This window comes from Sagittula salina (assembly GCF_017813235.1).
GTDB classification, from domain to species: Bacteria; Pseudomonadota; Alphaproteobacteria; order Rhodobacterales; family Rhodobacteraceae; genus Sagittula; species Sagittula salina.
Window position 1 is genome coordinate 1 of record NZ_JAGISH010000017.1, and the last position, 56410, is coordinate 56410.

50 protein-coding genes and 4 pseudogenes (1 of these 54 cut by a window edge) are annotated in these 56410 nt (G+C 63.7%); 35 read left to right on the top strand and 19 right to left on the bottom strand.

Annotation, left to right across the window (positions count from 1 at the left end; translation table 11 throughout):
* Positions 1-104: pseudogene (locus J5474_RS20065) on the top strand (IS5/IS1182 family transposase); the annotation flags it as partial.
* 146 nt (positions 105-250) lie between these two features.
* Here the strand turns inward: J5474_RS20065 and J5474_RS20070 are convergent.
* Positions 251-1408 (bottom strand): extracellular solute-binding protein, encoded by a 1158-nt coding sequence (locus J5474_RS20070; protein WP_209363434.1) that lies wholly within the window; start codon positions 1406-1408, stop codon positions 251-253.
* Between the two features lie 308 nt (positions 1409-1716).
* Here J5474_RS20070 and J5474_RS20075 point away from each other — a divergent pair, with 308 nt between their 5' ends.
* The gene (locus tag J5474_RS20075) at positions 1717-4005 is read left to right on the top strand and encodes an ATP-binding protein (RefSeq protein ID WP_209363436.1); all 2289 of its coding nucleotides are present in this window, start codon (positions 1717-1719) and stop codon (positions 4003-4005) included.
* A 129-nt stretch (positions 4006-4134) separates the two neighbouring features.
* Here the strand turns inward: J5474_RS20075 and J5474_RS20080 are convergent.
* A pseudogene (locus J5474_RS20080) lies at positions 4135-5033 on the bottom strand (IS5 family transposase); the annotation flags it as partial.
* A gap of 60 nt (positions 5034-5093) precedes the next feature.
* Here J5474_RS20080 and J5474_RS23025 point away from each other — a divergent pair.
* Together J5474_RS23025 and J5474_RS20090 are read left to right on the top strand one after the other, a co-directional pair.
* A pseudogene (locus tag J5474_RS23025) lies at positions 5094-6106 on the top strand (IS5 family transposase).
* Positions 6107-6161: 55 nt separating this feature from the next.
* Positions 6162-6344: pseudogene (locus tag J5474_RS20090) on the top strand (IS481 family transposase); the annotation flags it as partial.
* Positions 6345-6400: 56 nt separating this feature from the next.
* Here the strand turns inward: J5474_RS20090 and J5474_RS20095 are convergent.
* Positions 6401-7420: a LacI family DNA-binding transcriptional regulator gene (locus J5474_RS20095; protein ID WP_209363438.1), complete on the bottom strand. Its 1020-nt coding sequence runs from the start codon at positions 7418-7420 to the stop codon at positions 6401-6403.
* Between the two features lie 140 nt (positions 7421-7560).
* Here J5474_RS20095 and J5474_RS20100 point away from each other — a divergent pair, with 140 nt between their 5' ends.
* The 5 genes from J5474_RS20100 (at position 7561) to J5474_RS20120 (ending at position 14083) form a co-directional block, all read left to right on the top strand.
* Entirely contained in the window at positions 7561-9843 is a 2283-nt protein-coding gene (locus J5474_RS20100; protein WP_209363440.1) for an alpha-L-rhamnosidase, read from the top strand.
* 59 nt (positions 9844-9902) lie between these two features.
* The gene (locus J5474_RS20105) at positions 9903-11177 is read left to right on the top strand and encodes an ABC transporter substrate-binding protein (protein ID WP_209363442.1); all 1275 of its coding nucleotides are present in this window, start codon (positions 9903-9905) and stop codon (positions 11175-11177) included.
* Between the two features lie 219 nt (positions 11178-11396).
* The gene (locus J5474_RS20110; protein ID WP_209363445.1) at positions 11397-12257 is read left to right on the top strand and encodes a carbohydrate ABC transporter permease; all 861 of its coding nucleotides are present in this window, start codon (positions 11397-11399) and stop codon (positions 12255-12257) included.
* On the top strand, positions 12254-13093 hold the full coding sequence (locus J5474_RS20115; RefSeq protein WP_209363447.1) for a carbohydrate ABC transporter permease: 840 nt from the start codon (positions 12254-12256) through the stop codon (positions 13091-13093). The genes J5474_RS20110 and J5474_RS20115 overlap by 4 nt, the downstream gene beginning before the upstream one ends.
* 6 nt (positions 13094-13099) lie before the next feature.
* Positions 13100-14083 (top strand): ABC transporter ATP-binding protein, encoded by a 984-nt coding sequence (locus J5474_RS20120; RefSeq protein WP_209363449.1) that lies wholly within the window; start codon positions 13100-13102, stop codon positions 14081-14083.
* 56 nt (positions 14084-14139) lie between these two features.
* On the opposite strand, the gene J5474_RS20125 is transcribed toward J5474_RS20120, so the two are convergent.
* Positions 14140-14784 carry a TetR/AcrR family transcriptional regulator gene (locus J5474_RS20125; protein WP_245216615.1) on the bottom strand — a complete coding sequence of 215 codons (645 nt, stop codon included), beginning with the start codon at positions 14782-14784 and terminating at the stop codon, positions 14140-14142.
* Positions 14785-14924: 140 nt separating this feature from the next.
* Between J5474_RS20125 and J5474_RS20130 the strand changes: the two genes are divergently transcribed.
* The 6 genes from J5474_RS20130 (at position 14925) to J5474_RS20155 (ending at position 21701) form a co-directional block, all read left to right on the top strand.
* Entirely contained in the window at positions 14925-15758 is an 834-nt protein-coding gene (locus J5474_RS20130) for an FAD binding domain-containing protein (RefSeq protein WP_209363451.1), read from the top strand.
* A complete protein-coding gene (locus tag J5474_RS20135) occupies positions 15755-16255 on the top strand; it encodes a (2Fe-2S)-binding protein (RefSeq protein WP_209363453.1) in 501 nt (166 codons plus the stop codon). Before J5474_RS20130 ends, J5474_RS20135 begins: the two co-directional genes overlap by 4 nt.
* On the top strand, positions 16252-18633 hold the full coding sequence (locus J5474_RS20140; protein ID WP_209363455.1) for a xanthine dehydrogenase family protein molybdopterin-binding subunit: 2382 nt from the start codon (positions 16252-16254) through the stop codon (positions 18631-18633). Before J5474_RS20135 ends, J5474_RS20140 begins: the two co-directional genes overlap by 4 nt.
* 51 nt (positions 18634-18684) lie before the next feature.
* Positions 18685-19737: a C4-dicarboxylate TRAP transporter substrate-binding protein gene (locus J5474_RS20145; RefSeq protein ID WP_209363457.1), complete on the top strand. Its 1053-nt coding sequence runs from the start codon at positions 18685-18687 to the stop codon at positions 19735-19737.
* Between the two features lie 75 nt (positions 19738-19812).
* Positions 19813-20376, top strand: coding sequence for a TRAP transporter small permease subunit (locus tag J5474_RS20150; protein ID WP_209363459.1), 564 nt, complete (start codon positions 19813-19815; stop codon positions 20374-20376).
* The gene (locus J5474_RS20155) at positions 20373-21701 is read left to right on the top strand and encodes a TRAP transporter large permease (RefSeq protein WP_209363461.1); all 1329 of its coding nucleotides are present in this window, start codon (positions 20373-20375) and stop codon (positions 21699-21701) included. Before J5474_RS20150 ends, J5474_RS20155 begins: the two co-directional genes overlap by 4 nt.
* Before the next feature lie 34 nt (positions 21702-21735).
* Here J5474_RS20155 and J5474_RS20160 read toward each other — a convergent pair whose 3' ends face one another.
* From J5474_RS20160 to ku, 3 genes are all read right to left on the bottom strand, one after another.
* Positions 21736-23502 carry a PHA/PHB synthase family protein gene (locus J5474_RS20160; RefSeq protein WP_209363463.1) on the bottom strand — a complete coding sequence of 589 codons (1767 nt, stop codon included), beginning with the start codon at positions 23500-23502 and terminating at the stop codon, positions 21736-21738.
* A gap of 281 nt (positions 23503-23783) precedes the next feature.
* Positions 23784-26228 (bottom strand): DNA ligase D, encoded by a 2445-nt coding sequence (ligD, locus tag J5474_RS20165; protein ID WP_209363465.1) that lies wholly within the window; start codon positions 26226-26228, stop codon positions 23784-23786.
* A complete protein-coding gene (ku, locus tag J5474_RS20170) occupies positions 26225-27067 on the bottom strand; it encodes a non-homologous end joining protein Ku (protein ID WP_209363467.1) in 843 nt (280 codons plus the stop codon). Before ku ends, ligD begins: the two co-directional genes overlap by 4 nt.
* A gap of 148 nt (positions 27068-27215) precedes the next feature.
* On the opposite strand from ku, the gene J5474_RS20175 reads away from it, so the two are divergent.
* The 10 genes from J5474_RS20175 (at position 27216) to J5474_RS20220 (ending at position 37882) form a co-directional block, all read left to right on the top strand.
* Positions 27216-28145 carry a LysR family transcriptional regulator gene (locus J5474_RS20175; protein WP_209363469.1) on the top strand — a complete coding sequence of 310 codons (930 nt, stop codon included), beginning with the start codon at positions 27216-27218 and terminating at the stop codon, positions 28143-28145.
* A 118-nt stretch (positions 28146-28263) separates the two neighbouring features.
* A complete protein-coding gene (arfA, locus tag J5474_RS20180; RefSeq protein WP_209363470.1) occupies positions 28264-29781 on the top strand; it encodes an arabinosylfuranosidase ArfA in 1518 nt (505 codons plus the stop codon).
* A gap of 38 nt (positions 29782-29819) precedes the next feature.
* Positions 29820-30926 (top strand): ABC transporter ATP-binding protein, encoded by a 1107-nt coding sequence (locus J5474_RS20185; RefSeq protein WP_209363556.1) that lies wholly within the window; start codon positions 29820-29822, stop codon positions 30924-30926.
* 33 nt (positions 30927-30959) lie between these two features.
* Positions 30960-32249: an extracellular solute-binding protein gene (locus J5474_RS20190; protein ID WP_209363471.1), complete on the top strand. Its 1290-nt coding sequence runs from the start codon at positions 30960-30962 to the stop codon at positions 32247-32249.
* 80 nt (positions 32250-32329) lie between these two features.
* Positions 32330-33217, top strand: a complete 888-nt coding sequence (locus J5474_RS20195; RefSeq protein WP_209363472.1) for a carbohydrate ABC transporter permease — start codon at positions 32330-32332, stop codon at positions 33215-33217.
* Entirely contained in the window at positions 33214-34038 is an 825-nt protein-coding gene (locus J5474_RS20200; RefSeq protein ID WP_209363473.1) for a carbohydrate ABC transporter permease, read from the top strand. Before J5474_RS20195 ends, J5474_RS20200 begins: the two co-directional genes overlap by 4 nt.
* Before the next feature lie 228 nt (positions 34039-34266).
* Positions 34267-35046: a GntR family transcriptional regulator gene (locus J5474_RS20205; protein ID WP_209363474.1), complete on the top strand. Its 780-nt coding sequence runs from the start codon at positions 34267-34269 to the stop codon at positions 35044-35046.
* Positions 35043-36014: a TRAP transporter substrate-binding protein gene (locus J5474_RS20210; protein WP_209363475.1), complete on the top strand. Its 972-nt coding sequence runs from the start codon at positions 35043-35045 to the stop codon at positions 36012-36014. The genes J5474_RS20205 and J5474_RS20210 overlap by 4 nt, the downstream gene beginning before the upstream one ends.
* A gap of 77 nt (positions 36015-36091) precedes the next feature.
* On the top strand, positions 36092-36595 hold the full coding sequence (locus J5474_RS20215) for a TRAP transporter small permease (RefSeq protein WP_209363477.1): 504 nt from the start codon (positions 36092-36094) through the stop codon (positions 36593-36595).
* 9 nt (positions 36596-36604) lie between these two features.
* On the top strand, positions 36605-37882 hold the full coding sequence (locus tag J5474_RS20220) for a TRAP transporter large permease (RefSeq protein ID WP_209363479.1): 1278 nt from the start codon (positions 36605-36607) through the stop codon (positions 37880-37882).
* Between the two features lie 7 nt (positions 37883-37889).
* Here the strand turns inward: J5474_RS20220 and J5474_RS20225 are convergent, their stop codons facing one another.
* Positions 37890-38072, bottom strand: a complete 183-nt coding sequence (locus tag J5474_RS20225; protein WP_209363481.1) for a hypothetical protein — start codon at positions 38070-38072, stop codon at positions 37890-37892.
* Between the two features lie 98 nt (positions 38073-38170).
* Positions 38171-38572, bottom strand: coding sequence for a hypothetical protein (locus tag J5474_RS20230; RefSeq protein WP_209363483.1), 402 nt, complete (start codon positions 38570-38572; stop codon positions 38171-38173).
* 97 nt (positions 38573-38669) lie between these two features.
* On the opposite strand from J5474_RS20230, the gene J5474_RS20235 reads away from it, so the two are divergent.
* The 4 genes from J5474_RS20235 to J5474_RS20250 are packed head-to-tail and all read left to right on the top strand — an operon-like array spanning position 38670 to position 41265.
* A complete protein-coding gene (locus J5474_RS20235; RefSeq protein WP_209363485.1) occupies positions 38670-39692 on the top strand; it encodes a Gfo/Idh/MocA family oxidoreductase in 1023 nt (340 codons plus the stop codon).
* Positions 39689-40153, top strand: a complete 465-nt coding sequence (locus J5474_RS20240) for a hypothetical protein (protein WP_209363487.1) — start codon at positions 39689-39691, stop codon at positions 40151-40153. The genes J5474_RS20235 and J5474_RS20240 overlap by 4 nt, the downstream gene beginning before the upstream one ends.
* Positions 40138-40449, top strand: coding sequence for a Rieske 2Fe-2S domain-containing protein (locus tag J5474_RS20245; protein WP_209363489.1), 312 nt, complete (start codon positions 40138-40140; stop codon positions 40447-40449). The genes J5474_RS20240 and J5474_RS20245 overlap by 16 nt, the downstream gene beginning before the upstream one ends.
* Before the next feature lie 3 nt (positions 40450-40452).
* Entirely contained in the window at positions 40453-41265 is an 813-nt protein-coding gene (locus J5474_RS20250) for a TIM barrel protein (protein WP_209363491.1), read from the top strand.
* 183 nt (positions 41266-41448) lie between these two features.
* Here the strand turns inward: J5474_RS20250 and J5474_RS20255 are convergent, their stop codons facing one another.
* Positions 41449-42453, bottom strand: a complete 1005-nt coding sequence (locus J5474_RS20255) for a LacI family DNA-binding transcriptional regulator (RefSeq protein ID WP_209363493.1) — start codon at positions 42451-42453, stop codon at positions 41449-41451.
* 149 nt (positions 42454-42602) lie between these two features.
* Here J5474_RS20255 and J5474_RS20260 point away from each other — a divergent pair, with 149 nt between their 5' ends.
* From J5474_RS20260 to J5474_RS20275, 4 genes are all read left to right on the top strand, one after another.
* Positions 42603-43625, top strand: coding sequence for an ABC transporter substrate-binding protein (locus J5474_RS20260; protein WP_209363495.1), 1023 nt, complete (start codon positions 42603-42605; stop codon positions 43623-43625).
* Positions 43626-43691: 66 nt separating this feature from the next.
* Entirely contained in the window at positions 43692-45893 is a 2202-nt protein-coding gene (locus tag J5474_RS20265) for an ABC transporter permease (RefSeq protein WP_209363497.1), read from the top strand.
* On the top strand, positions 45890-46948 hold the full coding sequence (locus tag J5474_RS20270) for an ABC transporter ATP-binding protein (RefSeq protein ID WP_209363499.1): 1059 nt from the start codon (positions 45890-45892) through the stop codon (positions 46946-46948). Before J5474_RS20265 ends, J5474_RS20270 begins: the two co-directional genes overlap by 4 nt.
* The gene (locus J5474_RS20275) at positions 46948-47742 is read left to right on the top strand and encodes an inositol monophosphatase family protein (protein WP_209363501.1); all 795 of its coding nucleotides are present in this window, start codon (positions 46948-46950) and stop codon (positions 47740-47742) included. The genes J5474_RS20270 and J5474_RS20275 overlap by 1 nt, the downstream gene beginning before the upstream one ends.
* 11 nt (positions 47743-47753) lie before the next feature.
* Here J5474_RS20275 and ugpC read toward each other — a convergent pair whose 3' ends face one another.
* The 3 genes from ugpC to ugpA all read right to left on the bottom strand — a co-directional run bounded on the left by ugpC (position 47754) and on the right by ugpA (position 50710).
* On the bottom strand, positions 47754-48752 hold the full coding sequence (ugpC, locus tag J5474_RS20280) for a sn-glycerol-3-phosphate ABC transporter ATP-binding protein UgpC (protein WP_209363503.1): 999 nt from the start codon (positions 48750-48752) through the stop codon (positions 47754-47756).
* A gap of 222 nt (positions 48753-48974) precedes the next feature.
* Positions 48975-49811 (bottom strand): sn-glycerol-3-phosphate ABC transporter permease UgpE, encoded by an 837-nt coding sequence (gene ugpE / locus J5474_RS20285; RefSeq protein WP_209363558.1) that lies wholly within the window; start codon positions 49809-49811, stop codon positions 48975-48977.
* 17 nt (positions 49812-49828) lie between these two features.
* Positions 49829-50710 carry a sn-glycerol-3-phosphate ABC transporter permease UgpA gene (ugpA, locus tag J5474_RS20290; RefSeq protein WP_209363505.1) on the bottom strand — a complete coding sequence of 294 codons (882 nt, stop codon included), beginning with the start codon at positions 50708-50710 and terminating at the stop codon, positions 49829-49831.
* Between the two features lie 82 nt (positions 50711-50792).
* On the opposite strand from ugpA, the gene J5474_RS20295 reads away from it, so the two are divergent.
* Positions 50793-51068, top strand: coding sequence for a ribbon-helix-helix domain-containing protein (locus J5474_RS20295; RefSeq protein ID WP_209363507.1), 276 nt, complete (start codon positions 50793-50795; stop codon positions 51066-51068).
* The gene (locus tag J5474_RS20300) at positions 51052-51210 is read left to right on the top strand and encodes a hypothetical protein (RefSeq protein WP_209363509.1); all 159 of its coding nucleotides are present in this window, start codon (positions 51052-51054) and stop codon (positions 51208-51210) included. The genes J5474_RS20295 and J5474_RS20300 overlap by 17 nt, the downstream gene beginning before the upstream one ends.
* Positions 51211-51437: 227 nt before the next feature.
* On the opposite strand, the gene ugpB is transcribed toward J5474_RS20300, so the two are convergent.
* The 6 genes from ugpB to phnD all read right to left on the bottom strand — a co-directional run.
* Positions 51438-52736, bottom strand: coding sequence for a sn-glycerol-3-phosphate ABC transporter substrate-binding protein UgpB (gene ugpB / locus J5474_RS20305; RefSeq protein ID WP_209363512.1), 1299 nt, complete (start codon positions 52734-52736; stop codon positions 51438-51440).
* A 95-nt stretch (positions 52737-52831) separates the two neighbouring features.
* Positions 52832-53731, bottom strand: coding sequence for an HAD-IIA family hydrolase (locus J5474_RS20310; RefSeq protein ID WP_245216618.1), 900 nt, complete (start codon positions 53729-53731; stop codon positions 52832-52834).
* 2 nt (positions 53732-53733) lie between these two features.
* Entirely contained in the window at positions 53734-54549 is an 816-nt protein-coding gene (gene phnE / locus J5474_RS20315) for a phosphonate ABC transporter, permease protein PhnE (RefSeq protein WP_209363516.1), read from the bottom strand.
* Complete coding sequence (gene phnE / locus J5474_RS20320) at positions 54549-55364, bottom strand: phosphonate ABC transporter, permease protein PhnE (RefSeq protein WP_209363518.1); 816 nt, start codon at positions 55362-55364, stop codon at positions 54549-54551. The genes phnE (J5474_RS20315) and phnE (J5474_RS20320) overlap by 1 nt, the downstream gene beginning before the upstream one ends.
* On the bottom strand, positions 55361-56206 hold the full coding sequence (phnC, locus tag J5474_RS20325; RefSeq protein WP_209363520.1) for a phosphonate ABC transporter ATP-binding protein: 846 nt from the start codon (positions 56204-56206) through the stop codon (positions 55361-55363). Before phnC ends, phnE (J5474_RS20320) begins: the two co-directional genes overlap by 4 nt.
* Positions 56207-56273: 67 nt before the next feature.
* Positions 56274-56410 carry the final stretch of a phosphate/phosphite/phosphonate ABC transporter substrate-binding protein gene (gene phnD, locus J5474_RS20330; protein ID WP_209363522.1) on the bottom strand. Its footprint extends 832 nt past the window's final position, so 137 of the gene's 969 nt are visible here — the last part of the coding sequence; its start codon lies off the right edge, out of view — the gene reads right to left on this strand; the stop codon is at positions 56274-56276.

Here is a 56410-nt window from a genome sequence, read left to right on the forward strand (position 1 = left end):
TTGCCCGCCTCAAGGACTGGCGCCGCATCGCCACCCGCTACGACAGATGCGGCGAACTCTTCCTCTCCGCAATCTGCATCGCCGCAACTGTCATGTTCTGGTTGTGCGTCCTGACCCTAGGTTGGGGGGCTCATGTGCCCCAGCTACCATGCTGGGTTCACGAGATGAATCCCCCCCTTTGGGTTTGTGTCACAGAGCCGGTTTTGGAGGCCAAGTAGTTCAGGACCAAGTTCCCGAAGAAGATGCCGACTCACCGATAGTTTGGGGGATAACTTTCCAGGAGTTGCACCCAACGTGCGGCCTGTAATTTTTTGCCGACTTGTTCTGTGATAATATCCCAGCGCTCCGATACATTCCGTAGAGCGGTCTCCGGCTCGGTACGCCCCTGCAGGGCCAACTGAAGCCAGGTTCCGAGGATCTCGAAGTATTCGCTACGCCGGGAAAGATAAAGATCCGGAATGGGCGCGCGCATGGCTTTCCTGTGTTCAGCCAGAAAGGAGGCCCCATAGGCTTCCACGATTCTCGGATCGTTGTAGTGTTCGTTGCGGAATGGATCGAAGTATCCTTCAACGGCCGCAACGGCGTCTGCCGATGGGCCTGGAGAAACAGCAAAATCACAGAATGCGAAAGCCAGTTCGGGCACCGGCGTATTGCGTGCGACTACGTAACTCCAACCCCAATTGAAGTAGGCCATAGGGGCGCCCTGTTTGCCCGGCAATGGCCCGTGCCTGACGCGCCCGCGCATTCCTGCTCCGGGTTTATGAATGCTCTTTTGAGTGCCGCCCCAACCGATGTTCGCATAGATATCCCCCTTATTGTAGCGACGCCAGTTTTCGAACAGACCGAGGTCGGACCCGGTCAGGTGGGCACTGGATGCCTTCATCTCCACCAAAGCCTCCACTCCTGCATTCAGGTGCAGCGTTGACACAGCGTCCTGTGCGAAAGGATGCCCGCCATTGGCGTGAAGGCGCGCCCACCATTCCCAAACCGAGTACCCCGCCGAGCGGAAGAGGCATCCACCAAAACGACCCTCATCCGGCCGATGGAAGAACGACATCTGCCGGTCAAGTTCCTCCCAGGTGAGGGGAACCGAAAGTACGCGGCCGAACATATCCTCGTATCGCTTCTGCTCATCCGGGTCTTCCAGCATGCCGGCGTGATAGAACATCAAGTAGACGTCGCCATCTGTCTGAAAACCCCACAGGCGTCCATCATACCACCCGCCCGGTCCTGCTTCTTCTAGGCTTTCGGAAACGTTTGCGAAGGTATCGAGAGGAAGGATCGCATCATTTTCTGACAAGTCTGGAATGCCAAAGGTGGCGGGCAGTGCGACATCGACCTCTAGCCTCGGCGCGATACTTTCCAGCGTCAGGGTGGAATTGATACTGTCCACATCGGTGACGATCATCTCGCAGTCGCCCCCGAATTCCCCAGTGAACCGGGCGATCACGGGACTCACGTTGGCCTGAGAGCCATTCGGAACCAGAATGCGCAATGGGCGCCCGAGCTGTTTTGCTTGATGTCGGAGAGAGCCCGCGCGGGCGTCCAGCGGTGCGCATGTGAGAGACGCTCCGGCCGTGGCGAGAAAGGTTCGTCGGTTGAACATGAGGCTGTACCTTCGGTGGCCCGTTCAGCCACTATGCTGACCATCCGTTAAGAACGTTTTAAACCTTGCCCCTTATCGCCGTTCAGTAGTCGAGTAGAGGGGGGTCGCAGATGCCCGCGCCTTGGAAGGGATCACTGCTGTTCAAACTGAGAGCTTTGATCGCAGCTTGTCTGGTCCTCTCGGTCGTCGGCCTTTACATAAAGAACAATCAACTCCGCGCAACGGAGCTTCGCGCAAGACACCTCGTGCAACAAACAGAACCGGTTACCGAGGTAACACGACGGGTACCCGCGTTGATCGAGCGTTTGAATTCCTATTCCCGGTTGGTTCCCAGCGCATTTACCGAGGTTGGGCTGGAAGACGCAGAGCGCGGCCTGGCGGGGATAGATGCTTTGCGCTCGGATGGCCTTTTGTCGGACGAAGACTGGACTGAATTGAACCTGCTGCTCTCCCTTCAGGAGGAAATCGTATCTTTTCGAATCGAAATACAGGCGCGCGTCACTCTGGAATCCCAGAGGCTTGATGAAATCGCATGGATGTTGAGCTCGGAACAGGCCAGTCTTCTCGCGGGAGTAAACCGCGAGACTTTTGATGCTGCCGCTGCACGGGGCAAAATCAGTTACGCATTCGAGCTTGCAGCGATAAACGCCTCCATCGCCCAGGCGGCCTTGGCCACTCGAGATCTCCAGAATGCCGATTGGGATCAAGCTATTCGCATAAAGCCCACGCTCCTGGGGGAAATCAATGTTATCGCGACTCATTTGGCGCGCACCGGAAACTCAGGAACACGGTCGCAAATAGCCCGCGACCTCTTTGACTTCAAGCAGGCGATGTTCGATGGCGGCGGAATTTTCGACTCATTCTCGCATTTGGGCCGCTTGGCGGATAAAGCGGACGTAGCGCGCCTGAAGGTTGAGAGGATTATCACCGATCTCACGCTGAAGGCGAATCAGTTGCAGCGCACTGCTGTCGAGAACTTTCAGTCTCTTGCAGTTCGAAATCAGGAAGTTTCTGCAAATATTAGGCTTCTCGATCTATTCGTGACACTGGGCATCGGAATTGGCGGCATATTCGCTTTATGGGGGTTGATCGAAACCAAGCTATTCACCCGAATCGAACGATTGGTCGGCCATGTACGCTCGGTTTCCGAAGGTATAACGTCCACTCCTATTCCTGCTCTTGCCGATGACGAGATGGGCGAACTGGAGACCGCCGTCGAGAAGGCCCGCCTTGCTCAGCGCGATATTTGTACGCTGCACCGCAAGATCGCGGCCATTCTGAAGAACGCTCCCTGCGGCATCGCCACACTGGATGCCGAAGGGGGTATCGAAACTGCGAACGACGCCCTTGGCAAGATGTTCGGCCATACCCCGCGAGAGGTTGGGGAACAAAGCATTTTTGATCTGCTGGCTGTTCCTCACGAAAGCGATTGCACCATGCTTCCGAGTACCGGTGGTTCGGTGTATAAACGAGAGCACCATGTCGGTCCTCTGGGCGACAAAGCCTTGATCCTCGAGGTGGCCATTCGACGGCTCGATAGCGAAGATCAGTCACTGTTCATTGCAACTTTTTTGGATGTAACAGTGCGAATCGCCGCTCAGACAACACTTCAAGATGCTTTGACCGACGTGCGGCGTCACCGCGAAGAACTTGAAAGGTCCAACAAGGATCTTGACCAATTCGCCTATGCCGCGTCGCACGACCTGAAGGCTCCCTTGCGGGTAATTCGTAATGGCCTGCGATGGATTGAACAAGACCTCGGCGAAAACTTGGATGCCGAGGTGAAGGCGAACCTGACTCTAGTCCAGGGCCGAGCCGTGAGAATGGAGAGATTGCTGGAAGACCTACTGACCTATTCACGGATCGGCCGTATGGAGGAGACGCCTGTAAAGGTATCCGGCGCAGAGCTGCTCGAAGACGTTGTCGGCCTCTGTGATTTGCCGCCGGGTTTTAAGGTGGAAGTGGGAGAATCCATGAATACGCTTGTAGTCGACTTGATGCCTCTGAAGAATATATTCCTGAATCTGATATCGAATGCGATAAAGCATCACGATAGAGATTCGGGAGTTATTCGAATTTCAGTTACGATAGGTGAAGAAAATACAAACCTCTTTGAAGTTGCGGATGACGGCCCCGGTATTCCCGTTGAATTTCACGAGCGCGTCACCCAGATGTTCACAACCTTGAAGCCACGTGACCAGGTAGAAGGCAGCGGTATGGGGCTTGCGTTCGTGAAACGACAAATTGACGTCAAAGGTGGGACTTTACGGATAGAATCTGGCGAGGGGCGTGGCGCCGCCATTCGTTTCACATGGCCCAAAGACATTGCTCTTCGTAATCGTTCATGCGGCAAATGGGCGTTGTTTCCGCCCCCCGATGGCCATGGGTTCACAGCGTGAAACCAAAAGGTTTTACGAGGTGCATGAGCAAATCGTCACCCGCCCGCTGCCGCACGACGTACTAGGGTCAGGACCGGCGCTGTTGCACAAATCAGTTGATGACCGCAGTTCCCCTTTCCCCGGACACACTTATCCCAGGGCCACGGTGACCGGGATGCCGAGGGCAGTGAAGCGGTTCATGACCGCCGAACGGATCTGAACTTTGGCAACCTGGCGATCGAAGTCGCGGGACATCAGCCTCTGTCCGAACAGCTTCACGCAGTTCATTTTCGTCTCCACCCTGCTTCGTCGGTGGTAGCCGCTCCAGTTCCGCCGCAGCGTCCGGCCAAGATGCTGTGACGTCCTCAGGATCTCGTTCCGCGCCCGGGCTCCTGCAGTGTCCGGCTTCCAGGGCCTCGCGATGCGGCAGGGCGGGATGATTGCTGCCGCACCTCGGCCGGCGACGGTGTCCTGGCAGGCGCGCGTGTCGCAGGCACCGTCCGCTGTCACGGTGGCGATCTCCTGATCCGGAGGGATCCGGGCAAGCAGGTCCGGCAGCATCGGCGCGTCCACTGCCCGGCAGGCGCACGCGCAGCGTGCTGCCGGGAGGGGCCGACATTGCTGGAGGTGACCTCGACCGCCCGGATCTCCAACGTTCCTCATTGATCCCGAGGTGGATCTTGGGCCAGACCCGCCGCTTGGGACCACCATGCTTGCGGGCGTGCCACTCACCTTCACCCTCGACCTTGATGCCAGTGCTGTCCACTGCCCGGCAGTGCGTCACGCAGTGATGTCACGGAAGGGATCAACAGGTGCAGCGGGCCCTTCGACCCTCGGTAGGGTATGTTCACGGCCAGCGTCTTCTGACGACGGCACAAGGTGCTGAAGTCGGGCACCTGCCAGTCCAACCCAACTAAACGAAACAAGCTTTCAACGAAGTCCGTGGTTTGCCGCAGCAGCAGGCCAAACAGGACTTTCAGGGTCAGACAGGTCTGAATGGCGGCGTCGCTGAATTGCTGCTGCCGACCGCGTTTGCCGCTCGGTGGAGCTCTGTTGCACAAACCCCTTGAGGGATTCATCTCGTGAATCCAGCATGGTAGCTGGGATGCATGAGCAGACCAACACCACCGGCCTACAAGACCAGGAACTGGCCAGCCTATAACGAGGCGCTGAAGCGCCGAGGCTCGCTGACGATCCCCTGACCGGCAGGGCATTCCGAAGGAATGTCCCGAGAGGTTGGTTCGACCCCGAGATGAGCTGGGATGCCGTGCCGAGAGGCAGGCGTGGCCGCCAGCAGAGCTACAGTGATGCCGCCATCCAGACGTGCCTGACGTTGAAGGTTCTATTCGGCATGGCGCTGCGACAGACGACCGGCACCGTCGAGAGCCTATCACGTCTGGTTGGACTCGACTGGACGGTGCCTGACTTCAGCACGCTGAGCCGCCGCCAGAAGACGCTGGCCGTGAACATCCCCTACCGAGGGTCGAAGGGCCCGCTGCAGCTGCTGATCCCTTCCGTGACATCACTGCGTGACGCACTGCCGGGCAGTGGACAGCACTGGCATCAAGGTCGAGGGTGAAGGTGAGTGGCACGCCCGCAAGCATGGTGGTCCCAAGCGGCGGGTCTGGCGCAAGATCCACCTCGGGATTGACGAGGAACGTTGGAGATCCGGGCGGTCGAGTTCGCCGGAAGCCACATTGGTGATGCGCCAGTGCTGCCCGATCTGCTGAACCAGATCCCGGCGGACGAGGTGATCGGCAACGTCACCGCAGACGGTGCCTATGATACCCGCAAATGCCACGACGCCATCGCTGACCGCGGGGCGAATGCCGTCATCCCGCCCCGAAAGAATGCAAAACCCTGGAAGGCCGTCACCGGCGGTGCGGCCGCTCGAAACGAGGCCCTGCGTGCCTCCAGATACCTTGGTCGCGCGATCTGGCGAAACTGGAGCGGATACCATCGCCGAAGCCGCGTCGAAACGAAGATGCATTGCGTGAAGCGGCTGGGGCAGCGGCGCATGGCAAGGAACTTCGACCGCCAAGTCGCCGAACTTCAGGTCCGCATCGCCGTCATGAACGGCTACACCGCGCTTGGCATCCCTGTCACAGAGGCTGTTGGATGAGTCTGTCCCGGGAAAGGAGAACCTCGGCTATCACCCGATTTGTGCAACAGAGCCCTACGACAGCCACAATCAACTCCGAATACATCTCGCGGATTTCATGGCTGCTTACAACTTCGCCACAAGGCTCAAGACCTTCAGCGGGCTCACGCCCCACGAATACATCTGCAAAGCCTGGACTTCAGAGCCGGACAGATTCATCCTTGATCCGATCCACCAGATGCCGGGACTGAACACCTAGGACCAATGCGCCCGGGGAGCGGTGCCCATTGTGACCGCCCGTAGGGGTGCATCAAATCAGGTACTGCGGCGCAGGATGAGGCCCGGTTCGATGAGGCGGTGTTCGGGAACTGTCCGGCCTTCGATCCGGGACAACAGCGCGGCGGCGGCAAGCTCGCCGATCTGAGTGCCGTGCTGGTCCATGCTGGACAGGCCGATCAGGGGCAGGGCTGCGGTGGGAGTGTCATCATAACCGATGATGGCGAGGTCTTCGGGCACGTTGATGCCCCGTGCGGCGGCCTTGTTGATCAGTTCCACCGCGGCGATGTCGCTCCAGCAGAAGACCGCCGGGGGTCTGTCCGGCGACTCCAGAAGCGCGTCGATAGTTCCGTCGGGCTGGGCAAAGCGTTCCTTCTGTCGCCAGAACCGGATGCGATCCGCAAGTCCGGCGGCGACCATGGCATCGCGGTAGCCGTATTCGCGTTCGCGGTAGACGTTCTGGGCCGCATTCTCTTCGGGCATGGAGATCATGTGAACGTCCTTGTGCCCGCGTGTCAGCAGGGCTTCAACGGCGATCCGCGCTCCGCGCCGGTCGTCCGAGTTCACCGTGTCAAAAAGTGCTGCGGTGGGTTCATGATGTCCGATCACCACCATGGGCAGGCGCTGCGCGTGGCGGGCGAGCCGATCCCCGGACAGCCGGGGCGCCACCAGCAGCAACCCGTCCATGCGCATGTCGACCATCGAATCGATCAGCGACTGTTCGATCTTGGCGCGTGCCTCGCCGACACCCATCAGCGCCTTGTAGTTCGCTTTGCCCAGTGTGCGCTGCACGCCGTCGATTACCGACGGCAGGAAGGGGTTGCGAAGCTCCACCAACAGGACGCCCACCGTGTAGGTGCGTCCACGCATTCCGCGCGCTGCGGTGCTTGGCCGGTAATCGAGCTTTTCGATGGATTTCTGGACCTTGTCCCGTAGGCCGTCGCTCACTCCGTAGGCGTTCCGCAGCACCTTCGACACGGCGGCGACGGAAACCCCTGCATCTGCGGCGACGGTTCGAATGGTCGCCCGGGCGGGCGTTGTGGTGCCTGACTTGCTCATACGTCCCCCGGCCGCTTTCACTGTCCAGGGAAAATACGCGAAGTTTCTCTTGATTTGCAATCCGTCTTGTAGAACAGTCTACGTAGAACGTTATACGCGCTGCAGCGCAGAATACTGCGAGGGTGCGAAGGGAGGACGTCATGGCGCTTGATCAGGAACGCGGCCCGTTGGCCGCGAACGATGAATTGCACAGCAGGGACTGGATTGCGCGATTGATCGCGCCGAGCGTGGACAAGGGGGCGGAGACGCGGGCCAGCTACGCCGCATCCACCTTCTCTGTGGATGAGGGTGGGCCTGCGGTCCTTCATATTTCCGCGCTAGGGCTCTACCGCGCGTTCATCAATGGCAAACGGGTGGGCGCCGATGTTCTGACGCCCGGCTGGACCTGCTATGACGACCGGATCGCCTATCAGACCTACGACATCACCGACCTTGTCGAGGCCGGAGAGAACCGGATCGAGATCTGGCTCGGTGATGGTTGGTACCGCTCGCGGCTGATGTGGCGCGACATGGCCTTTGCCAACGTTTGGGGCGACCGGATCGCCGCGCTGGCCGAGATCGTGTCGGGCGGGAAAGTCGTCTGCCGAACCGATGCCAGCTGGAAAAGCGGCCTGCTGCCGATCACCAGGACCGGCATCTACTACGGCGAAGATCACGACGCACGGCTTGCGCTGGAGGACACCGGCGGCGTCGAGGAACTGCCCACAGACGCTGGCCTCTTTGTCGCGCATGAATGCGGCGCTGTGAAGGAGCTTGACCCGATCGCCCCGGTGCGCAGCTGGCAGGCGGAGGGCGCGACCATCCACGACTTTGGCCAGAACGCGGGCGGCTACGTGCGCTTGACGGCAAAGGGTGAGGCCGGTGCCAGAGTCATTGTCGATTTCGCCGAAGTTCTTGGCCCCGACGGGGAATTCGACAGGCGCAACTACCGCGCTGCCCGTGCCGCGCTGTGCTACACGTTGAACGGCGAGGGCGAGGAGACGTGGGCGCCGATGTTCACCTTCACGGGCTTTCGCTACGCACGGGTGCGCATCGAAGGGCAGGCACAGGTCATGCGGATCGCCTCTGTCCCGATCACCTCGGTTCCGGAGTTGGCGGCCGGCTTTGAATGCGGCGTGGCGGCGGTCAACCGGCTGGTGCTGAACACGATCTGGTCGCAGCGCGCGAATTTCATCGAGGTGCCCACCGACTGCCCGCAACGTGACGAGCGTATGGGCTGGACCGGCGATGCGCAGGTGTTCACCGGCACGGCGTGCTGGCTGGCCGACGCGGAGCGTTTCCTGCGCAAGTACATGCGCGACGTGATGCACGACCAGCGCCCCGACGGCGGGGTGCCGCATTTCTCGCCCGACCCGACCAACCGACCCGGGTCGCGTGCGCCGGGGGACTGGGCCGGGTCGACCGGCTGGGGCGACGTCATCACGGTCACGCCCTGGCAGCTCTACCTGCATTATGGCGATCAGGGCGTGCTTGAGGAATGCTTCCCGGCGATGCTGCACTGGCTGGATTACCTCTGGTCGATCTCCGACGGGCCGATCATCCATCCGCATTCCCACTGGGGCGAGAAGGGCTTTACCTTCGGTGACTGGCTACAGCCTGTCGGCGACAACCGCAAACCGCGTCCGACGATCAGCGACGACTGCGCGGCGACACTCTATCACTTCATTTCCACAGATCTGACGGCCCGCATCGCCCGCATCATCGGCGAGACCGAACAGGCCGAGCGGCTGGCAAAGCGTGGCGAGGTAATCCGCGCGGCTTTCGTGGCTGAGTACTTTTCGTCCACCGGGCGGCTGGCGCACAACGACCAGACCTCCTATGCGCTGGCCTTCCTCTACGACCTCGTGCCGGAGCAGCACTTCGAGGCGGCAAAATCCTATTTCCGCCGCGTTATCGAGGATGCGGACTACAAGATCGGCACCGGCTTTATCGGCACGCCCGCGCTGCTGCCCGCGCTGGCAAAGCTCGGGATGAGCGACCTGGCGGAGAAGGTCTTTCTCAATCGCGAGGTGCCCGGCTGGCTTTATCAGGTGGAGCAGGGAGCCACGACGATCTGGGAACGCTGGGACGCCATCAGCCCGGACGGCACGATCTATGAACCGACGATGAACAGCTACAACCACTACGCCTACGGCGCGGTCTGCCAGTTCCTTTTCGAGAATGTCGCGGGAGTGCAACCGGTGGCGGAGCATCCCGGCTTTGACCGGGTACGGCTGGCGCCCACGGTGCTGCCGGAGCTGGGCCATGTCACCATGTGGCATGCCTGCCGTCACGGCCGGATCGAGGCCGCATGGCGGCTCGACGGCAATCGCGTGACCTATACGGTCACACTGCCGCAAGGGGTCGAGGCCCGCGCGGATGCGGCTATCGGCGGCGGGACTTACGGCCCCGGCACGCACGAAATCACCTTCGATCTGCATTGAGGAGTGCAGCCCGAAGTCGATGAGACGCTCGAAGCAGACGGGCGAACAGGGAGGAAACCATGATTACCAGAATGACGACCAGCACCGCCATCGCGCTCGTACTCACGGCGAACGGAGCCATGGCGCAGGAACTCACGTTCCTGGTGGACGCCAGCGCGGATTCGGTCGCCGTGGCCGAGGCGCTGACCAAGGCCTATTCGGAGAAGCACCCCGAGATCACTTTTGACATCGAAACACGTCCTGGCGGTGGCGAAGGCGACAATATCATCAAAACGCGCCTCGCCACGGGCGAGATGGCGGACCTGTTCAACTACAACTCCGGTTCGTTGCTTCAGGCGCTGCGCCCGCACCGCACCTTGCTGCCCGTGGATGACCTGCCGAATTTCGGTCTGATCAACGAGGCCTACGCCTCGACGGTGCAGGGATCGGACGGCAAAACCTACGGCGTGCCATTCGAGACAGCGCAGGGCGGCGGGATCTATTACCACAAGCCCACATACGAACGGCTCGGGCTGGAGGTTCCGCTGACCTGGGAACAGTTCATGGCGAACAACGCCAAAATCGCTGCCGAGACGGACGCCGCACCCATCGCCCAGACCTACCGCGACACCTGGACCAGCCAGCTTCTGGTGCTGGCGGATTTCTATAATGTTCTGCAGCAAAAGCCCGACTTCGCCGACCTTTACACGCAGAACGAGGCCAAGTTCGCCGACACCCCGGAGGCGCAGCGTGGCTTCGAGAAGCTGCAAGAGGCCTATGACGCGGGCTATTTCAACAAGGACTTCGGCGCGGCGACCTACAATGACGGCGTGGCCATGGTGGCAAAAGGGGAGGCGGCGCATTACCCGATGCTGACCTTCGCGGTGGGGGTGTTCCAGCAGAACGTGCCGGACCTGATGGAGGATGTGGGCTTTTTCGCGCAGCCGGGAGATGACCCCGACGTCAACGGTCTGACACTGTGGATGCCGGCGTCGCTCTATGCGCCGAAGACAACGGAGTATCCCAAAATCGTCAAGGATTTCCAAAACTTCGTCGCCTCGACGCAGGGTTGCGACATTATCACGGCGACCATCGGTGCCACCGGCCCCTACCTGATCGACGGCTGCAAGCTGCCCGATGAGGTGCCCGGCATGGTCGCAGACATGCTGCCCTATTTCGAAGGAGAAGGCCGCACTGCTCCGGCGCTGGAATTCCTTTCCCCGGTGAAGGGGCCGGCGCTGGAACAGCTGACCGTGGAGGTCGGGTCGGGCATCCGTGATGCAGTCAGCGCCGCGGAACTCTATGACGCGGATGTCGCGAAGCAGGCGAAACAGCTGGGTCTCCCGAACTGGTAAGCCGCTCGCTTCGGGCAGGGCCCCGCCGATCGCCGGATCGCGGGGCCCGACAGACATCTGGAGACGGGCACCCAGAGTCGGAGGATCCTGGAGACAGGCTCCCTGAGACCGACACCCCATGCACTTAGACGCCTGACGACAGACCATCCGTCAGTGTCTATGCTCATTTCAAATAGAGGCCGGACGCCCCTCGACGGGTGTACCGCACCATCGGGCACCATGACGCGAAAATCCGCATATCCCTACTGGTTCTTCATTCCCGCCGGGGTGATCTTTGCCATCCTGTTCATCGTTCCGACGGTGGCATCCTTCTACTTTTCCCTGACATACTGGGACCCTTTCGAAGCGCGGTTTGCCGGCTGGGACAACTACGTGCAGTTCTTCTCCGAGCCGTTCCTGGTGCGGGGCGTCCTGAACACGCTGTTCTTCGCCTTCCTGACATCGGCGCTGAAGACCGGTCTGGGACTCTTGCTTGCCGTGCTGCTGACCTCCGGGATCTTTGCGCAGGGCTTCCTGCGGTCGGTGGTCTTCTTCCCGGTGCTGGTCTCCACCATCGGCGTGGGTCTGTTATTCCAGGAACTGATGCATCCGACGCAGGGTGCCATCAATGTGGCGCTTGCCGCCATTGGCATTGACGGGCCCGGCTGGCTGGTCAATCCAAAACTGGCGCTGTTTTCTGTGGCGCTGGTGGATGTCTGGCGCGGCGTTGGTCTGGCCACGTTGATCTACATCGCCGGGCTGTCGACCATCGGTCCGGAATACTACGAGGCGGCCCGCATCGACGGCGCGACCCGCTGGCAGCAGTTCTGGCGCGTGACTGTGCCACTTGTACGCCCCGCCACCAACACGGTGATCGTGCTTTCCCTGATCGGAGGGTTGCGCCTGTTCGACCTGATCTGGGCGATGACGCGCGGCGGGCCGGGCTTTTCCTCGGATGTTCTGGCCTCGGTGATCTACAAGCAGTACCAGGCGGGGTTCTGGGGTCTTTCCACCGCCGGAAACGTGATCCTTTTCCTGATGATCGCCGCCATCGTTGCGCCTCTGGCATGGTGGCTGAACCGCAGGGAACTCGAAGCATGACCGACCGTAGCCTTACCGCCCGCAATTACGCCATGGGTGTCGTGGCCCTCCTCTTGGCATTCGTCGTCTTCATCGTGCCCTTCCTCTTCGTGGCGATCAACGCGATGAAAACGGCGCCGGACGCGGCGCAGCTTGACTTCTCGCTGCCCGAGCGCTGGGTCTTCTGGGAAAACGTCGTCACCACCGTGCAGACCCGCGACTACGCGCTGTTGCTGGCCTACTGGAACTCCACGCTCATCACTGTCTGCGCTATCACGATCCTGGTGATCTTTGGCGCCATGGTGGGCTTCGTCATCCAGCGCCGTCCCTCGCCGGTCAGCCGTTTTGTCTACGTTCTGATCCTGTCGGGGCTGATGATCCCGCCCGCCGTGGTGCCGACGATCTGGGTGCTTCAGGGCATCAACCTGTTCAAGACGCTGCAGGGCATGATCCTGATCCAGGTGGCCTACGGGCTGGGCTTTACCGTGCTGCTGTTCCGTGCCTTCATCGCCACCATCCCGCGCGAGCTGGACGAGGCCGCGATCATTGACGGTGCAAAGCCGTGGCAGGTCTTCTTCAGGGTGGTGCTGCCGCTTCTGAAGCCGGTGACGGTGACGGTGATCGTCGTGCAGTCGATCTCCATCTTCAACGATTTTACCCACCCGCTCTATTATTTGCCGGGGCGGGACAACGTCACGGTGCAGCTGACGCTCTATAACTTTCAGAGCCAGTTCGCGAGCCAGAACAACCTGCTGTTCATGAACATCCTGCTCATCACGATCCCACCGCTGATCGTCTTCGTCTTCTTCAACCGCCAGATCGTCGCCGGCATGACCTCCGGCGCAGTCAAAGGATAATCGCCCATGGCCCGTGTCGTCCTCCGCAACCTCCGCAAGAGCTTCGGTGCGCTCGAAGTCATCAAGGGCGTGGACCTGGAGATCGAGGATGGCGAGTTCTGCGTCTTCGTCGGTCCCTCGGGCTGTGGCAAGTCCACGCTGTTGCGGATGATCTCTGGCCTTGAACCGCATACCTCCGGTGCGATCGAGATCGGCGGGCGGGACGTCTCCGGCGCGGAGCCGTCAGAGCGCGGCATCGCCATGGTGTTCCAGAACTACGCGCTCTATCCGCACCTTACGGTGCGCGAAAACATCGGCTTCGGCCTGTCGCTGGCCCGCGTCCCCAAGGAAGAGCGCAACCGCAAGGTCGACGCCGTGGCTGAGGTTCTGCAACTCGGCCCCTACCTCGACCGCAAGCCCAAGGCGCTGTCGGGCGGCCAGCGCCAGCGGGTGGCCATCGGGCGCGCCATCGTCCGCGACCCTGAGGTCTTTCTCTTCGACGAGCCGCTGTCCAACCTCGATGCCGCCCTGCGCAGCCAGATGCGCATCGAGCTGACGGAACTGCACGAACGGCTTGGCTCGACCATGGTCTACGTCACCCACGATCAGGTGGAGGCGATGACCATGGCGGACAAGATCGTGGTGCTCAACGGCGGAAGGATCGAGCAGGTCGGTACGCCGATGGAACTGTATGAAAGCCCCGCGACGCCCTTTGTTGCGGGCTTCATCGGTTCGCCGCAGATGAACCTGTTCGAGGGTGGAGCGGCACGAACGATGGGTTGCGACGTTTACGGTATCCGGCCGGAGCACCTGACGATTTCAGATGGCGCGGGACAATGGGTGGGCCGGGTGCGCCATGTGGAGCGGCTGGGGGCGGATACCATCGTGCACCTGGATGTTCCCGACCTTGGCCCGCTGGTGGCGCGGGTGGACGGCGGGCTGACCTACGCCATAGGCCAGCAGGTCCACGCCAGTCCCGATCCGGAGCGCGCTTTCAAGTACCGGGGTTGATCGAGGCCGGACCCGCCGCAGGGGGGCTTCCCTTTCCGGTCAGGCATGCTTCGGCGTCACGCCTCCGGGTGGATGCCAAAATATAAAAGGTATTTGTCGATTGCTCTGGCAATGACCAACTCGGGATTGTCGGGGCCGGGCAGCCCATAGATATGTGTGCGGATGCCGATGTAGACGATCCCGCCGTGCAGGTTCCAGATGTCGTCCAGTCCCGGCCGGTTGCCGTTGGTCGCCAGCGCCTCCGTTTCTGCCAGTATCGGACGGAGAATCACTCCCCCGAGGTGTTCGAGGTAACGGTGGTTCAGTGCCGCGCCAGCCAGCCCGGAGAACATGAAGATCCGCATCCATGCACGTTCAAAGATCAGCGCGCTGTATTGCGTGTAGAAGGCAAGCAGGCGCGCGCGCAGTGGTACCGATCTGTCGGTAAGGCGTTCTGGCCAATCGGGTGACAGGCGGTCGAGGTAGACCCGTTCGTAAACCGCCTCCAACAGGTCATCCTTGGTTGCGAAGTATTTGAAAAGCAGCGATTGCGTGACGCCGAGGCGCTTCGCCAACTGGCGCGTGTTTCCCTCCAGCCCGACCTCGGCGAAGAAGCGCACGGCCTCCTCCACGATCTGGGCGCGCCGCTCTTGTGGCGGCAGGCGGCGGCGGGGTCCGCCATCGTCGCACTGTGGTTTCCCGCGTTCCATTGGGTCGCCCATACTCTGATTTCTCGCGGCAGCAATACCCAGTTTTTTCTTGAAAGGCTCGCCTTTTTATAGATCATGCGATCAACAAGGGTGAGCAACTGATCAATAGCGCCGATCGGGCGTCGCGCACCGGAGATGGGGAGGAGATTGCCATGAAGGCTTCGGCGGGCGGCTATGCCCGGGCGAACGACGTGCCGCACGCGCTGCAACTGCTGGCCTTAGCTGGTGCGGCGGGGCGTATTCTGGCTGGTGGGCAAAGCCTGGTCGCGGCAATGAACATGCGGCTCTCGGACGGCGACATGCTGGTGGATATCACGCGTATCGGGGCATTGCGTGGCGTGACAGACACCGGTGATAGCCTGCACATCGGCGCGCTGACCCGGCATGCGGAGGTGGGAACCGATCCCCTGATCCGGACCCACGCACCACTGTTGACAGAAGCGGTTCACCATATTGCCCATGCTGCGATCCGCAATCGGGGCACCATCGGCGGAGCGCTGGCACATGCCGATCCGGCGGCGGAATTTCCTGCCTGCGCCGTGGCGCTGGGCGCGGTGATCCACGCGGAGGGGCCCGAGGGCGCGCGTCAGATCCTGGCGGAGGACTTCTTTGAGGGAGTGTTTACAACCGCTTTGGCAGAAAACGAGATTCTCACGGCCATTTCCGTGCCCAAGGCTGACGCCGCAGAGACCCAGATCATGGAGGAAGTGGCGCGGCGCGGGGGCGATTACGCATTGACGGGGCTGTGCCTCGTGCGGCGGGCGGCGGGGCACCGGGTTGCAGTCTTCTCTGCCGGCCCGGCGCCAGTGCTCGCACGCGCTGCAATGGCAGCGCTGGATGCAGGCGATATCGACGGCGCGGTGGCGGCCCTGCAAGCCGAGCTGGATCCTCCCTCGGACACGCAGGCCAGCGCGGGTTATCGCAGACATATCGCGGGCGTTTTGCTGCGTCGCGCAGTGGAACGAAGCGGAGGGCAGGGAGCATGACGCTGGCATTCTCGGACAGGATCGACGTGGCGCTCGTGGTGAACGGCGAACCGGTGGAGGCGCGCGTGCCGGCAGGGCAGCACCTGGTGGATTTCCTGCGGCTGGAGCTCGGGCTGACGGGGGCGCATGCCTCTTGTGAGCACGGTGTCTGCGGAGCCTGCACGGTGCGCGTCGACGGGCAGGCGGTGCGCGGTTGCCTGATGCTGGCCGCGCAGGCGGACGGGGCGGATGTCTGGACCGTGGAGGGCCTGACTGAGGCGGGTGGTAGCGCCGATTTGCAGGCTGCCTTTGTGGATCGGAACGCTTTGCAATGCGGGTTCTGTACGCCGGGCATGATCGTCGCGGCAGAGGATCTGCTGGCACGAGGCGGCGTGCCCGCGCGTGCGGAAATCCGCGCGCACCTGTCCGGCAATTACTGCCGCTGCACGGGCTACGAGGCCATAGTCGATGCGGTGGAGCAGGTGGCGCGGACGCGCGCCGGAAAGGGCACGGCATGACAATCCGTTTCGACAATCCCGACCGCCCCAATTCCTACATCGGCAAGACCGTGCCCCGCCCGAACGCGCGCAAGCTGGTTGAAGGGCGCGGACGCTACGTGGACGATATAGTCCTGCCGCGCATGGTGCATGTGGCCTTTGTCCGCTCGCCGCTGGCCCATGCCCGCATCGAGGGCATAGACGCCGCGGCGGCGACGGGGGTGAAGGGCGTGCTGCGCGTCTTTACCGGTGCCGATCTGGCTGCGGTCTGCACGCCTTGGGTGGGGGTGCTGGCACACCTGAAGGGGCTGAAGTCCCCGCCTCAGAATGCGCTGGCGGTGGATCGCGCCTGCTGGGTCGGAGAGGCCGTGGCAGCGGTGGTCGCGACGAGCCGCGCGGCGGCAGAGGAAGGCGCTGCGCTGGTCGAGGTCGATTACGACCCGCTGCCTGCCGTCACCGACACGATGAGTGCACTCGACGCCGATACTCCTGTGATTCACCCGGGCTTGGGGGACAACCTGGCCTTCCGCCGCCTGCACGAGGAAGGCGACGTCGAGGCGGCCATGGCTTCGGCGCACAAGGTGGTATCGGCGCGCTTCCGAACGGCGCGCCATACCGGCGTCACGCCGGAGCCACGCTCGATCCTCGTCGACTGGAACCCGGCCGAGAGCCAATTGACCGCGTGGCATGCAACGCAGGCGCCGCACATGATGCAGTCGGTGCTGGCCGAGCACCTCGATATTCCCGAAAGCCGCGTCCGGGTGATCTGCGGCGATGTCGGCGGCTCCTACGGGATCAAGGTGCACGTCTACCCCGACGAGGTCGCGACGGCCGCCATCGCCAAGGTCATGGGCCGCCCGGTGAAGTTCATCGCCGACCGGCTGGAGAGTTTCACCACCGACATCCACGCCCGCGACCACGAGATCGAAGCAAAGATCGCCGTTGCCAAGGACGGCAAGATCCTGGCCATCGATGTGGATGACTGGACCGGAATCGGCCCCTATTCGGTCTATCCGCGCACTTCGGCCATCGAGGGCAATCAGGTGGTGAACCTATGCGGCGGACCCTACGATTTCGCCAATTACCGGGCGCGCACCACGGTGGTCTTCCAGAACAAGACGCCGACCTGCCAGTACCGCGCGGTGGGGCACCCCATCGCCGTGGCGATCACCGAAGGGCTGGTGGACATGGCCGCCGCCGCCATCGGGATGGATCCTGTCGAGATCCGCCGTCGCAACATGTACGCCGACGATGCCTACCCGGTGACGTCGCCGGCAAAGATGCGGTTCGAAGGGTTGTCACATCACGCCTCGATGGACAAGCTCCTGACGCTGATGGATTACGACGCGCTGCGCGCAGATCAGGCAGAAGCGATGAAGCGGGGGAAGCGACGCGGCATCGGCATCGCGTCGTTCATCGAGCTGACTAACCCGTCCCCCTTCATGTATGGCATCGGCGGGGCACGGATTTCCGCGCAAGACGGCTGCACAGTGCGCATGGACCCCGACGGATCGGTCGTCGCCCTCTCGGGCGTGACCGAGCAAGGTCAAGGCACCGAAGCGATGCTGAGCCAGGTCGTAGCCGAAGGTGTGGGCGTGACCCCGGAAAAGGTGCGCGTCATCACCGGCGATACGCAGGTGACGCCTTACGGAGGCGGCACCTGGGCCTCGCGCGGGGCGGGCATCGGCGGGGAGGCGGCGCTGCAGGCCGCGCGCGCGCTGCGACACTCCATACTGGAGGTCGCGGGTGCGATGCTGCAGGCGGATGCGGGTTCCCTGGATATCCGGGACGGGCAGGTGGTGAACGCCGACACCGGCGCGGCGCGCCTGCCGTTGGAGGAACTCGGCCGCATCGTCTACTTCCGCGGTGACACACTGCCCAAGGGCCTGCCCCGCGAGCTGGTGCAGACGCGGCATTTCATCACCATGGATTATCCCTTTGCCTTCACCAACGGGGTGCAGGCCTCCTACATCGAGGTCGATACAGACACCGGCGTTGTCACCCTGCTGAAGCACTGGTGCGTGGAGGACTGCGGCCGGGTGATCAACCCGCAACTGGTCGACGAGCAGATCCGCGGCGGTATCGTGCAGGGCCTGGGCGGCGCGCTCTACGAGGAAATCCACTACGACACGGACGGGCAGCTGCTGAACGGGTCGATGGCCGATTACCTGGTGCCCATGGCGGCAGAGATGCCCGACATGGTTATCGGGCACGTGGAGACACCCACGCTGGAAAGCGACCTGGGCGCCAAGGGCGCGGGCGAAGCAGGCACCGCCGGGGCGCCCGCCGCAGTGATGAACGCCATAAACGACGCGCTGCGCCCGCTGGGGGCGCAGGTCACGGAAATGCCCTTTACCCCGGAACGCATCCTGCGCGCGCTGGGGACGATCACGGACTGACGAAACGAACGGGGGCGCGGAGGAGGCGCCCTCCCACAGGGAGGACTGGACATGAAACTGACTGCCATCACCACCGCGGGGGCGTTGCTTCTGAGCGGCGCGGCCTTCGCGCAGCAGACGATCACCGTCAATATCGGCTCATCGCACCCGGAGGCCAACATCTGGGTCTACGCGATGAAGAACACCTTCCAGCCGGAAGTGAACCGCATCCTCGCGGAGAACGGCAACGCATACCAGGTGAACTGGGTCGAGAACTACGCCGGCACGCTCTACAAGTTCACCGACACGCGCGAGGCGGTCATGGACGGCATCGTCGATGTCGGCATGGTCGGCACGGTCTGGGAGGGGGCCAATATGCCGCTCCAGAACGTGACCTACTTCACGCCCTTCGCCACCGAGGACCACCGCATGATCATCGAGATCTTCGATGAGCTGTCCGAGAGCCTGCCCGAATTGAAAAACAGCTGGGCGGAGAACGGCATGGTGCACCTCAGCTCGCTGATCACCGACAGCTACGACATCTACGCCACCTTCCCGGTGAACACGATGGCCGACCTGCAGAACCGCAAGCTGAACGCGCCGGGCACATCGGCCAACTGGCTGCGCGAGACCGGGGCGACGCCGGTCGATGGCGCGCTGACCACCTATTACACGAACATCCAGACCGGCGTGACCGAAGGCACGCTGTCCTTTGCTTCGGGCATCCTGCCGACCCGCGTCTACGAGGTCGCCCCCGAACTGACCCGCGTCGGCATCGGGTCGATGTATTTCGGCGGGCTGGCGGCCAACAAGGACTTTTTCGACGGGCTGCCGGAGCCGGTGCAGCAGGCCTTCCGTGAGGCTGCGGGGGCGACTTCGATTGCGCACGGGGACTACGTGGGCGATCTGGCGGCGCGCGCCCTGGACGAAATGCAAGCGGCAGGTCTGACCATCCACCAACTGCCGGATGAGGAAAAGACCAAATGGGTGACCGGCCTGCCGAACATTGTGGAACCCTGGCTGGAGCAGACCGGTGAAGACGGCAAGACCGTGCTGAAGGCCTACTTCAACGCCCTGCGCGAACGAGGCGTCACACCGCTGAGGAATTGGGACGACGGTCTCTGATACGAGCGTGACAGGCTGGCCGCCGCCCGGCACGCTGTGGCCGGGCGGCGGCCCATTGGACGGCAGGGACGGGGCATGAGCGAAGAAACTTCGGCAGAATACGAAAGCGGGTTCGTCCCGTCCTTTTCGGAGGCGCCGCTGGGCGCGGTACTCGGCAGCTTTGCGGCAGCGATGTCGGCGGTCGGCACCGCAGCCATCGGCGCGCTCATGCTGTTGATCGTGGCCGACGTGATTGGCCGTAACTTCCTCGATCTGCCAATCACCGGGGTGTCGGAGATCGCCGCGCGGACGGTTGTGGCCATTGTCTTTCTTCAGGTGCCAGCGGCGATCCTGCAGCGCCGCCTGACCCGGGCCGATTTCCTTATCCGCAGGATAGAGCGCGCCTCCCCCGCCACCGTCGCCGGGATCGAGGCGATCTGTTGCCTCGCGGGGGCGGTGATCTTTGCGCTGGTCCTCTGGGCGTCGTGGCCGAAGTTCACCCAGAGCTGGAGCACCGCGGAGTTCTTTGGCGTTCAGGGGGTCTGGACGATTCCGACATGGCCATTTCGCGGCATCACCGTGTTGGGCGCCGCGATTGCTGTCCTGGCGGCTCTTTACCGCGCTGGAATGGAAAGCCGCAGCATTGGGGACCTGCGATGACCACGCTCGCTTTCGGATTCGTTCTGATCGGTCTGCTTGTGTTGCTGGTTCTTCTCGGAATGCAGATTGCCTATGCGCTGTTCGGGGTTGCCTTCATCGGTATCTGGCTGATCCGCGAGAATATCGGTCTGGCTTTCCGGATGCTCGAACTCACTGCGTATTCCGGGATCGCCGACTACCTATTTGCCACCATCCCGCTCTTTGTGCTGATGGGACTGCTGGTCAGCGTGTCCAATGTCGGTCGCGACACTTTCGAGGTGGCCGAGGAACTGTTGCGCCGGATGGTCTGCGGGCTGGGAGTGGCGACCGTGGCGGCGAACACGATCTTTGCCGCCGTGACCGGCGTCTCCATCGCGTCGGCGGCGGTCTTTACCCGCGTCGCCGTGCCGGAAATGACGCGCCACGGTTACCGGCCGGCCTTTTCGGCGGGTACGGTGGCGGGGTCTTCGGTTCTGGGAATGCTGATCCCGCCAAGCCTGCTGCTGATCATCTACGGTGTGCTGGCCGAAGTATCGATTGGCGGCATGTTCATCGCGGGTATCGTTCCGGGACTGATGCTGGCGGGCGGTTTCGTCGCCATGCTGATCGTACTGACGATGGTTTTTCCCGGTGTCGTTCTGACCGACCCCGAAGGCGCCCGCACCCGTAGACTTGACCGTGACTTCAGGCCGATGCCGCTGGACCGCATGATCCTGAAACTGATCCCCATCATTCTTCTTGTGGTCCTTGTGCTTGGTGGGCTTTACACCGGGTTCTTCACCCCGACCGAAGCAGGCGGCGTCGGTGCCTTCGGCGCGCTCGTGGTCGCGCTTTCGCGCCGCAGCCTCGACCGGCACAAGCTTTGGCAGGTGATGAAACAGACCGGAGTGATCTCCGTTTCGATCCTGCTTCTGTTGATTGCGGCGTCCTTCTATTCGCGGATGCTGGCCATCGCCGGGCTGCCCAATGCCATCGCCGGCCTGGTAACCGGTTCCGGCTTCGGGCCGCTGGGGTTCCTGTTCTTTTACGCAGTGATCATCCTGTTGATGGGAATGATCCTCGACAGCACCTCGATCCTGCTCATCATGGTGCCAATCGCGGCACCTATCGCGCAGGGTATGGGGATCGATCTGATGCATTTTGGCATCGTCACCGTGATCGCCGTCGAGATCGGCCTGCTCACTCCGCCTTTCGGAATATCCGTTTTTACCGTCCACAATACGCTGAACGACCCGGATGTGTCGGTCGAGCAGATCTTTGCGGCCACGCTTCCCTTCATTGCCGTGATGCTGATCGTACTGATCACCGTGGCATTGCTGCCAGCCACGGTAACCGTGTTCCTCTAGCAAAGGATGAGGGCGGCCCCCTCCGGCGAAGTCGTCAACCGGCCTTGCGTTTGACGTATGTACCCGGCGCGGGGCCGAGGTCCATGGATGTGACCGTCCGCGCGGGGACCATGCCGCCGGAGCGCGGCGCCAACCATTCGTCCCACAGAGGCCACCAGGAGCCTTCGTGGAACTCCGCGTCCGCCAGCCAGTCATCGGCCGGGCGCAGGAGGTCGGGATTGGTGTAATGGCCGTACTTGCGTTTCGAGGGTGGGTTGACGATGCCGGCGATATGGCCTGATTGCGAGACGACAAAGGTCTTGTCCTTCGATCCCATCATCTGCACGCCCCGGTAGCAGTCTGTCCACGCGGCGATATGATCGGTCTGGGCCGTGACCGCCATGATCGGCACGCGCACATCCGCCACGGATAGCGTGCGTCCCATCAGCTCGAACCGCCCCTCGGCGAATTCGTTGCGCTGGCACAGCCTTCGCAGGTACTGCATCGTCATCCTCCCCGGCAGGTTGGTGCTGTCGCCGTTCCAGTAGAGCAGATCGAAGGCAGGCGGCGTCTCGCCCAGCATGTAACTGCGGATGGCGGGGCCGTAGACAAGGTCGTTTGACCGCAGGAAGGACATCGTGCGCGACATGACGCGGGCGGGCAGGAGTCCCGCGCGGCCGACCTCGATCTCGATCCCGTCGACGAAGTCATCCTGCAGGAAAGGTGTGAATTCACCTTGGTCGGAGAAGTCCGTCAGCGCGGTGAAGAGCGTGGCCGAGTTCACCGACGCATCCCCCGATTGCCTCAGCAGGGACAGGGTCATCGACAGGGTGGTGCCCGCGATGCAATAGCCCACCGCGTTGACATGAGGCTGGCCGGTGATCTCCTTCGCCGCCTCGATCCCTGCGAGGAAGCCATCGGTGATGTAGTCCTCCAGCCCGGCGTCCTTCAGCGTGTTGTCGGGGTTTACCCACGAGGCGACGAAGACGGTGTAACCCTGTTCCACCAGCCAGCGGATCAGGCTGTTCTGTGGCTTGAGGTCGAGGATATAGAATTTGTTGATCCAGGGTGGAAAGATCACCACCGGGATGGCGTGGACCTCATCAGTCGCGGGCGCATACTGAATCAGCTCCATCATCTTCGTGCGCAGGACGACCTGCCCCGGTGTGGTCGCGATGTTGTCGCCCACGGCAAAGGCGGTTTCGTCCACCAGCTTCACCAGCAGGGCACCATCGTTGGCTTCGAGATCACTCACGAGGTTCTCCAGCCCGGACAGCAGGCTTTCCCCCTCCGTTTCCACGGCGCGACGCAGCGCTTCGGGGTTGGAGCCGAGAAAGTTGTTGGGCGCCATCAGGTTGGCGATCTGGTCGGTAAAGTAGCGCAGGCGGCGTTTGTCGGCCTCGGGCAGGGTGTCGAGGTCGGCGACCGCAGCGCGCATGGCCTCCGCGGAAACCTTGTACTGCGACCTGAGATAGTTGAACCAGGGATTGCTGTCCCATTCCGGGTCGGCGAAACGCTTGTCCTTCATGGCTTTCTCGGGGCTATCATCCTCCTGAGGCGACAGCGCCCCCATCCATGCCCGGGTGGAGCCTTCCCAGAAGCCCAGCCCATGTCCCATCGCGCGGGCGGGCGACCGGGCCACCTGCTCCCACCACGCGGCAGCGGACTTTGCATAAAGGTCGGCGCCGGGACTTTCGATGCCGGGATTGGGGGCCTTGCGCCGCGACAAGGCCTGCATCAGCCGCACAGAGAGTTGCTGCAGGCGCTCCGCCGCCTCGCGGTTCTTTTGGCCAATCGACAGGTTCGTTGTTTCTTCGGTCATTGCCCCCTCCCAAGGGTGATGGTCGAGCGCCTCGCTCCTCACGGATGCGAGGATCCTGAACGCCTCTTTGGAAGGCACGCAGGTCTTGGGCGGCCTGTCCCGCATCGGCCGGGATTTGCGCCCGGTCTGCTGAAGGCTTTGACCGCCCCTCTTCCTCAAGGTGTAGCCTGCAATATTTGATCGGAGAAGGGATATGATCGGAGAAGGGCCGGCGGGTCAGCCCCTCGGAAAACAGGCAAAGATCGTGTCTCGGGGCCGGGCTGGGGCCTGCGCGGAGGGGTTTACCGTTTCGACCAGTCTTCGAGCGCCGCCACGATCTCTGTCCCGATACCGCGCGCCTTCGGAGTGTCGAGCGGGCAGGGGGCCGCCAGACGGCCCTCCATATCCCCGACGTGAAACCCGTCCGCACGGTCGAGTGTATCCAGTTCCTCCCAGGTGACCGGCACTGCCACCGCCGCGCCGGGCCGGGCGCGCAGAGAGTAGGGCGCGACGGCCGTGGCGCCCCGCTCGTTGCGCAGCCAGTCGATGAAGACCTTGCCCTTGCGCTTTGCCTTCGACATCGTTGCGATGTAGCGGTCCGGATGGCGATCGGACAGCACCGTGGCAAACGTCTTGGCAAAGACCTTCACCGTGTCCCAGCTCGACACGCGCCGCAACGGCACGATCACGTGCACGCCCTTTCCGCCAGTTACCATGGGGGCGCAGTCCAATCCGCAGGTTTCCAACCCGTCGCGCACGTCCTCCGCCGCCCGTTTTACATCCGCGAAGCTCAGGCTTTCGTCGGGATCCAGGTCAAAGATCATTCGGTCGGGCCGGTCGATCCGGTCGCGCCGCGCCCCCCACAGGTGGAATTCCAGCGTGCCCATCTGCGCCGCCCCGATCAACCCTTCTGGCGAGCTTACATACATGTACTCCGCCGCCTCACCGTCCTTTTCCCTGAGGGTGAGGGTGCGGACCCCACCGGGGAAGCCCTTGCCCGCGTGTTTTTGGAAAAAACACTCGCCCGAGATCCCGTCCGGACAGCGCAAGAGCGAGAGCGGCCGGTCCGCCGCGTGGGACAACATCCGATCTGCGACCGTTGCGTAATGTTCAGCGACGGCACTCTTGGTCAGTTTCGCATCGGGATAGACCACGCGCCCGGGGCTGGAGACACGCACCCCGCCAATCTTTCTGTCGCCGTCATCGGTGTCGTTGTCCGCTTCTGCCTTCGCGCTCACCTCGCTGGCCTCCTTGTCCTCGCGTAGCCCTTTGTAGACACCATGGCGGATGCGGCCCTCGCCGGTAAACTCGGTATATTCGACCTCCACCACCAGCTTCGGTGTCACCCAGCGGGCACCGTCGGCTTCGGAAGGAAGGTCACCGGAAAAAGCCGACGTCCGGCGGGACAACGGTTTCAGCGCGCGCTGCAGCGCGGCCATGTCGTCGCCATCAAAACCGCTGCCGACGCGGCCGCGATAGACCAGCCGGTTATCTTCGTAGCTGCCCAGGATCAGGGAGGAAAACGGCCGCCCGCGCTTGTCCGAGGGTGACCACCCCGCGACCACGAATTCGGCGCGGCGGATGCACTTCGCCTTGATCCAGCTTCGGCTTCGACCCTCCCGGTAGGGCGCGTCAAGACGTTTTGAGATAATGCCCTCTCCCCCGGCCTCGCACATGGCGACCAGGGCTGTGGCGCCATCGCCCCCGATCACCGGGCTCAGGCGCAGCGGACCGCGCGGGGGCAGGCCCTGCATAATCCGCTCCAGTGCCGCGCGCCGCTCGCTCAGCGGTTTGCCGGTCAGGTCCTCGCCATCCAGCGCAAGGCAGTCGAAGACGTAGCATGTCAACGGATCGCCGGACTTCAGCGCCTTTTGCAAGGTCGTGAAGTCACCCCCGCCACCGCCCGCAATGACCTCGCCATCCAGCAGAGCGGAGCCGCAGTCAAGGGCCGCCGCCGGGGCGCAAAGCGTACCGAAACGGTCCGTCCAGTCCTTGCCGTTGCGGGAATAGAGCCGCACGCCACCCTTGCCCACCGCGATCACGCAGCGATAGCCGTCGAACTTCGCCTCGTGCTGCCAGCCTTCGCCCTCGGGCGGGGCATCCCGCAGCGTCGCCAGTTGCACCTTGCGGAAGCGCGGCAGCGGCTTTGTGTGCCGGGCGGGCTTCGAAGGCTCACGATCATGCCTGATTGCACGCATGCTGCGCCCGGTGGTGACACTGGTACGGTGTTTGTTGGTCAGCGCGTCGGCGCTGCGCCCGGCGAACGTATCGCGTTCCTTGATCAGCAACCAGTTCTCGCGCGTCTCCCCCTTCCGTCCGCGCATCCGGACCATCGCCCAGCCGCCCTTCATCCGCGCGCCGTGCAGGCGGAAGTGCAGCTTGCCCGACTTCAGCCCTTCATCGGGATCGTGAAGAGGCTCCCACCACCCGGTGTCCCAGAGCATGACCGTCCCGCCGCCATACTCGTCCTCGGGAATGATTCCCTCGAAATCGCCGTAGCGCACGGGATGGTCCTCTGTTCGCACGGCAAGCCGCTTCTGCCCGGGGTCATTCGAAGGGCCTTTCGTCACTGCCCACGACAGCAGGACACCATGCCATTCCAGCCGAAAATCGAAATGCAGCCGTGTGGCGTCGTGCTTCTGGACCACAAAGGACAGCGTGTCGCCGCCAGCCTCCACCAGTTCGGCTCGAGGCTCCGGCGTGACGCTGAAATCACGCTTTTTCTCGTAGTTCTCGAGCGATCTCATGACGCTTTTCGGCGGCGGGTCCCGGCCCCGGATTTCCCGCTCTTGCCGCCGCTCTGTTTGAGGCTCTTCTTTAGAGCATCCATCAGGTCGACCACGTTTTCGCCCTCGCTGCTCCGCTCGTCGCCGGAATTCTTGGCGCGCGGCGTCTTCTTCGACTTCATCTTGCGGTCGATGAGGTCGCGCAACGCGCCGGCGTAATGATCCTCGAAGGCGGAGGCATCAAAAGGCGCGGTCTTGCGATCGATGAGCTGTGTCGCCACCTCGAGCAATTCCTGATCCGTGGCATCGTCGGCGATGGAGGAAAACAGGGGGTCCGCATCGCGGATGTCGGTTTCGTAGTGCAGTGTCTCCATCAACAGCCCGTCGCCGCAGGGCCGGATGGCGCAGAGATATTCCTTGCCGCGCATCGTCAGCTGTCCTAGCCCGGCCTTCTTGGACTGCCGCAGCGCATCGCGTACCACGCGGTAAGCGTCCTCGGCCAGATCGTCGGCGGGCACCACGTAGTAGGGGCGGTCGAACCAGATCGGAGCGATCTCGGAGGTTTCCACGAATTGCACCAGTTCCAGCGTCTTGCGGGTATCCAGTTTGATCGCGTCGATCTCATCAGGTTCCAGCAGGATGTAATCGCCCGAGTCGGTCTCGTAGCCCTTCATGATGTCGTCGCTCTCGACGGGCCCAATGCCTTGCACGGTTTTCTGGTAGCGCACCGGCTTGCCCGAGTCCCGGTGGATCTGCCGGAACGATACGCGCGACCCGGAGTTGCGGGCGGAATGGATCTCTACCGGGATGGAAACCAGCGAAAGTCGTAACTGTCCCTTCCAGAGCGCGCGCGATGCCATGGCTTAATCTCCGCTGGTCCTACGTATCATGTATCAACGCGCGTCGTGGTGCTTCGGTTCAACCGCAGGTCAGGGCTCGCGACACGGGCCGTTTGCCTGTCTGTCGGGTGCCTGCTAACACTTTGGCAGAAAAGGGAGACCCAAGCCGGTGAACGCCTATATCCGTGCTCTCAGGCCGGCGCAGCTTCGACTGATCGAGGCCGTCGCGCGACATGGCAAGCTGCGCCTGGCCGCCGATGCCTGCGGCATGACCACCCCGGCCGCTTCGCGGATGCTCGCGGAGGTGGAGAACCAGCTTGAAACGCGGGTCTTCGAACGCACGCCGAAGGGGATGTTGCCAACGCCGGCCGGTGTTGTTCTGGCGAACCACGCCCGAAAGTTGGTGCACGATATCGACCAGATGGCGCAGGACTTCGCGGCGCATCTCGACGGGTCCGGAGGCTCCGTGCGAGTCGGTGCCGTCACGGGCGGCGCGCTGGCGGTGATCATTCCGGCCATCCTCGAGCTGAAGCGCGCCTCGCCCCGGATCGACGTGTCACTGGATGTCTCGTCCTCGTCGCGGCTGATGTGGGGGCTGGAGCGCGGGGAATACGATTTCACCCTCAGCCGTGTGGGACCCCACGACTATTCCCGCGATTTCGAAATCTCGCCCGCCAAGCACGAGGACGTGCTGCTCATGGTCCGGCGGGCGCATCCCATGGCGGGTGCCGAAGTGGTCGGTCTGACTGAACTGCGCGACTACACCTGGACCATGCAGGATCGCGGCGCGCCGATCCGCCACGCGATGGAGATCGCCTTTCACGAAGAGGGTATCGCGCTGCCGGACAGCATGATCAAGACCGCCTCCGTTGTGGCGATCATGGCGCTCCTGCGCGACTCGGACGTGATCGCCGTGGTGACGCAGGAGGTGGCGGACCTGCTGCTGTCGCCGCCGTACTGCGCCGACCTCGCGCTGCTTCGGACACGCAAACCGATCGAGATCGAGCCCTACCATATCCTGCGTCCGGGCGACCGGCTGTTGTCGCCCGCGACCGAACGTCTGCTGGCGCTGGTGCGCGAGAAACTGGGGCGTGCCTGATCGCTGCGCCCGCAGGGTTACCAATGCTGTCAACGCGATAGAGTAAAATGTAAATTGATCGTTAACCTTTAGCCGCCCTACGGTCCGGGGAAATTGACATTCGTTCCTGGGAGAGACCATGAAGGGCCGCGCATCAATCCATCGGGATTTCACTGTATCGCAAATCGACGACAGGCTTTATTCGGCATTCATCGAACATATGGGACGCGCCATCTACGGCGGCATTTACGAACCGGAGCATCCGACGGCCAATGAGCACGGCTTTCGGAAGGACGTTCTTGAGCTTGTCCGTGGCTTGAACATTCCCGCGATCCGCTACCCTGGCGGCAACTTCGTTTCCGCCTATAAATGGGAGGATGGAGTCGGCCCGAAGGAAGACCGCCCGGTGCGGCTTGACCTTGCGTGGCGGTCGAAGGAAACCAACCAGGTCGGCATCAACGAATTCGCCAAATGGGCCGAGGACGCCGGGATCGAGATGATGTTGGCCGTCAACCTCGGCACGCGCGGAATCGAGGAGGCGCGCAACTTCGTCGAGTATTGCAACCACCCTTCGGGCACCTACTGGTCCGACCTGCGGCGCAGCCACGGGGTTGAGAAGCCCTACGGCGTGAACATGTGGTGCCTTGGCAACGAGATGGACGGCCCATGGCAGATCGGCCATATGGAGGCGAAGGAATACGGGCGTCTCGCCGATGAGACATCGAAGGCGGTAAAGGCCTTCAACCGCGGGATCGAAACGGTGGTCTGCGGTTCTTCCAATGACGCCATGGCGACCTACCCGGAGTGGGAACGGCAGGTGCTGGAAGAGTGCTACGAGAACGTCGATTACATCTCGCTTCACAAATATTTCGGCAACAACAGCCGGGATAGCCTGAACTACTTCGCAAAGATCGAGGAAACCGGCCGTTACATTCAGGCGATCGGCGGGGTAATCGATTACGTCAAGGCAAAGAAGCGCGCGAAGAACGACGTCTATATCTGTTTCGATGAATGGAATGTCTGGTATCACAATCGCGAGCAGGACAGCAAGAATTGGCACGTATGGGACTGGCCAGAGGCGCCGCCACTGCTGGAGGAAGACTATAACCTCGAGGACGCGATCTTTGTCGGGGGGCTTCTGAACGAGTTCATCCGCCGCTCCGACCGGGTTCGCATTGCCTGCATCGCGCAGCTGGTCAACGTGATTGCGCCGATCCGCACCCGCACCGGCGGCCCGGCATGGGCGACGACGATCTACTACCCTTACCAGTTTGCCAGCCTTTACGGTCGCGGCACGGCGCTGAACGTGGCGGTGGATTGCCCGCGCTACGATGCCCGCGTGGCGCAGGACGTGAAGTACCTCGACGTCTCGGCGGTGCTGGCACCGGATGGGCGCTCCTTGGCTGTCTTCGCTGTCAACCGCCACCCCGAAGAGCCGATGGAGGTGGACATGGCGCTGCACGGCTTCGCTGGTGCGAGGGTCATCGAACACAAGGTAATGGGCGGCGATGCGTCCGAGGCGCGCGAGGCCAATACCTGCGAACAGCCAAACCGGATCGTGCCGCGCGACGGATCGGGGCTCGGGGTTGAAGACAGCGCATTGCAGGGCACGCTGCCTCCCTTCTCATACAGCATGGTCCGTCTGGCGCTGGACTGAAAGGGGGAGGCCGCGTGAACGAAAGGAAGGAAACCGCCATGTTCGAAAGCCTGCAGGACAAGGGGCACGCCACCGGGGTACATCTGCGCGGCGCGAGGAAGTCTTTCGGAGCGCTGGAGGTCATCAAGGGCGTCGACATGGACATCGGTCGCGGCGAATTCGCGGTCTTTGTCGGCCCCTCCGGTTGCGGCAAGTCCACCCTGCTGAGGATGATCGCCGGGCTGGAGGATACGTCGGACGGCAGCATCGCCATCGGCGAGCGCGACGTCACCCACGAGGACCCGGCGGACCGGGGCGTGGCCATGGTTTTCCAGAGCTACGCGCTTTATCCGCACCTCTCGGTCTACGAGAACATGGCCTTCAGCCTGCGGCTGGCCAAGCGGCCCAAGGCCGAGGTGGATGCAAAGGTGCGCGAAGCCGCCGGCATCCTGCAACTAGCCGACCATCTGGAGAAAAAGCCGGCGCAGCTGTCGGGCGGTCAGCGCCAGCGGGTCGCCATCGGGCGGGCCATCGTGCGCGCGCCCGAGGTGTTTCTCTTTGACGAACCGCTTTCGAATCTGGACGCGGAACTGCGCGTGCAGATGCGGTTGGAACTGGCCCGCCTGCACAAGGCGCTTGGCGCGACGATGATCTATGTCACCCACGATCAGGTGGAGGCGATGACGCTGGCGGACAGGATCTTTGTCCTGCAAGGGGGGCTAGTGCAGCAACAGGGCGCGCCGCTTGATCTGTACGACGACCCGTCGAACCGTTTTGTCGCGGGTTTCATCGGCTCGCCGTCGATGAATTTCCTCGCCGCGACGGTCGAGAGCCGTAACGGGTCCGGCATCCGGGCGCGGCCCGTTGGACAGCCCGATACGGCCTTTGATATTTCGCTGGCCGCCCCGCCGGACGCTGGCACCCGTGTCACGCTGGGCATCCGGCCAGAGCACCTCGTCATTCGGGGCGACGGCCTGCGCGTCACGGTCGATGTGGCCGAGGAACTGGGCGGCGTGTCCTACCAGCACGGCACGCTGGAGGGCGGCGAGCCGGTGATCTTTCAGCAGACCGGCGTGCGTCATGGCATGAGCGGCACGGTGCAGACCGTCGCCCCGGAAGAGGGCCGGATATTCGTCTTTGACGAAGGGGGCGGGCGCATTCGCTAGGAAACCGGAATTACAACAAGGAGGAGGACTGACATGACAATTGCATTGAAGAATACGGTGTCCCGTCTCGCCACGGCGGCGGCGGTTGTGCTGGGACTATCGGCACCGGCCTGGGCCGCAACCGAAATCGAGTGGTGGGATTTCCTCGCCGGCGGCGATGGCGTCCGGATGAAGGCGCTGATCCAGGAGTTCAACGCCGAGCACCCCGACATCAACATCAAAGGCACCACGCTGGAGTGGGGCCTGCCCTTCTACACGAAGGTGCGCACCTCGGTCGCGGTGGGCGAAGGCCCCGATATCATGACCTACCACCTGTCGCGCCTGCCGTTGGCGCTGGAGGAAGGGACGCTCTCGCCGATCACCGCCGAGGATCTGGAGACGGCGGGCATTTCGTCCGGCGACTTCTTCGAAGCGTCGATTGCCGCCGCCTCTGACGCGGACGGCCAGTTGATGGCGGTACCTTTCGATATCCACGCCATCGTGATGTATTACAACCGCACCGCGCTCGAAGGGACGGAGTGGCTGGGCGACGACGGCAATCTGACGAACCTCGATTCCGTCGAGGACATGACCGCGCTCCTGACCTGGGCAAAGGGGCAGGGGTATTCCGACCCGCTGAGCTTCCAGTCCGAAGGCGGCGGCGGCACATGGCGGGTATTCTACACGCTGCTCAGTCAGCAGGGTGGCGAGATGCTGACCGACGGCGAGGTGCTGGCGGGCGACAATTTCGACAAGGCAGTGAAGGCGATCTCCATCATGGCCGACTGGCGCGCCGCCGGTCTGATCCCGGAACAGGCCAGCTACGAGGCTTCTGTGGCGCTGTTCTCGGGGAAGAAATCCGTGCTGCACATGAACGGCGTCTGGGAAGTGCCGACCTTCAAGGATTCGACCGAGGCTGACACGCTGGGCTTCGATTGGTTCGCCAACGAGATCCCGCAGCTTCTCGAGCAGCCCGCGACCTGGGCGGACAGCCACGCCTTTGCCATCCCGGCCAACCCCGAGATGAGCGCGGAGCAGCGCGCGGCAGTGATGACTGTGATCGGCTGGATGGAAAAGCATTCGCTGGCATGGGCCGGCGCGGGCCACATCCCCGCCTACAAACCCACAGTGGACAGCGACGACTACGCCGCGCTGCAGCCGAATGCGACCTACGCCTCGCTGGCTGAGCATGCCAGCTTTGATCCGCGTTCGAAGATCGCCGGCGTCGCCTCGCCGATCTACAACGCGGTCGATACGTTGATCGCCCCGGCGGTGCACGGTTTCCTCAGCCCCGAGGAAGCGGCGCAGCAGATGAAGGACGAACTGAGCTCCATGCTCAACTGACCTTGATCTGACGTCCCGGGCCGGGGGCTGCTGTCCCCGGTTTGATTGCCTGACACGACACGCGCGAGGGAGGCCCTCATATGTCACTAGCCAAGCGTCGCCGCCGCGAAATGCGCGCCGCATTCCTGATGATCGCGCCCTTCGTGTCGGTCTTTGCGCTGTTCTTTCTCTATCCGACGCTGAAGGTCGTGGCGCTCAGCTTTACCGACGCGCCGCTGATCGGGGAGGGCAATTGGGTCGGACTGGCGAACTACGCAAAGCTGCTGGGCGACCGGCTGTTCTACACGTCGATCACCAACAATCTCTATTTCGTGGCGCTGACCGTGGTACCGACCACGGTGATCGCGCTGCTGATCGCGCTGTCCGTCAGTCGCCTGAAGGGGCGGATGCAGGCGCTGGTGCTGACGCTGTTCTTCCTGCCCTACGTGTTGCCGGTTTCCGTGGTGACGATGATCTGGGCATGGATGTTCGACTTTCAGTTCGGCATCCTGCAACCGCTGATCGCCACCATCACCGGCAAGCCGGTACCGGTCTTCAAGAACCCCCACTGGGTCATGCCGATGATCGCGGTGGTGACGATCTGGTGGACCAACGGGTTCAACGTGCTGCTGCTGATCGCGGGGTTGCGCAATATTCCCGCCGACCTCTACGAGGCGGCGGCGCTGGATGGCGCGACGCCATGGCAAAGGTTCTGGCGCATCACCTGGCCGCTCCTGTGGCCGATCACCGCGCTGGTGCTGACGCTGCAACTGATCCTGCAACTGAAGCTCTTCGATCAGGTCTACCTGCTGTCCAAGGGCGGGCCGTTCAACCAGTCCTACGTGGTGCTGATGCAGATGTACCGGGAGGCCTTCCAGCTTAACCATGGCGGCTATGCCTCGGCGATTGCCATGGTGCTGTTTCTCTTCATCGTCGTGCTGTCCGTGCTGCAGTTCCAGTTGCTCCGTATCAGGGGGATGCGCAAATGACCGCGAAACGCGCCCGCAATGCGGCCTTTTCCGGGATCATCCTCATCGCCGCCGCGATCTGGATCTTTCCGCTGTACTGGGCACTGACCACATCCCTGCGCAGCGAAAACCGCATCGTTTCGGATGCGGGGGTGTTGATGGACGAACTGAACTTCTCCGCCTACACCTCCGTGCTGTCTACCTCCAAGCTGCCGATCTGGTACCTGAACTCGGTCGCAACCTCGGTCATCATCACCGCCATCGTCCTGATCACGGGGATGATGTGCGCCTACGCGCTGTCGCAATTGCGCTTTCCGGGGCGCAAGGTGCTCTATCTTGTCGTGGTGGGGTCGTTCATGGTGCCGGTGCCCGCGCTATACGTCGCGCAGTTCGTATTGATGAGCGACCTGCGTCTGGTGAACAGTTGGTGGGGCATCATCCTGCCGCAGTTGATCGTCCCGGTGGTGGTCATCGTCTACAAGCAGTTCTTCGATGCCATCCCCAAGGAAATGCGCGAGGCGGTGCTGCTTGACGGGGGCGGCGAATTCACCCTGCTGTTCAAGCTTTACCTGCCGCTCAACTGGGGCATCACGGCGGCGCTGGCGATCATCACCTTCATCTCGGCGTGGAACAACTTCTTCTGGCCTTTCCTTGTGGTTACGAGCGAGGACATGATGACCATTCCCGTGGGCATCACGCAGGTGAACGACGCCTTCGGCGTGGCTTATGCCCGGATGATGGCGCTGGCCTTGCTGGCGGCGGGTCCGGTGATCGTGGGCTATCTGATCTTCCAGAAACGGGTGACCGAAGCGGTGATGATCTCCGCCGGAGTGAAGGGCTGATCTTTCCGACTGCCCGGAGTCGGCCTGCCGACAACCGCGACCGGCGGGGTGGAAGTGCACCATGCCTGGGCACCCGAGTACCACAACCCTCACAGCAGCCTTGCCCTGCGATTCTATGCGTCACGCCGTAGGGCTTAGGCCCGCTGTACGGAGAAGTCGTCCGTGAAAAAGGTGTTTGCCGACTAGTATGGAAGTATGTCACCCTAGGGCAGGGAGGAACGCCGAATCATGACGGCCTACGGGGTGATATCCAGCGAGCTTGAGCATGGGCGGGCCATTGCGCCGCAGCTTTACGCGCGTCTGCGGGCCGCGATCATCGACAATACCCTGGCCCCCGGCGACCGCATTTCCGAAAGCGAGGTCGCGCAGGCCTGTTCGGTCAGCCGGCAGCCGGTGCGCGAAGCCTTCATCAAGCTCGCGGGGGAAGGTCTGCTGGCGATCCTGCCCCAGCGGGGGACGGTGGTCTCCCGGATCAGTTACACGGCCGTGCTCGACGCGCGTTTCCTGCGCGAGGCGATCGAGGCGGATATCGTCGCCATCCTCGCCCAAAGCCCCGACCGCGCCCTGATCCGCGAATTGCGCCATCAGCTGAAAGCGCAGCTTAACCTGCACGGGCGCGATCCGCAGCAATTTGCCGCGCTCGACGAACGCTTTCACAGGTCACTTGCCGAGGGCGCGGGCAAGGGCGGCGCCTGGACACTGATCGAGGGTCTGAAGGCGCAGATGGATCGCGTTCGCTTCCTCTCGCTGGGGCACTTCCCACGCGAAAAACTGGTGGCCCAGCACGCGGACCTCGTCGACGCCATCGAAGCGGGCGACGGTGCCGCTGCCAATGCCGCCATCCGTGGCCACCTGCGCGAGGTACTATCGGATCTGCCGCAGATCCGCGCCGCCTGCCCGGAGTTCTTCGACCCGGCCGGCGGAAAGCCCCCCGAACCGACAAACGCACCAATCACCGCCCTCGCAAAGCAACATGCCAGGGCACATCAAGGAGGAGACAGACAATGACGTTCAAATGGAAACTGGCCGCTGTGGCGGCAACCGTGGCGGCGCTGAGCGCCGGGGGCGCTTTTGCGCAGGAAATGACGCTGAAGCTGGGCCACCTCGCCAACGAGGAAAACCCCTGGCACCAGGCATCGGTGAAGTTCGGCGAAGAGCTTTCCGCCCTGACCGACGGTCGCATCGCCGTGGAGGTCTTTCCGAACGAATCCCTCGGCAAGGAGATCGACCTGATCAACGGGATGCAGTTGGGGACGGTCGACATGACCATCACCGGGGAATCCCTGCAGAACTGGGCGCCGAAGGCCGCGCTGCTGGCCGTGCCCTATGCGTTCAAGACCATCGAGGACATGGATGCCTTCGCCTCCGGCCCCGTGGGTGACGAGATCGAGCAGCAGATCATCGAGAAGGTCCAGATCCGTCCCATCGCCTACTTTGCCCGTGGCGCGCGTGATCTGACCTCCAACCGCGCGATCACGACACCCGCCGACCTCGACGGCCTGAAGATGCGTGTGCCGAACGTGCCGCTCTTTGTCGACGTGTGGAAGGCGCTTGGCGCGAACCCCGGCCCGATGGCGTTCTCCGAAGTCTTCACCTCGCTGCAGAACGGCACCATCGAGGCACAGGAGAACCCGCTCGCGCTGATCCGTTCGGCATCGTTCTATGAGGTGCAAAGCCACGTCAACCTGACCGACCACGTGCGGTCCTGGATCTATCTGACCATCGCCGAGCAGACCTGGAACAAGCTGTCCGAGGAAGATCAGGCTGCCGTCACGGAGGCCGCCGCCCGCGCGCAGGCCTACGAGCGGGAGCTGTTCAACGAAAGCCTCGCCGCCGACCGCGAGTTCCTCGAAAGCAAGGGCATGACTTTTGTGGACGTCGACGCCGCCGCCTTCCAGGCCGCGGCGAAGGATGCCGTGCTGGCCAATGTCAACGACGAGATCCGGCCCATCGTCGAGGACCTCTTCGCCAACTGACGAAGGCCACCGGCCGATCAGGACCCCGGCGCCATCGCTCCCGGCGCCGGGCACATATTCACCCGAGGAAGTCGCCCTTGAAGCTCGTCGATACGCTCACCCATCTCCTGACCCGGTTCGCGCAGTGGGGCACCGGGCTGTCGTTTGCCGTGCTGCTCGGCGCCGTGCTGTTGCAGGTGACCGGACGGCTTACCGGCTTTGCGCCGGTCTGGACCGAAGAACTGACCCGCTACGCGCTGCTTTTCTCCGTAGCCTTCGGGGTCGGGCTGGCATTTCGCAGCGGCGATCTCGTGAACGTGGACGTGGTCTGCGAATTCCTGCCGGGGCGAATGCCGTGGATCCTGCGGCTGGTCTCTGCCGCTGCCACCTGTGGGTTGTCGCTCTACCTGCTGCCGCACGCATGGCGGTTTGTCTCCATCGGGCGGATGCAGACCTCTCCCGCGCTTGGCGTGAAGATGAATTACATCCACCTGACCGTCTTCCTGTTGCTGATGTTCCTCGCGGTCTTTGCCGGGCTGCGTCTGCTGGGCATGCTTGCGGGAACCGAGGACGGAAAGCCGGTCAAGCCGGACGAGGAATAAAGGAACACCATGGAAGTCGCCGTTCTCTTCACCGTTTTCATCGGCGGTCTCATCGTAGGTATCCCGGTGGCCGTGACGCTGGGCCTGTCCTCGCTGGCTTACCTGCTGTTGACGGGCATCCCGCCGGTGGTCATGCCGCAGAAGATGTACGCTGGCATGGACGTCTTTGTCCTGCTGTCGATCCCGGGTTTCATCCTTGCGGGGAACCTGATGAACCAGGGTGGTATTACTGGCCGCATCATCCGCTTTGCAAATGCGCTGGTGGGCTGGATCAAGGGAGGGCTGGGGCTGACCAATATCGCCGCGTCGATGCTGTTCGGGGGCATCACCGGCACCGCCGTGGCCGATGCCGCCAGCATCGGCGGTGTGCTGATCCCCGGTATGAAAAAAGCGGGCTACCCGGCGGATTTCTCTGCCGCTGTGACTGCCGCATCCTCCACCGTGGGGCCGATCATCCCGCCTTCCGTACCGATGATCATCGTGGGCGCGCTGTCGGGAATCTCCGTGGGCCAGATGTTCCTCGCGGGCGCGATCCCCGGCATCCTCATGGGCCTCGCCATGATGATCACGGCTTACGTGATCTCTGCCCGCCGCAATTTTCCGCGGCAGGAATGGCAGGGTCTGGGGGAGGTGGCGCGCGCCTTTTCCGGCGCCTTCTGGGCGCTGGCTATGACCTTTCTCATCATCTACGGCCTCCTATCCGGCCTGGCCACGCCGACCGAGACTGCCGTGGTCGCCTCCGTCTATGCGTTCCTGGTCGGGGCATTCATCTACCGCGAACTGCCGGTTCGCAAGATCCCCGCCATCCTTGTGCAAAGCGCAACAGCAGCGGCGGGCATCCTCGCACTGGTGGGGTTCGCCAATGTCTTTGGCTGGATTCTGGTGTCTGAACGCATTCCGCAGGCCATCGCCGAGGGCGTGCTGAACGTGACCGACAATAAATTGCTGGTGATCCTCCTCATCAACCTCCTTCTTCTGTTTGTTGGCATGTTCATGGAAACCATCGCCGCGCTCATCATTCTCTTCGTGCCGCTCCTGTCGCTTGCCGAGGCGGTTGGAATCGACCCGCTGCACTTTGCCACCTTCGCGGTGCTGAACCTGATGATCGGCCTGACCACCCCGCCGGTTGGCGTCTGCCTGTTCGTCTGCGCGGGGATCGCGCGGCTGCCGCTCATGCCGGTGGTGCGTGCGATCATGCCCTTCCTGCTGACCAACATCGCGGTACTCCTTGCGGTCTCGTACATTCCGGCGCTGGCCACATGGCTGCCGTCGCTCCTGACGAAGTAGGCCCCGCTCAAACGTTCTCCGGTGTGTATAGCTCGAAGCTCACCGCCACGCGTTGGGCGCCGCCGCCGGGTCCGGCCTTGCGGGCCTTGATCATGGTCGCGATGGTCTCCTGCGCGATCGCCTGCATCGGGTGCGAGATCACCATGCTCAGGGTGCCGTCGATCAGCGCGCTGCGGGTGGCATCGAACAACTCGTAGCCGACCGCGACAAAATCCTCCCGCTTCGGGGTATCCCGAAGGGCGGCGATCGCGCTGCAGAGGCTGGGCAGGACTTCGGCATCGCCCGCATCTACGACGGCGACCGGCTGGCGGGTGGCCTGTCGGGCAGTGAACGCCAGAGCCTTGCCATCGCTCGCGCGGTGCCTTTCGACGCAGGGTGCTGATCCTTGACGAACCGACTGCCGCGCTGGGTGTGAAACAGGCGACCCACGTCCTGCGCAACGTCAACGAGGCCAAGCGGCGCGGGCTGGCGGTGATCTTCATCACCCCTCAGGGGATGCACGCCATGGCGGTCGGCGACCACTTCGCCGTGCTGATCCCGGGTGCCATCGCGGCTGATTTCCGCATGGGCGAAAAGACCCGAAAGGAAATCGCCGACCTTATGGCGGGAGGCGAGAGCATGGCCGACCCCAAGCCGCACATCGACAGCGATATGGACACCCACGACGGCCACGTGCCGCACCGGGTTCACTCAGAGACTTTTTTTCTCAATTCGCGCGGCAGGGCTTCCCACCTGCCGCGCGGCACGCCAGGGTTGTCCAGAGGCAACCCATCCAGAGAGACCCGACATGACTGTTCGTATTGCCGTCATCGGCGCCGGGATCATGGGGGCGGACCATGCCCGGATCGTGGCCGAAGACCTACCCGGCGCGACCCTGCAGGTGGTCTGCGACATGGACGAGGCCCGCGCCCGCGCCATAGCCGGTCGCTATGATGCGGAGGCTGCCACCGCCCCGGAGGCCGTGATCGCGCGTACCGACGTCGACGCGGTGATTGTGGCCTCCCCCGATTCTACCCACGCGCCGCTCAGCCTCGCCTGTATCCGCGCGGGTAAAAAGGTGATGTGCGAAAAGCCCCTGTCCCAGTCCTCCGGGGAATGCCGGGAAGTCATGCAGGCCGAGGCGGCCTCGGGCACGCGACAAATCATGCTGGGCTTCATGCGCCGCTACGATCCTGCGTATCGGCAGATGCGCGCGGCACTGACGGCGGGCACCATCGGCCGCCCGCTGATGATGCACAACTGGCACCGCAATGGTTCTACGCCCTCTGCGGATTTCACGGGCGCAATGGCGATCACCAACTCCGCCCCGCACGAATTCGATATCCTGCGCTATATGCTGGGCTGCGAACCTGTCTCCATCACCGCCACCCAGCCGATGCGGTCTGACGACAAGGTCGCGCCGGTCGTCATGGTGCTCCAGACAGTGGACGGGCAACTGGTCACCGTCGAGGTCAACAACAACGCTGCCTATGGCTACGACGTGAAGGCGGAACTGGTGGGGGAAACCGGCACCATCGCCACCAACCACGTCAGCTACACCCGGATGGACAAGGGCGCGACACAATCGCTGGGTCACGACGCCGACTGGCGCGACCGCTACGCCGAAGCCTACCGCCAGCAGAACAAGGCCTTTGTTCGTTGGGTGCAGGGCGGGGGCTGCCCGGAACTCGCCGCCTCCGCATGGGACGGCTACGCAGCGGCGGTCATCGCGGAATGCGGCGTGAAGGCGCTGGAAAGCGGTTCGCGGCAGGACATCACCCTGATCCCGCGCCCAGCGTTTTATGCAGGCGCAACAGGGAAAGTGGCATGAAGCTCGGTTTCGTGACAGATAGCCTGGGCGATTTTTCCATTGATGCGCTGTTGAAAAAACGCGCGGCGCTTGATCGTACAGGACATCGAGATCAACACCGGCGGCTGGACCACCGCGCCGCACTCCAGACTGTCGCAGATTCCGGGCAAACCGCAGGCACAAAGAGACCACGCGCAGCGCGCGCGGCCGATCGCGGGCTGGAGATCATCGCGCTCAACGCCAGCGGCAACCCGCTGCATCCGACCGATCCGACACAGGGCCGTGACCTGCGCGACACCATCCGCGGCGCGCAGGTGGTCTTGCATCACGCTCGGTTTCGGTCATGGGGAGCAATGGTGGCGGCAATTCTGCTACCGCTGAAAATGGGCGGCTTCGACCTGAGCCCGGGGCGCCCGCCCGCCACCCCGACCACGAACAGACCGCCAAGACGACCGGAGGACCAACCATGGCAGACCGGGTAGACGCCTGCGCCACCGACCATATCGACGCCGAAGACGTGATCCGTTTCGATCATGGGTCGCGCACCTTCGTCATCATCCGCGATCACGCCGACAATTATTCCTGCACGGACGGGCTTTGCACCCACGAGGACGTGCACCTGAGCGACGGGCTAGTGGTGAAGGCGACCATCGAATGCCCAAAGCATTCCGCGATCTTCGATTGCAGCAGCGGAGAGGTGGAAACGCCCCCCGCCGGCGAAAACCTCTGCACCTGTCCCGTCCGGGTCGATGCCGGTCGCGTCTTCGTGGAGGTCTAAGAGATGGGTTTCAAGCTGGCAGCCTGCGCCGAAATGCTCTGGCAGGACAGACCCATCACCTGGCGGGCTGCGCGCCTCACGGAGATGGGCCTTGGCGTCGGTCTGTGGAACTGGCCGGATCACGACCTCGACCGCCTTGCGGCGACGGGGGCGGATTTCACCATCATGAACGGTTACCTCACCGGGCGCCTGGCGGATGGCGAAGGCGCCGAGGCATTGCTGGCCAGCGCGCGAGAGTCCGCGCAGGCTGGCAAGCGTCTGGGCATCGAGAGGCTGAACCTGCATGGCACGGGGCTGGGCGAGGGCGGCATTCCGATCCCGCGTCGCGGCAGCTTTGCTCCGGGGATGGAGCAGCGCGCCCGGGACACCCTCAATCGCCTGTGCGACATGGCGGAGGTCGAGGGCGTGACATTCACGCTCGAGAACCTCAACCCGATGGACCACCCCGGCTGCCCCTTCGGCAGCACGGCAGCCGTGCTGGCGCTGGTCTCCGCCGTGGATCGTCCGCAGTTGCGCATCAACCTCGACCTCTACCACACCCAGATCGGCGAGGGCGACCTGATCCGCTGGTGCGAAGCCTGCCTGCCGTGGATCGGTGAGGTTCAGGTCGCCGATAACCCCGGCCGCTGCGAGCCGGGAACCGGCGAGATCAACTATGCGGGCGTCGCCCGCGCGCTGGCGGGCATGGGCTATGACGGCCCCGTGGGCATGGAGGCTTACGCCCAGGGCGCCGCCGATGACGCGCTCGCCGCATTTCGCGCCGCCTTCACTCTGCCGAGGCAGGCGTGGGGTGACCGCAGGCCAGCGCCCCCCTGATGCGGTCGGACACCGGAGGACACGCCAAGTACCACAACCGTCCTCACGTCGAGGACATCCGGGCCATGAAGAAGCGCAGCGAAAAGATCTCTGTGCTCTTCATCACCACCCCGGAGGAAGCCCCCGCCGCCAGCGTGGCAGGCCTTTCGGCGCGCTTTGACCGTGTCCGGGGGAGGTGTGCCCTCACCGCCGGACGGAGCCGCGCCAGATCATCCCGACCGGCAGGGTTATGCGGCGCGGAGTGGTATCTTCGTCCACAGGTTCTGGCGTCAGGGAGGCGACCGCTGCGCGGGCGATCTCCTCAACCGGTTGGCGGAAGGTCGTGAGCGCGTAGGCCTCCCATCCGGCCTGCGGGATGTCGTCGAACCCGATCACCGAAACGTCGCCCGGCACATCCAGACGCAACCGCGTGCGCGCGGCGTCCATCACGCCGCAGGCAATCAGATCCGTGGTACAAAAGATGCCGTCGGGCCGGTCGGGGCGGGTCAGCAGGTGCGTCCCGAGGTCCAGCCCCGTCTGGTAGGACGTGGCGCCGGAGGCCGTGTCGAGGATGGCAACGCCCGCTGCCGCCGCCGCGTCCCGAAAGCCACGCGCGCGTCCTTCGAGGCTGGGCGTCCCGGCGCGCGAGTTGACCAGCGCGAGCCGTCGACAACCGGCGGCGGAGAGCGCGGCAAATGCCTGACGGCCGGCGTTCGCGTCGTCTAGCCGTATCATCAGCGTGCCGGGCCGCGCTTCGTCGCGGTTGATCAACACGAGCTGCATTCCGTTCCTCAGGCAGGTCTCCGTGAGCGAACTGTCAGGCATCCCCGACAGAACGATGGCGGCGTCCGTGCGATAGGCGATAGCCTTTCGCAGGGCCTGCGCCACGCTGTCGTCGGACCGATCGGTGTTGATCAGGAGCCCGACTTTGCCCGCTGCCTGCAGCCGTTCCGTCAGGGCGGCCAGCAGCGCGGTTCGGTAGGGGGTGTTCACCTCCGCCGCGATCAGCGCCACGAGGCCGGTGTTGGCAGTGATCAACCCCCGCGCGAGGTGGTTCACCTGATAACCCAGTTGCTTTGCAGCAGCCTCGATCCGGGCGCGGGTGTCCTTCGCCACAGAGGCACCGGGTGTGAAGGCGCGCGACACGGCCGTGCGCGACACCCCGGCCAGTTCGGCCACATCGCGCGCACTCACCTGTCGCTTCGCCATATTCATGCAATCCTGTGCAGTGCCATTACTTCGCTATCGCAACATAGTTTCGTGAAGATTTATTGACAACAACCGAATCTCTGGCCACGCTAATGCACAGGTGTGCAAAACGCCGTATCCCGGCAATGCCCGGGGCAAGGGAGGATAGGATGACAACATTGAAAAACGCCCTTCTGGGCTGCGTGGCCCTGCTGCCGGTGTCTGCCGCCGCGGGAGAATTGAACCTGATCTGTTCGGCCGACGTGGTGATCTGCGAAAAGCTTGTCAGCGAATTCGAGGCCAGCCATTCCGACATCGACGTGAACATGGTGCGGCTCAGCTCCGGCGAGGCATACGCCAAGATCCGTGCCGAAGCGCGCAACCCGCAGACAGACCTGTGGTGGGGCGGTACCGGCGACCCGCATCTGCAGGCTGCCGCCGACGGGCTGAGCATGGAATACAAGTCCCCCATGCTGGACAAGCTGCAGGACTGGGCGCAGATGCAGGCGAAGACCTCGGACTACCACACGGTCGGCGTCTATTCAGGCGCGCTCGGCTGGGGCTTCAACACGAAGATCTTCGAAGAGAAGGGCATCAAGGCGCCGCAATGCTGGTCCGACCTGCTCGACCCCGCGCTGAAGGGCGAGATCCAGATCGCTGACCCGAATTCCTCGGGGACTGCCTATACCACGCTGGCAACGCTGGTGCAGATCATGGGCGAGGACGAGGCCTTCGACTTCCTCAGGAAGATGCACGCCAACGTTTCGCAGTACACGAAATCCGGCTCTGCCCCGGTGAAGGCCGCAGCGCGCGGGGAAACCGGCCTTGGCATCGTGTTCCAACACGACGCCGTGGCGCAGGCCGTGGAGGGTTTCCCGGTTGAGGTCGGTTCCCCTTGCGAGGGCACAGGCTACGAAATCGGGTCGATGTCCATGATCGAGGGCACGCAGAACGAGGAGGAGGCAAAGGTCTTCTACGATTGGGTTCTGACGTCGGAGGTGCAGGGCATGATGCCGGAGGCCGGGTCGTTCCAGATCCCGTCGAACGCCTCCGCCAAGGCCCCGAAGGAAGCGCCCGATCTGTCGAAGATCAAGCTGATCGACTACGACTTTGCCGAGTACGGCAGCGCGGAGCGGCGCAAGGCCCTGCTGGCGCGCTGGGACAAGGAAGTCGGCAGCCTGCCGCTGCAGTGATGTCGCAAGGTTCCTGACAAGGGTGCGCCCGTGCGTGGCGCACCCGACTGATTTTCGGACAAGACGATGAACAAGGATAACCGCAGGCTCGACCTGATCCTCGCGGCAGGGTTTTTTGCGCTGCTGGTATTGCCGTGGTACCGCGTGCGACGTGGGTTCTTCGGCCTCGATTGGCTAAGCGATCTCCCCGGGTCCGAGACGCTTTGGCCCGGGCTTTTTCAGGCGTTGGCCGGGCGCTGGCAGCTCTGGCCGGTGCTGGCGCTGGTGGCGCTGGCGGTCGCCCTGCGGCTGACGCGCGCGCCGGGGCCGCGGCGGGGCAGGGCGCTGGTGGGCATCGGCCTCGCGGGCCTTTGCTGGCTGGCGGTCGAAGGCCTCTCCATCGGGCTGCGCGGCTGGAACTGGGGCGTTCTGGAGACCGTCTTTGGCCCGGTTGTCGGGCAACAGGCCTTTGGTGCGGGGGCGGTGCTTCTGGGGGCCATATTCGCGCTCATCTCGGCTTTTGGCGCGGCAGAGCGCGGAGCGCTGAAAGGCGACGCCTTCGTGCTGGGCGCGATCACGCTGCTGGTTTTGCTCGTCGGCGTCTTCGTCTTCTATCCACTCTTGTCAATGTTCACCGGCGCCTTTCAGGATTTCGATGGCTCTTTCACGACCGAAGGCGTGCGCGGCAGTATCTTCGATCCCAAGATCTGGTCGCTGGGCTGTCTGACCGGGGGTAACTGCGGCGTGGCGTGGCGGACCTTCTTCCTCGCGCTCTGCACCGCGACGGGGACCACGCTGATGGGGCTGATCTTTGCCCTCGTCGCCACCCGCACCGGGTTCCGGTTCAAACGCGCGCTGCGCCTGCTGACCGTCCTGCCAATCATCACGCCGCCCTTCGTGGTCGGCCTTGCGCTGACCATGCTGCTGGGCCGATCCGGCACGTTGACGCAATGGATCGAGGCCGCGACAGGCTGGGAACTGGGCCGCTGGCTTTATGGCCTGACCGGGATCTGGATCGCCCAGATGCTGTCCTTCACACCGATTTCCTTCCTCGTGCTGATCGGCGTGGTCGAAGGCATTTCGCCCTCGATGGAGGAAGCCTCGCAGACGCTGCGCTCCGACCGCTGGCGGACCTTCCGCAAGGTGTCGCTGCCGCTGATGGCGCCGGGGCTGGCCAATGCCTTTCTGATCGGCTTCATCGAGTCGATGGCCGATTTCGGCAACCCGCTGGTGCTGGGCGGCTCGGGCGGGGTGCTGTCGACCGAGATATTCTTTGCCGTGGTCGGTGCCCAGAACGACCCCACCCGCGCCGCCGTGCTGGCCAGCGTGCTGCTGGTCTTCACCCTCTCGGCTTTCCTCGCGCAACGGTTCTGGCTCGCGGGGCGCAACTTTGCCACGGTCACCGGCAAGGGCGACGGCGGGCGCCACGCCAGCCTGCCGCGCCGCGTCGCATGGCCCGTTATCACGATGGCCGTGGGCTGGGGGCTCTTTACCGTCACAGTCTACGCGATGATTCTCTTCGGCGGTTTCGTAAAGGTCTGGGGCCTCGACCATTCACTGACGCTCGACCATTACGCGCGCGCCTTCGGGGTCTCGTTCGCGGAGGGCTGGCAATGGACGGGTGTCGCATGGGACAGCTTCTGGACGACGATGAAGATCGCACTGATCGCGGCCCCCCTGACCGCCGCTGTGGGGTTGCTGACCGCATGGCTGATCGTGCGGCAGCGTTTCCCGGGGCGGTCGGTCTTTGAATTCGCGCTGATGATGAGCTTTGCCATCCCCGGCACCGTCATTGGCATCAGCTACATCATGGCCTTCAACCTGCCGCCGCTGCAGATGACCGGCACGGCGGCGATCCTCATCGCCTGCTTTGTCTTCCGCAACATGCCGGTGGGCGTGCGCGGCGGCGTGGCGGCGATGGCGCAGCTCGACGGGTCGCTCGACGAGGCCTCGCTCACGCTGGGCGCGGGTTCGGGACGGACCATGCGCCGGGTGATCCTGCCGCTGATGCGCCCCGCGATCCTCGCCGCCCTGGTCTATAGCTTCGTGCGGGCGATCACTTCCATTTCGGCGGTGATCTTCCTCGTCAGCGCGAAATACAACATGGCGACGGCCTATATCGTGGGCCTCGTCGAGAACGGCGAATACGGCATCGCCATAGCCTATTCTTCGGTCCTAATCCTCGTGATGATCACCGTCATAGGCGGCTTCCAGCTGCTGGTGGGGGAACGACGGATAGGACGGCGCGAGGTGCAGGCAGAGGCCGCAACACGGGAATCCCTGGCATGAGATACAAAGGCGCGGTGGAATTCCGCAACGTGGTCAAGAAGTTCGGGCAGTTCACGGCAATCCCGGACCTGTCGCTGAGCATCGAGCCCGGGGAGTTGGTGACGCTGCTTGGCCCTTCGGGCTGCGGCAAGACGACGACGCTGAGGATGCTCGCAGGTCTTGAAGGACCCACCGGAGGGCAGATCCTCATAGGCGGGCAGGAGGTCACCCGGTTGCCCGCCGACCGGCGCGACGTGTCGATGGTGTTCCAGAGCTACGCGCTGTTTCCGCACATGACGGTGGCGCAGAACGTGGCCTATGGGCTTGAATCCGGCGGCATGAAACCCGCCGAGGCACGCGAGCGTGCCGCCGAGGGTCTCGTATTGGTGGGGCTGGAGGGTTTGGGCGCGCGCCTGCCCGCAGAGTTGTCCGGCGGTCAGCAGCAGCGCGTCGCGGTGGCCCGTGCGCTGGTGCTGGAGCCACAAGTGCTTCTGCTGGACGAGCCGCTTTCGAACCTTGACGCGCGCCTGCGCCGCCGCGTGCGCACGGAAATTCGCGAATTGCAGCAAAGGCTGGGGTTTACAGCCGTCTACGTCACCCACGATCAGGAGGAAGCGCTCGCCGTCTCTGACCGGATCGTGGTGATGAAGAACGGTGTCGTGGCCCAGGTCGGCAGCCCGCGCGAACTGTACGAAGCGCCGGCGTCGGAGTTCATCGCCGACTTCATCGGAGAGGCGAATGTGGTCGGCGGTGAGGTGCTTTCGGTCGAGGGCGGAATCGCGCGGGTCGACCTTGGCGGTGCGATTCTGGCGTTGCCGGCGCGCGGCCTGCGCGAAGGCCCGGCGCGGCTGGCAATGCGTTCGAATGCGGCGCGGGTCAGGACGGCGGGCGCGGGCGTGCCGGGGCGGGTGGCCTCTTCGGCCTACCTCGGGGACCACGTCGAATACGAAATCGATGGTCCGCTGGGTCGGGTCTTTGTCGTCGATGACGAAAGCGACACGCCGCTGCCTGTGGGCACGGAGGTCGTATTGGACCTGCGCCCGCGCGGGCTGGCGCTGATCCCGGAGGGGGTGTGATGGATCTGAGCAAACGCCTGGAGGTCGCAGAAATGGTGGCGCAGGAGGCGGGCGCACTGGCACTCGACTTCTTCCACCGCCGCGACGCGCTGCAGATCGAGACAAAGCGCCACGTGACCGACCTCGTTTCCGAAGCCGACCGCACCGTGGAAACCCTGATCCGTGAGGCGCTGGCCCGCGCGTTCCCGGAGGACGCGCAACTGGGCGAGGAGCATGGGCTGTCGGAGGGCTCTTCGGGCTTTATCTGGGTGATCGACCCGATCGACGGCACCGCGCCTTACCTCAATGGTCTGCCGGGCTGGTGCGTCTCCATCGGTGGGCTTGACGCCGACGGCCCCGCGCTGGGGGTGATCGTCGCGCCGGTGCTGGGCGAGACCTTTGTCGCCGCGCGGGGCATGGGGGCGACGCTCAACGGGGCTTCGATCCGGGTGGTGCCGGGCGATTTGCGCTCCGGGATGCTGGGGGTCGGGGCGAACGACCGTGTGGCGTCGGACAGGGTGGGGCGGATGCTGGCCGACCTGATGAAGGCGGGTTCGTCATGGACGCGCTACGGATCGGGTGCGCTGATGCTGGCCTGGGTCGCGGCGGGGCGGTTGGTGGGCTATGCCGAGCCGCGCATGTCGGCGTGGGACTGCATGGCGGCCTATGCGCTGATCCTGGAGGCCGGAGGACGCGTGCTGTCCTTCCCGACAGGCGCCGCTCTGGCGCGGCCCGCGCCGGTCATGGGCGCGGGTCCCGGCACCTTCGAGGAATTGTCGGCGCTCTGCGCCTTCGGCACGTCGGAGGCGTGGTAGCGCGCAGCCTCTCAGGCGCGCCGCCCGTCCGGGCCAAAGCGCATCTCGCGGTCCACGTCCCAGTCCAGCGACACTTCGGCGCCTTCCTCCGGGATCGGCTCGCCCGCGTCCTGCCGAACGGTCAGAAGCCCGCCATTGGGACCGCGCAGGTGCACCAGCGTCTCTGCCCCCAGTGCCTCTGAATAGGCGGCGCGGGCGGTCAGCTGGCCGCTGGGCGCAAGCCGCACGTGTTCTGGGCGGATGCCGATCTGGCCGTCACCGCTCTGGCCCAGCATGGCGGGGGCGAGGAAGTTCGTCGGCGGTGAGCCGATGAACCCGGCCACAAAAGCTGTCTGAGGGTTCGCGTAGACCTCCAGCGGCGCGCCGATCTGGTCCGCCACTCCGCCGTTCATCACGATCATGCGGTCGGCCAGAGTCATCGCCTCAACCTGATCGTGCGTCACATAAAGCGACGTCACACCAAGGTCGCGCTGCAAGGTCTTGATCTCCAGCCGCATCTGCACGCGCAGCTTCGCGTCGAGGTTCGACAGCGGTTCGTCGAAGAGGAACACCGCCGGTTTGCGCACGATGGCGCGGCCCATGGCGACGCGCTGGCGCTGGCCGCCGGACAGTTCGCGCGGCCTGCGCTGAAGGTAGGGTTCCAGCTGCAGCATCTTCGCCGCCTGGGCGACGCGGGCCTCGATCTCGGGCTTCGGCGTCTTCGCGATCTTCAGCCCATAGGCCATGTTGTCGAAGACCGACATGTGCGGATAAAGCGCGTAATTCTGGAAAACCATGGCGATGTCGCGGTCCATGGGTTCGACGCCGTTGACGACGCGGCCGTCGATACTGACCGTGCCAGAGGTGACCGTCTCCAGCCCGGCCACCATGCGCAACAGCGTGGACTTGCCACAGCCAGAAGGGCCGACGATGACGATGAATTCGCCGTCCTTCACGTCGATATCGACGCCGTGGATCACCTCCGTCGGGCCGAAGGACTTGCGGACGTTCTCGAGGGTTAGGCTGGCCATGTAAGATCTTTCCTGTGCCGTATTCCGGTATTGAGGGCAACGCTGATCATGCGGAGCGCGCGGCGCGGCTGCGCCATGTCCGCAGCGTCAACTTTCTGCTGCGCCCGAAATGTCTTGCGTTCCGCCCTCCGGCACGCCGGGCAGCCCCATGCCGAAGGCATGCTTGCGGCATGACCTGCCCCCCCGGGCGGGGGCGGCCCGGCGTGCTCATGACCAGACCGCTCACTTCTCGCTCTCCACCAGGCCGCGGATGAAAAGCTTCTGCATCCCGATCACCACGAGCACCGGCGGGATCATGGCAAGGATCGAGGTCGCCATGATAACCGGCCAGTCGGCGAGGTCGTCGCCGGAGGGGAACATCTGCTTGATCCCCATGACGATGGTGTTCATCGACGGGTCCGTGGTGATCAGCAACGGCCAGAGATACTGGTTCCAGCCGTAGATGAAGAGGATCACGAACAGAGCCGCGATATTGGTGCGGCTCATCGGCAGGAGGATGTCGACGAAGAAGCGCATCGGCTGGGCGCCGTCGACGCGCGCGGCCTCCGCTAATTCGTCCGGCACGGTCATGAAGAACTGCCGGAAGAGGAAGGTCGCCGTGGCCGAGGCCACCAACGGCAGGATCAGCCCGCCGTAGCTGTTCAGCATCCCGAAGTTGGCGGCGACCTCGTAGGTCGGCACGATGCGCACCTCGACCGGCAGCATCAGCGTCAGGAAGATCAGCCAGAAGAACAGGTGCCGACCGGGAAACCGGAAGTAGACGATGGCGAAGGCCGACAGAAGCGAGATCGCGATCTTGCCCACCGCGATGCCGATGGCCATGACCGCCGAGTTGAACAGCATCAGCGCCACCGGCGCGTTGATCCCCGAGGTCAGTGCCTTCGAATAGTTCTGCCACAGGTGGCCGCCGGGCAGGAGCGGCATCGGCGGGCGGGCGATTTCCGGCTGGGTGACGGTGGAGGCCACGAAGGCCAGCCAGATCGGGAAGAAGATGAAGAGGACGCCAAGGATCAGCCCCGCATGGGTCAGCCAATGCCCCGCGCCGCGCTTCTCGACCATGCCGTTTTGCTGCGCCATCAGTAATGCACCCTCCGCTCGACGAACTTGAACTGGACGATGGTGAGGATCGAGACCACCACCAGCAGGATCACCGACTGTGCCGCCGAAGACCCGAGATCCTGCCCGACGAAACCGTCGGCATAGACCTTGTAGACGAGAATTGTGGTCGATTGCTGCGGCCCGCCCGCCGTGATCGTATGGATCACGCCAAAGGTCTCGAAGAAGGCGTAGATGATGTTCACTACCAGCAGAAAGAAGGTCGTGGGCGACAAGAGCGGCCAGACGATGGTGCGGAACCGGGTCCAGAAACGCGCGCCGTCGATGGCGGCCGCCTCGATCACGCTGCGCGGTATGGCCTGCAGCCCGGCGAGGAAGAACAGGAAGTTGTAGCTGATCCGCCCCCAGGCGGAGGCGACGACCACGAGGCCCATCGCCTCTGTCCCGTTCAGGACGTGGTTCCAGTCGTAGCCTAGCTGGCCGAGGTACCAAGTTACCACGCCTACGCGGGTGTTGAACATGAACATCCACAGCACACCGGCCACGGCGGGTGCCACGGCATACGGCCAGATCAGCAGGGTGCGATAGGCGCCCGATCCCTTGATCAGCCGGTCCGCCAGCACGGCCAGAACCAGAGCCACGCCCATCGACACCACCGTGACCAGCACGGAGAAGACCGCCGTCGTGACAAAGGACGCCCGGTAGTAGGGATCTGACAGCAGGTACTCGAAGTTGCCCAGGCCCACCCATTGCATCGACAGGCCGAAGGGATCGGGGATGAACAGCGACTGCCAGACCGCCTGGCCCGCCGGGTAGAAGAAGAACACGGCGGTGATCACCAGCTGCGGCAACACCAGCAGGAGCGGCAGCCAGACCCCTTTGAAGGTAACGCGTTTTTCCATCAGTTCTTGACTCCGGTACTACTGGGTCGCGACCTTACCGGGTCGCACCTTGTGGTGCAGTCCCATGCGCGAGGATGTTGCCATGACGGTCAAGATGTCCATCTCCCTGACCGACCAGCAGGCCGCCTATGCACCCAGGCAGGTCGAAGAGGGCCGCTTTCCGTCCACCTCGGCGGTGATCCAGCAGGCGCTGGAAGCCAAGCGCCGCGAGGACGAGGAGTACGAGGCGTGGAGGGCCGGTTTCTTCGAGGAACTGAAACGCCGCGCCGAGGGGCCGTATGTGTCGGCGGAGGAGTTCGGCGTGATGGTCGAGGAGATGCTCGAAGAAGAACGGGCGCGTCTTGGCCTGGAAGGTTGACGTCTCGCGCACGGCCCGAGAGGATCTTCGGACCATCTACCGCCATCTCGTGAACGTGCAGCATACGCAGTTCGGTCATGGCCTTGCGGCGGCGGAGAAGCTGGCCACCGACCGATTGGCGACGATTCGCAGGAACGCGTAACGCCTGGCTCGCGCGCCGTTTCGCGGCACGCATCACGACCTCGGCAGTTCGCACTGTCAGCACGTCACCAAAGACCGCGCAATCTACTGGTTCACGCTGAACGAGGCGGCAGAGGTGCTGCGCGTTGAGGCGATATTCTTCGGCGGGCAGGATCATGCGGGCAGGATGTTCGCTCGGTTGACGGTGGAGGATGAGGGAGAGGCCCGCTAGGGCCCCTCCCGGAGAGTTCAGCGCGCGGCCTGCTCGAAGCGGCGCAGCAGCGGATTGCCACGCTCGACGGCGGAATCCATCGCTTCCTGTGCGGTCTTGTCGCCTGCCCAAACGGCCTCCAGTTCCTCGTCGATGATCGTGCGGATCTGGTCGAAGGACCCGAGGCGCAGGCCCTTGGAGTTCTCGGTCGGCTCGTGGGCGGTCATCTGCTTCACCGCGACATCGGTGCCGGGGTTCGCCTCGTAGAAGCCCTGTTCGCGCGTCAGGTCCGCTGCGGCCTGCGTGATCGGCAGGTAGCCGGTATCCTGGTGCCACCTGGCCTGGATCTCCGGCGAAGAGAGGAAGTTCAGGAACTCCGCCACACCGGCGTATTCCTCGTCGGACTGGCCTTCCATGACCCACAGAGACGCGCCGCCGATGATGGTGTTCTGCGGCGTCTCGGTCAGCGCCGCCCAGTAGGGCAGCGGGCGCACGCCAAAGTCGAAGTCGGCCTCTGCCTTGATGCCGGCGTAGCCGGCGGAGCTTTCGGTGAACAGGGCGCATTCGCCGCCGCGGAAGTTGGCGCCGCCCTCGTTGCGGCGACCGGCGTAGACGAACTTGCCGTCCTTCGCCCAGTCCCCCATGGCCTGGATGTGCTTGACCTGCGGCTCGGCGTTGAAGACGAGCTCCGTGTCGGTTCCCTCGAAACCGTTAGCCTTCGTGGCGAATGGCACATCGTGGTAGGCGGAAAAGTTCTCCAGGTGGATCCAGCTCTGCCATGCGGTGGTCATGGGGCAGGACACGCCCGCGTCCTTCAGCTGCGTCAGCACGTCGCTCACCTGTTCCCAGGTCGACAGGTCCACGTCGGCGTCGATGCCTGCTTCGGTCAGCATGTCGCGGTTGACCCACAGCACCGGTGTGGAGGAGTTGAAGGGCAGCGACAGCATGTTGCCGTCGGCAGAGGTGTAGTAGCCCTTGACCGCGCCGATGTACTGCGACTGGTCGAAACCGTCGCCCATCACTTCGAAGACCGGCTTTATGGCGCCCTTGGCGCCCATCATCGTGGCGGTGCCCACTTCGAAGACCATCAGGATGTCGGGCTGCTCGCCCGCGCGGAAGGCCGCGATGCCGGCGTTCAGCGTTTCGGAATAGTTGCCCTTGTGGGTGGCGACGACCGTGTAGTCGGACTGGCCTTCGTTGAAGGTCTTGACCTGTTCGTCGACCAGTTCGCCGAGGCGGCCGGTGAAGGCGTGCCAGAACTGGATTTCAGTCTGCGCCATGGCGGGCGCGGCCGAAAGGATGGCGGCAGAGGCCATCAGGATCCGGGACAGTTTCATGGGGATTCTCCTCCGAGTCGGTTGGGTAAGAAGGACGGTTTCACCGTCCGGAACAGGCGCGTTGTGCCCGCGCTTGATGAAAGCCGTGTGACGGTTCATGGCCGCGTCACGATGACGTTGGGGACGATACCCGCGGTCTGGATCGCGGCATGGGCATCCCCCTCCGCAAAGAAGCCGTAGCCCGCCACCAGCGCCGAATGGATGCCGGCCGCCTGCGCGCCGAGGATGTCGGTATGCAGGCTGTCGCCCACCATCAGGATGCGGTGCTTTGGCGGCATGGGGGCAAGGCGGGTAAACGCCAGGTCGAAAATGTTGCCGAAGGGCTTGCCGAAGAATTCCGGCACCACGCCGGTGCGATCCGCCAACCGATGCGCGAAATGCCCCGGCTCGATGGAGAACCCGGTTTCGCGTGGGGCGACGATGTCGGGATTGCCCACCAGAACCGGGCGCGGCCGGGCGGTCAGCGCATCCTCCAGCAGGGTCTGGCGTTCCTCCGTCCACGCGGCAGAGCCGATCATCAGCACGCCGTCCACCTGCGCATAAGGCGCCGGGTCCTCCTCGAGGTAGGTCAGGTCCAACCCTTCGAGGTCGCGCAGCCCCGTGGCGCGGGTGGCCATAAGCCCCCAGTGCAGCCCCTCGCGGCCCTTCAGCCCTTCCAGCAGCGTGCGGCGGCTGGTGACCACGTCCTCCGCCGCGAAGTCGTATCCGAGGCGGGTATATTTCTCCATCAGCGCCGCGTGCGGAAAGCCCGCCGCGTTCGAGACGATCAGCACCCGCTTGCCGAGGGCGCGCAGGTCACTGATCCGCTCCGCCACGCCCTCGATCGCGGTTTCACCGATGTTCAGCACACCGAAGGCATCCAGCAGGAAGGCGTCGTAAACCGCAGCGACATCCGCCAGCGTGCGTGCAATGATGGACGAGGCCCCCTGCGCCACCGTCCCGGGCAGGCGGTGGCGCACCGTTTCGTAGGCGGCAAAAGCCGTCTCCAGCGACATGCTCAAATGATCGCTCCCCTGACTTTGGCCGATACCCATTCAGAGATCACCACGGCGGCGAGGATCACCAGCAGGATCAGCGAGACCTGCGGCCAGGCCAGCACGTTCAGCGAGCTTTGCAGCTGCAACCCGATGCCGCCCGCGCCGACGAGCCCCAACACCGTGCTCTCGCGAATGTTGATGTCCCAGCGGAACACCGCGACGCCCGCCAGCGCGGGCAGGATCTGCGGCACGATGCCGTAAACCATGACCTGCCAGCGCGAGGCGCCGGTGGCGGTGATCGCCTCCACCTGGCTATGGTCGATCTCCTCGATGGCCTCATAGATCAGCTTTGCGCAGAAGCCGACCGAGCGGATGGCGATGGCAACCACCCCGGCAAAGACCCCCGGCCCGATGATGGCGATCAGCAGCAGCGCCCAGATCAGCGAGTTGATCGAGCGCGTCGAGACGATCACCAGCAGCGCCAGCGGGCGCGCCGCCAGCCGCGACGGCGTGGTATTGCGTGCCGCCAGAAAGGCCACCGGGATGGCCAGCACCAGCGCGATCAGCGTGCCCAGTGTGGCGATGTTCAACGTGTCCCAGATCGGGCGGCCGAGCTGGGCGATGTATTCCCAGCGCGGCGGCGTGGCGCGGTCCCAGATGTCGCCCGCGATGCGCGGCGCGTCCCAGACGAAAAACCACGTCGTCGCCTCCGAGATCCGCTGCCAGCAGAAGACAAAGACCGCCAGCCCGATGAGCCAGCCGATCCAGTGCACGAGGCTCTGCTTTGTGGTGCGGCGATGCCAGACCTGCTGGCCGTTTTCAGAAAGCACCGGCATCACTGAACCCTCGCGCGGATCACGCCGGAGAGGTACTCCAGCCCCATGACGATCCCGATGATCAGGATCAGGATCGCAGCCGCCGTGTCATATTCGTAGCGATCAAATGCGGTGTTCAACGTCGCCCCGATACCGCCCGCGCCGACCAGCCCGAGGATGGCGCTTTCGCGGAAGTTGATGTCGATGCGGTACATCGACAGTCCCACAAGGCGCGGCATCACCTGCGGCTGCACGCCGTAGTTGATCCATTGCAGCCAGCGCGCGCCAGAGGCCCGGATCGCTTCCGCCTGCACGCGGTCCATGGCCTCGATGTCCTCGGCCAGCAGCTTCGACAGGAAGCCGATGGTGGCAAAACTCAGGGTCAGGAAGCCGGCCAGCGGGCCAAAGCCGAAGATCGCCACCAGCAGGATCGCCACGATGATCTCCTGCAGCGCGCGGGAAATGGCGATGATCGCACGGCAGATCACGTAGACGGGCAGGGGGGCGATATTGCGCGCCGCCCCCAGTCCGATGGGGATGGATATGGCGATCCCTACAACGGAGGCGGCCACCGTCATGATTATGCTTTCCGCCAGCCCGTCCCAGATGTCCGACCAGCGGGTCAGGAAATCCGGGTGCGTGAAGGCCAGCACGAACTGCCAGCCACGGTCGAGGCCTTCGTAGACGCGGCCCCAGTCCACCGGAATGGAGGAAACCGCAGCCACAAGGTAAAGCGCAAAGCCCGCGATCAGCCCCCAGCGCAGCGTCTTGTGGCGAATAAGCGGCGGCTTGCGCCAGCCGCGTCCCAGCATGTCGTCCAGTTCACGATGGCTCATTCCGCCGCCTCCGGCTTCCCGGCCTCTGCGTCCGGCGCAGGCGCGGATTTAATCGTCACCTCAGGGTCGGACTCGGCGTCGTCCTTCTGGATCGTCGCCTCCCAGTCCTCTTTGCCGTAGATCTCGGTCAGCTTGTCCGGGGTCAGCCCGGTCGGCCCGCCGTCGTACACGATTTCTCCGAACCGCAGGCCGACCACGCGGGGCACGAACATCTGCGCCAGCGCCACGTCGTGAATGTTGATGATCGCCGCCAGCCCGCGCTCGGCGCAAAGCTCGCAGATCAGCCGCATGATCTGGCGCGAGGTCTTGGGGTCCAGAGAAGCGGTCGGTTCGTCCACCAGCAAAAGCTTGGGCTGCTGGATCAGGGCCCGGCAGATGCCGACGCGCTGGCGCTGGCCACCGGACAGCTCGTCCGCGCGCTTGTCGGCCATGTGCAGCAGGCCAACGCGATCCAGGAGGCGGAAAGCCTCGTCGACGTCCTTCTGGGGGTAACGGCGCAGGAACGACCGCCAGAAGCCGACGTAGCCCAGCCGCCCGGACAGAACGTTCTCCATCACCGTCAGCCGTTCCACCAGAGCGTATTCCTGAAAGATCATGCCCATCTCGCGCCGTGCCCGGCGCAACGCGCCCGAGCCGAACCCGGTCAGGTCGGTGCCGTCCAGCATAACCGCGCCGGAGGTCGGTTCCACCAGTCGGTTGATGCAGCGGATCATGGTGGACTTGCCCGCGCCCGAAGGCCCGATCAACGCCAGCACCTGCCCCGAAGGCACGTCGAGATCGATGCCCTTCAGGGCCATGTCGCCCGTCTTGTATGTCTTTGTCAGTTTTTCGAGGCGAAGCATGTGCGTTCCCCATGGCGAAGGGGACGAGGCGCCCGCGCGCCCCGTCCGAAGGTGTCAGGAAGCAGGCTCACTCGCAGGCGTAGGACACGCCATTGGCGGTATCGATCTTGCGGATCACGTCCCAGAAGTCCTTGTAGTTCATCTCGATGAACTGCGCTTCGTTCGACTTGGAGAACTCTTCCTCAAGCGAAGACCCTTCCCACG

What these genes read in the sequence shown, in the direction of transcription:
- J5474_RS20310 (WP_245216618.1), bottom strand. Translation starts at nt 53,731, where the DNA reads ATGTCGCTGGAGACGGCTTTTGCCGCCTACGAAACGGTGCGCCACCGC.
- J5474_RS20115 (WP_209363447.1), top strand. Translation starts at nt 12,254, where the DNA reads ATGACCGACCGTAGCCTTACCGCCCGCAATTACGCCATGGGTGTCGTG.
- J5474_RS20075 (WP_209363436.1), top strand. Translation starts at nt 1,717, where the DNA reads ATGCCCGCGCCTTGGAAGGGATCACTGCTGTTCAAACTGAGAGCTTTG.
- ugpA (WP_209363505.1), bottom strand. Translation starts at nt 50,710, where the DNA reads ATGGAAAAACGCGTTACCTTCAAAGGGGTCTGGCTGCCGCTCCTGCTG.
- J5474_RS20210 (WP_209363475.1), top strand. Translation starts at nt 35,043, where the DNA reads ATGACGTTCAAATGGAAACTGGCCGCTGTGGCGGCAACCGTGGCGGCG.
- J5474_RS20110 (WP_209363445.1), top strand. Translation starts at nt 11,397, where the DNA reads ATGACGCGAAAATCCGCATATCCCTACTGGTTCTTCATTCCCGCCGGG.
- J5474_RS20240 (WP_209363487.1), top strand. Translation starts at nt 39,689, where the DNA reads ATGAAGCTCGGTTTCGTGACAGATAGCCTGGGCGATTTTTCCATTGAT.
- J5474_RS20125 (WP_245216615.1), bottom strand. Translation starts at nt 14,784, where the DNA reads ATGGGCGACCCAATGGAACGCGGGAAACCACAGTGCGACGATGGCGGA.
- J5474_RS20270 (WP_209363499.1), top strand. Translation starts at nt 45,890, where the DNA reads ATGAGATACAAAGGCGCGGTGGAATTCCGCAACGTGGTCAAGAAGTTC.
- J5474_RS20265 (WP_209363497.1), top strand. Translation starts at nt 43,692, where the DNA reads ATGAACAAGGATAACCGCAGGCTCGACCTGATCCTCGCGGCAGGGTTT.
- ugpB (WP_209363512.1), bottom strand. Translation starts at nt 52,736, where the DNA reads ATGAAACTGTCCCGGATCCTGATGGCCTCTGCCGCCATCCTTTCGGCC.
- J5474_RS20100 (WP_209363440.1), top strand. Translation starts at nt 7,561, where the DNA reads ATGGCGCTTGATCAGGAACGCGGCCCGTTGGCCGCGAACGATGAATTG.
- J5474_RS20235 (WP_209363485.1), top strand. Translation starts at nt 38,670, where the DNA reads ATGACTGTTCGTATTGCCGTCATCGGCGCCGGGATCATGGGGGCGGAC.
- J5474_RS20255 (WP_209363493.1), bottom strand. Translation starts at nt 42,453, where the DNA reads ATGGCGAAGCGACAGGTGAGTGCGCGCGATGTGGCCGAACTGGCCGGG.
- J5474_RS20150 (WP_209363459.1), top strand. Translation starts at nt 19,813, where the DNA reads ATGAGCGAAGAAACTTCGGCAGAATACGAAAGCGGGTTCGTCCCGTCC.
- J5474_RS20295 (WP_209363507.1), top strand. Translation starts at nt 50,793, where the DNA reads ATGACGGTCAAGATGTCCATCTCCCTGACCGACCAGCAGGCCGCCTAT.
- arfA (WP_209363470.1), top strand. Translation starts at nt 28,264, where the DNA reads ATGAAGGGCCGCGCATCAATCCATCGGGATTTCACTGTATCGCAAATC.
- J5474_RS20105 (WP_209363442.1), top strand. Translation starts at nt 9,903, where the DNA reads ATGATTACCAGAATGACGACCAGCACCGCCATCGCGCTCGTACTCACG.
- phnC (WP_209363520.1), bottom strand. Translation starts at nt 56,206, where the DNA reads ATGCTTCGCCTCGAAAAACTGACAAAGACATACAAGACGGGCGACATG.
- J5474_RS20120 (WP_209363449.1), top strand. Translation starts at nt 13,100, where the DNA reads ATGGCCCGTGTCGTCCTCCGCAACCTCCGCAAGAGCTTCGGTGCGCTC.
- J5474_RS20260 (WP_209363495.1), top strand. Translation starts at nt 42,603, where the DNA reads ATGACAACATTGAAAAACGCCCTTCTGGGCTGCGTGGCCCTGCTGCCG.
- J5474_RS20155 (WP_209363461.1), top strand. Translation starts at nt 20,373, where the DNA reads ATGACCACGCTCGCTTTCGGATTCGTTCTGATCGGTCTGCTTGTGTTG.
- J5474_RS20220 (WP_209363479.1), top strand. Translation starts at nt 36,605, where the DNA reads ATGGAAGTCGCCGTTCTCTTCACCGTTTTCATCGGCGGTCTCATCGTA.
- J5474_RS20140 (WP_209363455.1), top strand. Translation starts at nt 16,252, where the DNA reads ATGACAATCCGTTTCGACAATCCCGACCGCCCCAATTCCTACATCGGC.
- ligD (WP_209363465.1), bottom strand. Translation starts at nt 26,228, where the DNA reads ATGAGATCGCTCGAGAACTACGAGAAAAAGCGTGATTTCAGCGTCACG.
- ugpE (WP_209363558.1), bottom strand. Translation starts at nt 49,811, where the DNA reads ATGGTCGAGAAGCGCGGCGCGGGGCATTGGCTGACCCATGCGGGGCTG.
- J5474_RS20195 (WP_209363472.1), top strand. Translation starts at nt 32,330, where the DNA reads ATGTCACTAGCCAAGCGTCGCCGCCGCGAAATGCGCGCCGCATTCCTG.
- J5474_RS20250 (WP_209363491.1), top strand. Translation starts at nt 40,453, where the DNA reads ATGGGTTTCAAGCTGGCAGCCTGCGCCGAAATGCTCTGGCAGGACAGA.
- J5474_RS20070 (WP_209363434.1), bottom strand. Translation starts at nt 1,408, where the DNA reads ATGATCGTCACCGATGTGGACAGTATCAATTCCACCCTGACGCTGGAA.
- phnE (WP_209363516.1), bottom strand. Translation starts at nt 54,549, where the DNA reads ATGCCGGTGCTTTCTGAAAACGGCCAGCAGGTCTGGCATCGCCGCACC.
- J5474_RS20200 (WP_209363473.1), top strand. Translation starts at nt 33,214, where the DNA reads ATGACCGCGAAACGCGCCCGCAATGCGGCCTTTTCCGGGATCATCCTC.
- J5474_RS20245 (WP_209363489.1), top strand. Translation starts at nt 40,138, where the DNA reads ATGGCAGACCGGGTAGACGCCTGCGCCACCGACCATATCGACGCCGAA.
- J5474_RS20185 (WP_209363556.1), top strand. Translation starts at nt 29,820, where the DNA reads ATGTTCGAAAGCCTGCAGGACAAGGGGCACGCCACCGGGGTACATCTG.
- ku (WP_209363467.1), bottom strand. Translation starts at nt 27,067, where the DNA reads ATGGCATCGCGCGCGCTCTGGAAGGGACAGTTACGACTTTCGCTGGTT.
- phnE (WP_209363518.1), bottom strand. Translation starts at nt 55,364, where the DNA reads ATGAGCCATCGTGAACTGGACGACATGCTGGGACGCGGCTGGCGCAAG.
- J5474_RS20205 (WP_209363474.1), top strand. Translation starts at nt 34,267, where the DNA reads ATGACGGCCTACGGGGTGATATCCAGCGAGCTTGAGCATGGGCGGGCC.
- J5474_RS20145 (WP_209363457.1), top strand. Translation starts at nt 18,685, where the DNA reads ATGAAACTGACTGCCATCACCACCGCGGGGGCGTTGCTTCTGAGCGGC.
- J5474_RS20095 (WP_209363438.1), bottom strand. Translation starts at nt 7,420, where the DNA reads ATGAGCAAGTCAGGCACCACAACGCCCGCCCGGGCGACCATTCGAACC.
- J5474_RS20160 (WP_209363463.1), bottom strand. Translation starts at nt 23,502, where the DNA reads ATGACCGAAGAAACAACGAACCTGTCGATTGGCCAAAAGAACCGCGAG.
- ugpC (WP_209363503.1), bottom strand. Translation starts at nt 48,752, where the DNA reads ATGGCCAGCCTAACCCTCGAGAACGTCCGCAAGTCCTTCGGCCCGACG.
- J5474_RS20130 (WP_209363451.1), top strand. Translation starts at nt 14,925, where the DNA reads ATGAAGGCTTCGGCGGGCGGCTATGCCCGGGCGAACGACGTGCCGCAC.
- J5474_RS20135 (WP_209363453.1), top strand. Translation starts at nt 15,755, where the DNA reads ATGACGCTGGCATTCTCGGACAGGATCGACGTGGCGCTCGTGGTGAAC.
- J5474_RS20275 (WP_209363501.1), top strand. Translation starts at nt 46,948, where the DNA reads ATGGATCTGAGCAAACGCCTGGAGGTCGCAGAAATGGTGGCGCAGGAG.
- J5474_RS20190 (WP_209363471.1), top strand. Translation starts at nt 30,960, where the DNA reads ATGACAATTGCATTGAAGAATACGGTGTCCCGTCTCGCCACGGCGGCG.